This is a genomic window from Sphingopyxis sp. GW821-FHT12F08 (genome assembly GCF_058806755.1).
Genome location: NZ_JBXAQA010000006.1, coordinates 168,375 through 223,164, shown reverse-complemented (window position 1 = coordinate 223,164; position 54,790 = coordinate 168,375). Strand labels below are relative to the sequence as shown.

Sequence of the window (54,790 nt, the reverse complement as noted above, 5' to 3'; positions counted from 1 at the left end):
ACTGTCGTTCGAGTTGTTCAACGCGCAGGCGGCGCGCGCCGAGCGCCTGTTCGCGTTCCGCGACCATGGCTATGTCTTCGACCAGATGAACGGCGCGCAGAGCCAGATGCCGGCGTTCCTGATCAACATCCACCGCGTCGCCACTATCGCCGAGGCCGAGGCCTATGTATCGCGCATCCGCGAACTGGGGCCGATCCTCGACGCGCTGTCGGCGCAGTCGGCCGAGCGCGCCGCGAAAGGCTATGCGCCGCCGAAGTGGGTCTATCCCTATGTCATCTCGGACATCGGCAACCTGACCAGGGCCGACAATGCGGTGGTCGAGGACATCGCCGCCAAGGTGAACAAGCTCGACATCGACGCCGCCGAAAAGACGCGGTTGGTGGACGCCGCCAAGGCGGCCTGGGCGACAAGCGCCGGCCCCGCCTACACGCGTCTCGCCGCCGAGATGAAGCGCCAGCAGGCGAGCGCGCCGACGCAGGACGGCGTGTGGCGCATGCCCGAGGGCAAGGCCTATTATGAGGCGCTGCTCGCCAACTACACGACGACCGACATGACCGCGGCGCAGATCCACGACCTCGGCCTATCCGAAGTCGCGCGCATCCATGGCGAGATGAAGACGATCATGGCGCAGGTCGGCTTCAAGGGCACGCTGAACCAGTTTTTCGAGCATCTGCGCACCAGCCCGCAATATTATCACACGACGCGCGAGGCCTATCTCGCCGACGTCGACGCGCATGTGAACGCGATGGAGGCGCGGCTGCCCGCCTTCTTCAACACCCTCCCCAAATCGGCGCTGCAGGTGAAGGCGGTCGAGGCGTTCCGCGAGAAATCGGCGGGCAAGGCGTTTTATTCGTCGCCCGCGCCCGACGGATCGCGGCCGGGCGTCTATTATGTCAACCTCTACGACCTCCGCGACATGCCCAAGACCGAGCTCGAGGCGCTCGCCTATCACGAGGGGGTGCCGGGGCACCATCTCCAGCGCGCCGTGCAGACCGAGTTGACCGGGCTTCCGCCGTTTCGTCGGTTCGGCGGCTTCACCGCCTATACCGAGGGCTGGGGCCTCTATTCGGAGGAGCTCGCCAAGGACATGGGTTTCTACACCGATCCCTATGCCGATTTCGGGCGGCTGGGCATGGAACTGTGGCGCGCGACGCGGCTCGTCGTCGACACCGGCATCCACGACAAGCGCTGGACCCGCGAGCAGGCGATCCAGTATCTCAAGGACAATACGCCGAACCCGCAAGGCGACATCGAAAAAGCGATCGAACGCTATGTCGTCTATCCGGGACAGGCGACCGCCTACCTGATCGGCAAGCTCAAGATCATGGAATTGCGCGGCCGTGCGCAGAAGGCGATGGGCGACAGATTCGACATCCGTGCCTTCCACGACGTCGTGCTCGAATCGGGGCCGGTGCCGCTCGATATCCTCGAACGCCGCGTCGATGCGTGGATCGCGACCCAAAAGAGTTAATGGTCGGCGATTTGCGGCTTGACGCGCGCGCGCGAAAGGCAAATGATTTGGCCTAGTTAAACAGGCGGCAGCACAGCCGCCGGGGGTCGGGTCTCGTCATGACGGAAGCTTCATCCACGCCAGCGGGCGCGGACGGCGATGCGCCGTTCGAGCTGCAATATTTTCCGCCCGATCCCGATCTGGCGGAAATGGTGTCGAGCTTTTATTTCGTGCGCGTCGACTTGCCGCTGTTCGACGAAAGCGAGCGCGCCGACCGCCCGCAATTCCGCATCATGGACGTGCCCAAGGGCGAATATGTCTTCCCCGACGGCTATCGCTTTCCCGCGGGGCGCGCGACGATCATCGGCCCGACCAGCGGCAGCGTCCGCGCGATCGCGCCGGGGCCACTGCGCATGTACGGCTTCGGGCTGATGCCCGCGGGCTGGGCGACCTTGATGGGGGCGCACGCCGACAAGCTGACCGACCGCGCGATCGACGCCGCCGACCTGTTCGGCGACTGGATCGAGGAAGTCGTCGACGCGATCGGCAACGCCGCCGACACCGCCGAGCGGCTGGTGATCGGCAATAATTTCGTCCGCGAAATCCTGAAGAAGAACGAGCCCGCGCCGGTGTGGTTCACGCGCACGGTCGACCAGTGGCTGACCGAATCGACCAACCCGCAAGTTCCCGAACTGGTCGAGGCGACGGGCATGTCGATCCGGTCGGTCGAGCGAATGACGAAGCATTATTACGGCCTGTCGCCGCGGATGCTGGCGCGCAAATATCGCGCGGTGCGCGCGGCGTCGGCACTGGCGCGCGGCGAGAAGCTCGACGACGCCGAACTCGGCGACGCCTTTTACGACCAGTCGCACCTGATCCGCGAGATCAAGCGCTTCGCGGGCTCCACCCCGGGCCAGCTCGCGAAACCGTCGAGCTATGTCGAGGCGACGGCAAAGGGCCGCAAGCAGATGGCGGGCAAGGTCAGCCCGATGGTGTCGGAGACTTGACGCCTATTCCCTCCCCCTCGATGGGGGAGGCAGCGAGACTTACGAACTTGTTCGTTAGTCGCAGCGGTGGGGGTGCGGTCTCGGCCTGAAGCGGGCGGCGCGTGGACGCACCATCACCCCCATCCAACTTCGCCTAGCCGCTACGCGGCAAGGCTGCGTATCCTTCCCCCATCGAGGGGGAAGGGATTTTGCCCAAATCCCCGATTAACCACCAAAAATTTCACGCGCCGTCGTTTTGGCGTTTCCATCCAATCGCGAATCGCCGGCCCGGCATAATCGGGGGGTGCGACCCAGAAGAGCTCTTCCTCCTGGCGAGGACAGAGACCTTCATCTTGGCACTCATTTGGCTTCGGCCAGATGGGTGCCTTTTTTTTCTTGGGCTCCCCCAAAGCCGCCTTGCTTGCGCGCGCCGGACACCTCGCCTATATAAGTGGAGTAATTTACTCCAGTTAAGAATCGTTCGCAATTTCCGCGAGAAGGGTCGCATGCGTCTGTCCAACCTTGCCGATTATGCCGTGGTGCTGATGAGCGCCGCCGCCCGCCAGTGCGGGTCGGTGCCGATTCACGCCGGCATGCTCGCCGAGCAGACGGGGATTCCGGGGCCGACCGCGCAGAAGCTGGTGAGCCAGCTCGCGCGCGCCGGGCTGCTCGTCGCCTCGCGCGGCAGCGGCGGCGGGGTTCGACTCGCGCGGCCCGCGGCGGCGATCAACGTCGCCGACATCATCGAAGCGGTCGAAGGCCCGATCGCGCTCACCGCCTGCGTCGCCGAAGGGCGCCACGACTGCTCGCTCGAGGGCAGCTGCAAGGTGCAGCCGCATTGGGGCGTGGTGAACGGCGCGGTACGCGGGGCGCTGGCGGAGATCAGTCTGGCGAGTTTGAGCGTCGCCCCGAAACACCCCTCCCCTCCGCCGATCCCGGCATTGGCCGGCGACGAGATCAGACTATGACCGACAACACCGAACTTCCCGTCAAGGACCAGGCCGCGCACGACGCCGCGGCAAAGGTCGCCGATTATGAGCATGGCTGGTCCTCGACCATCGAGACCGACTTCGCGCCCAAGGGGCTGACCGAGGATACGGTCCGCTTCATCTCGGCCAAGAAGAACGAGCCCGAATGGATGCTCGACTGGCGGCTGAAGGCGTTCCGCCACTGGTTGACGATGGAAACGCCCGACTGGGCGAAGCTCAACGTGCCGCCGATCGACTATCAGGACGCTTATTATTACGCAGCGCCGAAGCCCAAGCCCAAGCTCGGCAGCCTCGACGAGGTCGATCCCGAGATCCTCGAGGTTTACAAGAAGCTCGGCATTCCGATCGAGGAGCAGAAGGTACTCGCGGGGGTCGAAGGCGCGCGCAAGGTCGCGGTCGATGCGGTATTCGACAGCGTCAGCGTCGCGACGACCTTCCGCGAGGAGCTGAAGCGCGCGGGCGTGATCTTCCTGTCGATCAGCGAAGCGATCCGCGAATATCCCGAGCTGGTGAAGAAATGGCTCGGCAAGGTCGTGCCGATGCACGACAATTATTTCGCCACGCTCAATTGCGCGGTCTTCTCGGACGGGACGTTCGTCTATGTGCCCGAGGGCGTGCGCTGCCCGATGGAGCTCAGCACCTATTTCCGCATCAATGCCGAGAATACGGGGCAGTTCGAGCGGACATTGATCATCGCCGACAAGGGTGCGTATGTCTCGTACCTCGAAGGCTGCACCGCGCCGATGCGCGACGAGAACCAGCTGCACGCCGCGGTGGTCGAACTGGTGACACTCGACGATGCCGAGATCAAATATTCGACGGTGCAAAACTGGTATCCCGGCAATGCCGAGGGCCTCGGCGGCATCTATAATTTCGTGACCAAGCGCGCGCTGTGCCAGGGCAAGCGCAGCAAGGTGTCGTGGACGCAGGTCGAAACCGGCTCGGCGATCACGTGGAAATATCCGAGCTGCGTGCTCAACGGCGACGACAGCGTCGGCGAATTCTATTCGGTCGCGGTCACCAATAATTTCCAGCAGGCCGATACCGGCACCAAGATGATCCACAATGGCAAGCGCACGCGCTCGACCATCGTCAGCAAGGGGATCAGCGCGGGCAAGTCGAACAACACCTATCGCGGATTGGTGCGCGTCGCGCCCAATGCCGAGGGCGTGCGCAATTTCACCCAGTGCGACAGCCTGCTTTTGGGCTCGCTCAGCGGCGCGCACACTGTCCCCTATATCGAGGTCCGCAACCCGACCGCGACCGTCGAGCATGAAGCGACGACGAGCAAGATCAGCGACGATCAGCTGTTCTACGCGATGCAGCGCGGGCTGGGGCAGGAAGAGGCGGTGGCGCTGATCGTCAACGGTTTTGCCAAGGAAGTGCTGCAGCAGCTGCCGATGGAGTTTGCGGTTGAGGCGCAGAAGTTGCTGGGGATTTCGCTGGAGGGGTCTGTCGGATGACCTGGACACTCCGCGATCAGGCGAAACAACTGAACTCCCCTCCCCTTCAGGGGAGGGGCCGGGGGTGGGGTCTATCGGCCTCCACCATCGAAGAGTTGCAAAGCCGTGCGCGCAACATGCGCAACAATCCGACCGAGCCGGAAAAGCGGCTGTGGCGGCATTTGTCGAACGGGCAGCTTGAGGGATACAAATTCCGCCGCCAACAGGTGATTGGCTGGTTCATTGCGGATTTGGTTTGTTCGGCCGCGAAGCTGATCGTTGAGGTCGATGGCGACACGCATGAGGAAGCGGGAGACCGCGCGCGCGATAAAGCGCTGGCGGAGCACGGTTACCGGACCATCCACGTCACCAACCATGATGTGATGTCCAACATGGACGGCGTGCTGAGGTTTATCGTCGAAGCCTTGCGTCAGGCCGAGAGACCCCACCCCAACCCCTCCCCTGAAGGTGAGGGGCTTGAAAGATGACTATGCTCAAAATTGAAAACCTCCACGCCACCGTCGCCGACAAGCCGATCCTGAAGGGCCTGTCGCTCGCCATCAATGCGGGCGAGATTCATGCGATCATGGGCCCCAACGGCGCGGGCAAGTCGACGCTCTCCTACATTCTCGGCGGGCGCCCAGGCTACGAAGTCACCGAGGGTTCGGCCACGTTCGACGGGCAAGACCTGCTCGACATGGACCCGCACGAGCGCGCCGCCGCCGGCCTTTTCCTCGGCTTCCAATATCCGGTCGAAATCCCCGGCGTGTCGAACGTCCAGTTCCTTCGCGAAAGCCTGAACGCCCAGCGCACGGCGCGTGGGTTGGAACCGCTGTCGGGCGGCGATTTCCTGAAGCTCGCGCGCGAGAAGGCGGGGCTGCTCAAGATGGACATGGACATGCTCAAGCGCCCGGTGAACGTCGGCTTCTCGGGCGGCGAGAAGAAGCGCAACGAGATGGTGCAGATGGGGATCCTCGACCCCCGGCTTGCGATCCTCGACGAGACGGACTCAGGGCTAGACATCGACGCGCTGCGCACCGTCGGCGACGGGATCAACGCGATCATGCGCCGCCCCGACAAGGCGGTGCTGCTGATCACCCATTACCAGCGCCTGCTCGACTATGTGCAGCCCGATTTCGTCCACGTCCTCGCCGCCGGCCGCATCGTCAAGTCGGGCGGCCCCGAACTGGCGCGCGAACTCGAAGCGCATGGCTATGCCGAGATTGCGGCTTGATGGCGATGCTGGCCCTGGTGACCTTGACGCCCGCCGCGGCGCTTCCGCCCGTCCCGATCACCGAGACGGTCGAACAGGAGATTGTCGTGATCGCGACCAAGCTGAAGGATTGGCGCGCATCGCTGGTCGAGCATCGCGGCGAACTGCGCTGCTACACGCAGCGATCGACCGGCGACGCCGCGATCGACCGCATCGGCTGCACCGCGATGATCCGCTGTCACAAACGGTATGAAGCGGAATTTGCCCGGTTGAAGGATCACCGCCTGCCGTCGAACGCCCGGAACAAGATGCGCAAGACGCTGCTTCGCGACCGGTTTTCGCCGTGCGTTTTCGAAGCACGCGATGAAATGGTCACCGAACTGGCCGACCAGCGGGCCGCGGCACGATGAGCGGCGCCGTCCTCCCCACCCGCCGCGACGAAGCATGGCGCTATAGCGATATCGACGCGGTCGCCGCGGCGTGGCCTTTGCCCGCGCCCGAAAGCATCATCGTGCCCGCGGGCGGCGACTTCAAACGCGCGATCGTGCAGGACGCAGGCGACATCCGGCAGATCGAGCTGGTGCTCGGCAAGGGCGCGGTGGCTTCGCTGCATATCCTCAATATCGGCGGTGCTTATGGCCGCATCGAACTGAATGCGATCCTGCACGAAGGCGCCGATTTCCACCTCGGCGCGGCGCAGATCGGCGGGGGCGGGCAAAATCTGGAAATCATCACCACGGTCATCCACGCCGAACCCGGCGCGACGTCGCGGCAGGTCGTGCGATCGGTGCTCGGCGGGACTGCGACGGGCACCTATCTCGGCAAGGTTGCGGTCGCGCGCGATGCGCAGCAGACCGACAGCGAACAGGATGTGAAGGCGATGCTGCTCGACCGCAGCGCGACCGCCAACGCCAAGCCCGAGCTCGAAATCTTCGCCGACGACGTCAAATGCGCGCATGGCTGCGCGATCGGCGAGCTCGATCCGATGGGGCTTTATTACCTTCAGTCGCGCGGGCTGCCGCCGGGCGAGGCGAAGAAGCTGATGCTGCAGGCGTTCGTTGCCGGCGTGTTCGATGGCGCCGAGGATGAAGTGCGGTTGCAGGAGCTGGCGCTGGCGAAGCTGGGAGAGCTGGTGTGAGTATTGATACTTCATCACCCCTCCCCTTCAGGGGAGGGGACGGGGGTGGGGTCTCGCGGCCTTACGCTACCTCGCAGCACCCCACCCCAACCCCTCCCCTGAAGGGGAGGGGCTTGAGAGAAGACTTCCCCGGCCTCACCCCCGGCTGGCACTATCTCGATACCGCCGCGACCGCGCAGAAGCCGCAGGCGGTGATCGATGCGACGGTCAACGCGATGGGCCGCGACTATGCGACCGTGCACCGCGGCGTCTATGCACGCTCGGCCGACATGACGCTCGCCTATGAGGCGGCGCGGCGGCGGATCGCGGCCTTCATCGGCGCGCGCGAGAATGAGATCGCGTTCGTGCGCGGCGCGACCGAGGCGATCAACCTCGTTGCCTACAGCCACCCGCGCAAAGGCCGCGTGCTGCTGTCAGTGCTCGAACATCACAGCAATATCGTGCCGTGGCAGCTTGCCGGCTGGCAGGTCGACGTTTGCCCGCTGACCGACGACGGCCGCATCGACCTCGACGCCGCCGAAGAGCTGCTGACCCCCGATCATAATATGGTCGCCTTCGCGCATGTCTCGAACGTGCTCGGCAGCCCGCTCGACGTCGCGCGCGCGGCCGAACTGGCGCACTGCGTCGGCGCCGAATTGCTGATCGACGGCTGCCAGGCGGTGCCGCGGCTGCCCGTTGATGTCGCGGCACTCGGCTGCGACTATTATGTCTTTTCGGGCCACAAGCTTTATGGTCCCACGGGCATCGGTGTGCTGTGGAGCGACAAGCTCGATAGCCTGCCGCCGTGGCAGGGCGGCGGGTCGATGATCGACCGCGTGACCTTTGAACGCACCACCTATGCCCCCGCCCCCACCCGCTTCGAGGCGGGTACGCCCGCGATTATCGAGGCGATCGGGCTCGCGGCGGCGGTCGACTATGTCGAAGCCATCGGCATCGACGCGATCCACGCGCATGAATGCGCGCTCGTCGGCACGCTGCGCGAAGCACTCGCGCGCAAGAACAGCATCACGCTGTTCGGCCCCGAAAACAGCGCGGGGATCGTCAGTTTTGCGATGGCGGGGGTTCATCCGCACGACATCGGCACTATCTTGGACGAAAGCGGGGTCGCGATCCGCGCCGGGCACCATTGCGCACAGCCGCTGATGGAGCATCTGGGGGTACCCGCGACCGCCCGCGCAAGCTTCGGTGTTTACAGCAATGACGACGATGTGGCGGCGCTGATCGATGGCCTCGCCCGCGTCGAGAGGATTTTCGGATGAGCGAGGACCGCATGAGTAAGACCGGGATTCGGGTCGAGGAAGTGGAAAGCGTCGAAGCCCCGCCGAAGGCGCGCGTCGAGGATATCGAAACCGCGCCCGAGAAGCTGGAGCGCAAGCGCGACTATCTCGAGGGGTTCCTCGCGGCGAAGCCCGCGGCGGTCGAACCCGGTGCGGTCGGCGGCGACCTGTACGAGGCGGTGATCAACGCGCTGAAAGATATCTTCGACCCGGAAATTCCTGTGAATATCTATGACCTCGGCCTGATCTACAACGTCGAGATCGACGAGGGCCATGTCGTCGTCACGATGACGCTGACGACGCCGCATTGCCCGGTCGCCGAATCGATGCCCGCCGAGGTCGAGCTGCGCGTCGGCGCGGTGCCGGGGGTCGGCGATGCCGAGGTCAATCTGGTCTGGGATCCGCCGTGGTCGCCGCAGAATATGAGCGACGAAGCGCGCCTCGAACTGGGAATGCTGTGATGACCGAAACAAAAACCCGCACCCGCCCCGCCGCCGTGACGCTGACGCCCAACGCCGAAGCGCGCGTGACCGCGCTAATGGCCGCCGCCCCCGAGGGCGCGATCGGGGTCAAGCTGTCGACCCCGCGCCGCGGCTGTTCGGGGCTCGCTTATTCGGTCGACTATGTCACCGAAGAGCAGAAATTCGACGAGAAGATCGAAACGCCGGGCGGGGTCTTCTACATCGACGGCGCGTCGGTGCTCTACCTGATCGGCAGCACGATGGACTGGGTCGAGGATGATTTCGCCGCGGGCTTCGTGTTCGAGAACCCGAACGCCAAGGGCGCGTGCGGGTGCGGCGAGAGCTTTACCGTCTAAGCAAGCGCGTTTTCGCGCCGGATATGCTATGATCCCCCATCGAATTGAGGGGGGAGCGTCATGGTTCGTGCCTTCTACCTGGCCTATGCGGCCATCTGCTACGCGATATTCTTCGCGACATTCCTGTATCTTATCGCCTTCGTCGGCAATGTGCCGGGTGCGCCGATCACCGTCGATGCCGCACGCAGCGCGCCGACCGCGACCGCGCTGCTGATCGACGTCGCGCTGATCGCGCTATTCGGCATCCAGCACAGCGTGATGGCGCGGCCGGGGTTCAAGGCGCGCTGGACGCGCATCGTGCCGGCGCCGATCGAGCGCAGCACCTACGTGCTGCTCGCCAGCGCGGCGCTGATTCTGCTCTTCCACTTCTGGCATGTCCTGCCCGGCACGATCTGGTCGGTCTACCATCCCTATGCCGCCGGCTTCATCTGGGCGCTGTTCGCGACCGGCTGGCTGATCGTGCTCTTGAGCACCTTCCTGCTTAACCATTTCGAGCTGTTCGGGCTGCAGCAGGCGTGGTTCGCGCTGCGCGAGCGCGCCGCGGCACCGCCGCAGTTGCACCAGCCGTTCTTTTATAAATTCGTGCGCCACCCGCTCTATTCGGGCTTCTTCATCGCCTTCTGGGCGACGCCGGTGATGAGCGCGGGGCATTTGTTGCTCGCGGCAGGCATGTCGATCTACATGCTGATCGCGATCCGTTTCGAGGAACGCGACCTGATCGCGACCTTCGGCGACGATTATGTCGCCTATCGCCAAAAGGTCGGAATGCTGATGCCCAAGCTTTAGCGGCACACCGTCCAGCCGGCCGTCCGCACCGCCATGTCGAGATGGAAATGGTCGGCGTGCGCTTCGTTGTAATCGGGCGACAGCACGGTGCTGAACAGACCGCACGATCCGTCGCGCACCGCGTGCAGGAACGCGCTGCGCTTGTCGCCGTCGTCCCAGTCGTTGATCAGCGAGATGCGCGTCCCGTCGGCGAGCACGAAGGCCGAAATGTCGATCGCATTGGCGGTCGAATGCTCGCTCTGCGCCTGCCGCCCCGCGATCCGGCGGCAATTATAGCTGCCCAGATTTTCGAGGCTCGCGACCGTCTGCCCGAAATGCTTCTGCGCCAGCGGCTGGACGACGTCGCGGTTCCATAGCGCCATCGCCGCGGTGACCGCGCAGCCCGGCGCCGCGCCTGCGGGGCGCATCGTCGGCACCAGTCTGTTCGCGGTGAGCAGCATGCGCTGGCTCGCGCGGCACACCCCCTCGCCCATCACCGGCCGCCGCAAATAGCCCGCGCCCGCGCGGTCGAAGACGGCGAAGCAGGCGGCATCGTCTTCGCTCAGCCCCACCAGCTTGCGGTGCGTCGCCCAGCCCTGCGGGTGCGCGAGTTCGAACCGCGCGGAGGGGTTATGCTCGGGATGCGCACGCAGCCACTGCATCGCGCGGATCGCGGCGACGGTCAGCAGCAGCGCGATCGCGAACCAGATCAGATAGGGGCGAAGGCTCTTCATCATCTCCGTTTCCGCGTGGCGCAAAATAGCGCTTGTTGAAAGCGCCTTGCGGCTCGATAGCGTTCCCAATGGCGAAGCGCTCGATCCTGATCGTCGGCGGCGGCACCGCGGGCTGGCTGACCGCGGCCTATCTCGCGCGCTTTTTTGACCTGCCGCGCAACCCGCGGCTGTCGATCACTTTGATCGCGTCGGACGAGATCGGCAGCATCGGCGTCGGCGAGGGCGCCTTTCCGACGATCCGCAGCACATTACAATTCATCGGCATCGACGAGAGCCAGTTCGTCCGATCGACCACGGCAACCTTCAAGCAGGGCATCCGCTTCGACGACTGGGTGCGCACCCCCGCGCCGGGCATGTCGGGCCATTTCCTCCATCCGTTCGAGCCGCCCTATCATGGCGACGGGCACAGCCTCGTCTCCTACTGGCTGCTCCAGGATCCCGCGACGCGCCCCGCCTTCGCCGAGGCGATGACGATCCAGAACCGCGTCGCCGAGGCGCGCCGCGCGCCCAAGCGCCCCGGCGAGGGCGCATTCGACGGACCGCTCGACTATGCCTATCATTTCGACGCCGCGCGGCTCGCCGAGGTGCTGTCGGCGCAGGCGCGCGCGCTGGGCGTTACGCACCTGCAGGGAACGCTCACCGATGTGGCGCTCGACGGCATCACCGGCGCGATCGACCATATCGTCACCGCCGAACATGGCACGTTGTCGGCCGACCTCTATATCGACTGCTCGGGTTTCCGCGCCGAGCTGATCGGCGCGCTCGGTGCTCCATTCAAGAGCGTCGGCGACCAATTGTTCACCGACCGCGCGCTCGCGTGCAAGATTCCCTACGAAGATCCGACGGCGCCGCTCGAAAGTTATACGATCGCCGCAGCGCACGCGGGCGGCTGGACGTGGGACATCGGCCTCGCCGGTGCACGCGGGGTCGGCTGCGTCTATTCGAGCGCGCATCTGAGCGATGATCGCGCCGCCGAGATATTGGCCGCCTACACCGGCGGGCGCAGTCATGACGTCAAGGTGCGCAGCATCCCGTTCGAGGCCGGCTATCGCACCACGCCCTGGGTCAAGAATTGCGTCGCGGTCGGGCTGTCGGGCGGCTTCCTCGAACCGCTCGAATCGACCGGCCTGGTGATGATAGAGACCGCGGCGGCGATGATCGCCGAGATGTTCCCCTTGGGCGGCCCGGTCGGCGCGCCCGCGCGGCGCTTCAACGAACTGATGGCGGCGCGCTACGCGAACATCGTCAATTTCCTGAAGCTCCATTATTGCCTCAGCCGCCGCGACGAGCCCTTCTGGCGCGACAATGGTGCCCCCGCGTCGATCCCCGACCGGCTGAAGGAGTTGCTCGAGGAGTGGCGCTATCGCCCGCCGGGGCGCTTCGACTTCATCCTCGACCTCGAAAGCTTCGCCTTCTTCAACTATCAATACATCCTCTACGGCATGGAATATGCGACCGACCTGTCGCCGGTGCGCGAGGAGTTTCCCGACGTCGCCGAGGCCGAGCGCATCTTCGCGCGCATCCGCAATTTCGGTGACCGCGCGGCGAGCGAGCTGCCCGCGCACCGCACACTGATCGACCAGATCAACGCGGAAGCCGCCTAAGCCTCAGAGCGCGAAGTCGAGTGTCAGCCAGAGCCGGTCGGTGTCGGTCGCGAAATCCCGGGCATTATAGTGCGCGTAGCGGATCGACCCGCCGGTCCGGCCGCGCTTCGCGGTCAGCGCGAGGCCGAGCTCGTCGCCATAATGCTGGCCCAGCCGGTCGCTGTCGAAGCGGTGCCAGATCGCGTTGACCCCGACGCTGTCGAACCCGCCGACCTTCTTCCAGCCATAGCCCGCCCCGGTATAAAGATCGCGGAGGCCATTGGGCGGGGTCGTCACGAACTTGCCCGCCCAGCCGTTGAAGCGGAAATGCGAGGCGAGCGGGGTCTGGACGCTGGTCAGCGGCACACCGTCGCTCGCGCCGAGGATCTCGTAACCCGCGGTCGCATTGAAGCCGCCCGCATTGAGGCCCGCCTCGGCGAGCCGATAATCGGCGGCATAGTCGTTGGGGTTGCGGCGCCAGTGGCTCTGCCGCGCCCAGCTCGCCACATAATTGAGCTTCACATCCTTCGCGACCGTCTGGCTGCCCGCGAAACGCAGCCCCCAGGTCTGGCTCGACAGCCGGTAACCCTGCACCGCCGCCTCGTCCTGGTCGACCAGATAAGCGAAGCCGCTGACCGTACCGACCGACGTGCCATAGCCGACGACCGCGAAGACATTGTCGCCGCCGATCGCCTGCGGCCGCGTGCCGGTGCCGTTGCGGCCGTTCACCGTGCGCACGCTCCAGCTGTAGGTCAGGTCAGCGCTGAGCCCCTTGGGCTTGCCCCACTGGACGCGCACCGCGTCATAGGTCTGCTCGTTCTGGCGAAACCCTGCGGAACCGACGAAGCGTTGGTCAGCGAGTTCGATACGCTGGCGCCCGGCGGTCAGCGCCAGCCCGCTCGCGCCCGCATAGCGGAGCTGCGCGCGGTTGAGTTCGAGGTTCGGCGGGTCGGCGATCAGCGGCAAGCCGGTCTTGCCGTTGGTCCCGTCATTATAGTCATAGGCGATCGCAAGGTTCGCCTCACCCTCGACGAGCACACTCCACGCGCCCTTCTTCGCCTCGACGCCCGGCCGCACGCGCAATGTCAGCGCCTCCGCCTTTTGGGGCAGCCCGTCCTGCTCGGTCGCTTCGTAGCGCAGCCGCGCGTCGAGCAGCGGCTTCACCGTCGTCTCCTCGGCGCATACAGGACCGCCGAGCAGCGCCAGCGGCGCCGCAAGCCAATATGGTTTCATCTGGATAGGTCCCCAAAAAGACCTCCCCGCCCCGGCCGCGGCCGAAGCGGGGGAGGCAGGAGGGATATCAGGCGGGCCTGGGCGCCAGCGGCGTCTCGCCCCGTGGTTCGTCGGGTCCTTCGGTGCCGAGCGCCCCGAGTTCGCCGGTCTCGCGCGCCTTGCGGCCATAGACCAGCTCGAACAGCGGCCCCGCCATCACCGTGGTGACGATCGCCATCAGCACCATGATCGCGAACAGGGTCGGGCCGATGATGCCTTTCTGCAGGCCGATGTTGATGATGATCAGCTCCATCAGCCCGCGCGCGTTCATCAGCGCGCCGATGCCCATCGCCGTGCGATTGTCCTCGCCCGCGAGCCGCGCCGCGAGCCAGCAAGCGCCGAACTTCGCCGCGATCGAGACGAGCAGGATGCCGAGCGCGATGGCGAGCAGCGACATGCTGTTCACCGTCGTCAGCTGGGTGTTCAGCCCCGAGTAGGTGAAGAACATCGGCAGCAGGAAGACCACGGTCATCGGCTCGATCTTCTTCTTGATTTCCTCGGTGAGCAGCCCGCGCGGCATGCAGGCGCCAAGCAGGAAGCCGCCGAACACCGCGTGGATGCCGACCGCATCCATGAAGAAGGCCGACATCGCGTAGAGCATCAGCACCACCGCGAGCAGCGCATGCGTCAGCTCGCCCTTCGCCTCGACCGCGCGGCCGAGCGGGATCAGCAACTTGCGCCCGACGAAGAACATGAAGAGTGCGAAGCTGAGGCCACCGACGATAGCCAATAGCGCGATGCCCGGGCCGCCGCCGAAGGTCGCGAGCACGATCGCGAGCACGCACCACGACACCGCGTCGTCGAACGCGCCCGCGGTGAGCGACAGCGTGCCGAGCGACGTGTTGGCGAGGCCGCGTTCGTTGATGATCCGCGCGAGCATCGGGAAGGCGGTGAGCGCGATGCACGCGCCCATGAACAGCGTCGCGCTGCCCTGCCCGAGTCCCTCGGTGAACAGCCCGGGGATATCGATCAGGAAGGGCGTGATGAGCGCCGCGAACAGGAAGGGCGCGGCGATGCCCGCCGCCGACACGCCGACCGCGCTCTTCGCCTTCGACTGAAAATGGTCGAGGCGGAGCGTCGTGCCGACGAGAAACATGTAGAGTCCGACGCCGAACTGCGCGCCGACATACAGCATGTTGCGCGTCTCCTTGGGAAAGAGCGCGCCCTGGATTTCGGGGAAAAGCAGGCCGAACAGCGAGGGACCGAGAATCACGCCGGCGATCATCTCGCCGACCACCTGCGGCTGGCCGAGGAACTTTTTCGCCATCCAGCCGACGGCGCGGCAAACGAGCAGGATCACCGCGATCTGCAGGAAGAAGTGGATGCTGTAGTCTGACGGCGCATAGCTTTGCGCGGCATCGACCGCAGGACCATGTTTGCCCATGACGTCGCCGATCGCGCGCGCCAGTTCACCGAACATATCTGATACCAATTTTCGTCTCCCACCCGGCGGGCCGATGGCTCTTTCGGCCTCGGTATCCGCCCCTTCCGGGTATCAGGAGACATGAAAGCGCGCGCTGCGCAATCCAAAGCTCCCAATTGGGCGCGCCCGCCGCGTCGATTTCCGGCGTGATGCTCTATTTTGTTGCGAGGCCGCCACAGTGTAGTAACATACCTACATGTGAACGATCCCGGTAGCGCTACCAATCGGGGTGATCGGAGGCACGAATGAAGCGAGTGAGCAGCCGCGAATTCAACCAGGATGTGAGCCGCGCAAAGCGATTCGCGATGGTCGAACCCGTCTATGTCACCGACCGCGGGCGGCCCACGCATGTGCTGATCAGCATTGACGCGTGGCGCGTGCTCAGCGGCGAGCGCGAGAATATGGTCCAGCTGCTCGCCGCCGCGCCCGGCGAGGTCGCGCTCGACCGCGCGCTACTCGGCAAGGCACTCGGTGGACGGGGGGGCGGTTGATGTATTTGCTCGACGCCGAGATATTACTTGACCTCCGCCACGCGCAGGATGGCGCGCCGCTCGGGACCTGGGCGCAGCGCGTGTCACGCCAGGCGATGTTCGTGTCGGCACTGTCGCTGGTCGAACTCGAGAATGCAGCAGCACGCGCACACAAGCAGGGTAAGGCCGCGGGCGCGGCGTGGCGCGCGTGGATCGACGAGCGGCTGCTCCCCGCGTTCGAGGGCCGGATCGTGCCGGTCGACCAAGCGGTCGCGCGGCGGCGCGCCACATTGGCGATCGAGGCCGATCGGGACGCGCTACTCGCCGCGACCGCGCTCGAACATGGGCTGACGCTCGTCACCTATCACCCCGCGGCCTTCCGCACCGCGCGGCTCAAGCTGCTCGACCCCAGTCGCGCCGCGCCCGAGTCGCCCGACGACGGCGACTGGCGCGAAGCGACGCGCGGCCGCGCGCCGTGGCTCAGGAACCTGTTTATTCGGGGGTGATCGGGTCCGCTACGACAAAGGCTGACGCAGATCCTCCCCTTGGGGAGGATCTTTCCGCTACAGTCTATCGAACGTCACCATCAGTCCGTCCTTGGGGCGCGGGATCGGCCACATATACCAGTCGGGATCATAGCCCTCCGCCACCTTGATCCGGTGCGTGGTGATCACATGGTGGAAGAAGATCTTCGCCTGCATATACGCGAAGTGCAGCCCCAGGCACATATGCGCGCCGCCGCCGAAGGGGACCCATGCATATTTGTGCCGCCCCTTCGCGCCCTCGGGCGAGAAGCGCATCGGGTCGAATGTCTCGGGCTCGGGCCAATATTCGGGCATCATATGGGTATAGCCGGGGTTGACCCCGACGCTGGTGCCCGCAGGGATGGTATAGCCGCCGAACTCGAAATCGCGGAGCGCGCGGCGCGGGATGCTCGGCACCGGGGGGATCATCCGCAGCGCTTCCTTGAACGCCCATTCGGTGAGTTCGAGATCGTTGAGACTGTTGTGCCCGACCCCCTCGCCCGCCGGCGCGACCGACAACATCTCTTCGCGGAGCTTGTCCTGCCACTCGGGGTTCTTCGCGAGCAACCAGACGAGCGAACTGATCGAACTGGTGATCGTGTCGTGCGCCGCCATCATCAGGAAGTTCATATGGTCAATGATCGCGTTGACGCTCAGATACTCGCCATTCTCGTCCTGCGCCTGGCAGATCTGCGTGAACATGTCTTCGCCGCTCGAGGCGCGGCGCTCGGGCACCATCCTGCCGAAATAGTCGACCAGATATTTGCGCCCCGCGACCCCGCGCCCCATCGCGGTGAAGGGCAAGGGCCGGCGCACAATGCCGATCGACGCCTGCACCATGTCGACGAAGCTCTTGTTGATCTTCTCCGCCTCGGGACCCCAGGGGATGCCGAGGAAGCTGGTCGCGGCGAGGTCGAGCGTCAGCTGCTTGATCGCGGGATAGAATTTGAAACTCTGCCCGCTCCACGACGCGACGCGTTCCTTGATCCCCGCGTTCAGGCTGTCGGCATAGAGGCGCATCGGCTCGGGCTTGAACGCGACCGAGAGCGTCTTGCGGTCGGCGCGATGCTTTTCGAAATCCATCAGCATCAGCCCGCGCGGGAAGAGCAGGTTAAGCACCGGCCCCCAGCCCTGTTCGGACGAGAAATTCTTCTCGCGATCGAACATCGCGAGCTCGTTCGCTTCGGGCCCGTGGATCGCGACGCTGCGCCCGCCGAAGCTCTTGGTGCGATAGACCTTGCCATATTTGCCGACCATGCGCCGCGTGAAGCCCATCGGATCCTTGAGCTGGTCGAGCGTCGTGCCGAGCAAAGGCATCCCGTCCTCGCCCGGGATATGGTCGAGCACGCGCTCGTCGCCCCGCGGCAGCCAGTGTGCGGTGTCGGGGCCGAAACGCGCTTCGGGCCACTGGATCCTGGCAGGGGCGTTCATGCGAATATCCTCGTCAAAGGGGAGAGCGGGACGGGCGTAACGCACTACTGACATCGATGCAAGTAACGTATCGTCGACGCAGAGACTCCATTCACCGCAAATTCAACTCGACTCGCGCAAATTCGCATCCATGATGCCGGTCCGTTCGTTCGGGCCGTAACCAAGGATAAAATCATGGCAAATTTCCTTCGCCGCCCCCTCGGCATCGCGCTCGGCGCGCTGGCGACGGCCAGCCTCGGCGGCTGCTATTATGGCGACGTCAACGGCTATGGACCCGCCTACGCCGGCAACGACTGCGTTAGCCGCTACGGCGACAGCTATTATGACTATGACCCCTATGCCTATGACGACGGCTATGGCTACGACTGCTACGATGGCGGCGACTATGGCGCGGGCTTCGTCAACATCGGCTTTGGCGGCGGCTGGTACGACAATTATTACTACCCGGGCTACGGGCTGTGGCTCTTCGACAGCTACAGCAACCGCTATCCGCTGCGCGGGCAATATCTGAATTATTGGGGCGGGCGGCGCGCCTGGTGGAAGCATCATGGCGGGCGCGGCGACGGCCACTGGAACGGCGGACGCCCCGGCCGCGGCGACGGGCCGCGCGGCGACGGCCGCCCGCCGCGTCGCGACGACAATCCCTGGGACCTGCGCGGCGACCGCGATCGCGACGGCCCGCGCGGCACGCGGCCTCCCCGCCCCGGCAGCGGCGCACCGGCGACCGGCACCACGCCGATCGATCCGGGCCGCGGCGACGGCCGCCCCGGCGGCTGGACGCGCCCCGGCGGCAACAATGACGGTCCGCGCGGCACGCGCCCGCCACGCCCCGGCGCGGGCAGCGGCGGCACCCCCGGCGCGCCGATCACGACGCCCGTCCGCCCCGACCGCGCGCCCGGTGCCGGGCGTCCCCCGCGTCAGGAGTGGCAGGGCAATCGCGGCGGCGGTTCGGTAGGCGGCGCCCCGCGTCCCGATCGCCCGCAGGCCGCTCCCCCGGTACGCAGCACGCCGCAAGCCGCGCCGCCTGTGCGCAGCGCCCCGCCCGCCGCGAGCACCCCGCGCCCGTCGCCCGCGACGCGCAGCAGCCCCGCCGACCGGCCGAACCGCGTCCGCGAGGACTGAGCGACCTCAGGTGAAAGCCCGGGTGAGGAGGCCCGTCAGGCCTCCTTGTCGCGCTCGTCGGTGACCATATCCTCGGCGAGCTCGAGCCCGCGCGTGCCGTGATGCGACGTATGCGCAGGCGCGTGCGGCAGCTCCATCTCGGGCGGCTCGGGCACCTGCAGCATGCCTTCCCATTTGGTGATGACGCTGGTCGCCACCGCGTTGCCGACGACGTTGGTCGCGGTGCGCCCCATGTCGAGGAACTGGTCGATCGCGAGGATGATCGCGACGCCCTCGACCGGCAGCCCGAACTGCGCGAGCGTGCCGGTGATCACCACCAGGCTGGCGCGCGGCACCGCCGCGATCCCCTTCGAGCTGACCATCAGCGTCAGCAGGATCAGCACTTGCGTCGCGATCGACAGGTCGAGGCCATAGGCCTGCGCGATGAAGATCGTCGCGAAGCTCATATACATCATCGAACCGTCGAGGTTGAAGCTGTAGCCCAGCGGCAGCATGAAGCCCGAGATGCGCCGCGGGATGCCGAAGCGGTCGAGCTGTTCGAACATCTTGGGCAGCGCCGCCTCCGACGAGGCGGTCGAGAAGGCGATCAGCAGCGGCTCGCGGATGTAGCGGATCAGCTGCCAGATGCGCTGGCGCAGGAAAATCCACCCCGCGGTCAGCAGGATGATCCACAGCAGCACGAGCGAGGCGTAGAATTCGACGAGCAGTTCCAGATAGGTACCGAGGATCGCGAGCCCGCTTTTCGCGACGACATTGGCGATCGCGCCGAACACCGCGAAGGGCGCGAAGCGCATCACATAGCCGGTGATCTGGAGCATCATTTCGGCAAGCGCGTCGGCGCCGCGCACCAGCACCGCGCCGCGTTCGCCGATCGCCGACAGCGCGACGCCCGCGAAGATCGAGAAGACCAGGATCTGCAGGATATTGTTCGTCGCGAGCGCCTCGAGCGCGTTCTTGGGGAAGATCGACAGGGTGAACTCCCACGCGTCGAGCTTCTTGACCTCGCCCACCAGCTTCGCCGCCTCGGCGGCGTCGGGGATCGGCGCGCCGACCCCGGGCTGGAACAGATTGACCATCAGCAGGCCGAGCGCGATCGAGATGAAGCTCGCCGCGATGAACCAGCTGATCGCGCGCACCCCGATGCGCCCGAGCGCGCTGCTGTCGCCCATATGCGCGATGCCGACGACGATGGTCGAGAGGACCAGCGGCGCGACGAGCAGCTTGATGAGGTTGAGGAAGATGTCCGAGAGCAGCTTGAACGACTTGGACAAATATTCGAACCAGACATGGTCCGACGGCAGCCCGAGATGGACGGCGTAGCCCACCACCACGCCGAGCAACATGCCGGCGAGAATATACCAAGTCAGTCTGCGGTCCATGCGGCCGTCCCCCAATATTCGTTGATCGGCGCGCGGTCGCAGGCCCGATGATCGCCCCTTTGAGCCGCCCGCGCGCGCAGCGTCAAGCTTGGTGGCTCAAGGCGTCCAGAATGCGAGCGCCAGCATCAACCCCGCGCTCGCAACCGCGACGACCGAGGGCGGGAAGCGCTCCGACGGAAAGGCCGCGAAGATGACGAGACCGAGCACCGCGCGATGCTCGGCGATGAAAGCGGCAATAAAATCCACTAGGTCGTCAGCCGCACTGCGCCCTGTGCAACAATTTATGGTCGGCGAGGACGAGCGCCATCATCGCCTCGACCACTGGCGCGCCGCGGATGCCGACGCAGGGGTCGTGGCGGCCCTTGGTGACGATGTCCGCCGCCTCGCCCGCCTTGTTGATCGTCGGCACCGGGGTCAGGATCGAGCTGGTCGGCTTGAAGGCGACGCGCACGACGACGGGCTGGCCGGTCGAGATGCCGCCCGCGATGCCGCCGGCATTGTTCGACAGGAAGTCGGGTCGGTTGCTGCCGTCGCTCGCGGGACGCATCGGGTCGGCATTCTCCTCGCCGCGAAGCCGTGCGGCCTGGAAACCGGCGCCGATCTCGACGCCCTTGACGGCGTTAATCCCCATCATCGCGGCGGCGAGGTCGCTGTCGAGCTTGGCGTAGATCGGCGCGCCCCAACCGGCGGGAACCCCGCTCGCCGCGCATTCGATCACCGCGCCGAGCGACGACCCGGCCTTGCGCGCGGCGTCCATCAGCCCCTCCCAGCGCTGCGCCGCGGCGGGGTCGGGACAGAAGAAGGGATTGCGGTCGATCTCTTCGAGATCGAAATTCGCGGGGTCGATCGCATCGCCGCCGATCTCGGCGACCCAGGCGTGGATCTGCACCTCGGGGATGATCAGCCGCGCGACCCCGCCTGCCGCAACGCGCGCCGCGGTCTCGCGCGCGCTCGACCGGCCGCCGCCGCGATAGTCGCGGATGCCATATTTGGCGTCGTAGCTATAATCGGCGTGGCCGGGACGATAGGCCTGCGCGATCTCGCCATAATCCTTCGAGCGCTGGTCGACATTGTCGATCATCAGGCTGATCGGCGTGCCGGTGGTCTTGCCCTCGAACACCCCCGACAGGATGCGCACCTGGTCGGGCTCCTGCCGCTGCGTCGTGTGGCGCGACTGGCCGGGCCGGCGCTTGTCGAGAAAGGGCTGGATATCGCCCTCGCTGAGCGAAAGCCGCGGCGGACAGCCGTCGACCACTGCGCCGAGCGCGGGCCCATGGCTTTCCCCCCAGGTCGTGAAACGAAACACGCGTCCGAAGCTGTTGAAACTCATAGCCTACCCCAAGCGACCGAAAGCGGGTGCGTAATCCGCCCGTCCGCCTAGCGGCCAAGGCGCATTCGAGTCCAGCATCATCGCCATGAAATGCGGCCCGGCAAAGGGCGACGCGAATCGCGCCGCGAGTTCGGACGAATAGCCGAAACGCGGGTAATAATCGGCATGGCCCAGCACGAAGCTCATCGCGACGCCCTGCTCGCGCATGGCATCGAGCCCGGCGCGGATCAACATATCGCCGATTCCCTGTCGCTGCCGGTCGGGCACGACCGATACCGGCGCAAGGCCCGCCGCGGTGATCGCGCGGCCATCGGCCTCGACGCCCATCCGGCTGAACAGCACATGCCCCATGATCGCACCGTCCGCTTCGGCGACCAGCGAAACCAGCCTATCGCCGTCGGCTTCGATCATGCGAACCAGATCGGCCTCGCCCTGATGGCCGAACCCTGTCGTCGCGAACGCCGCGCGGACCAACTGGTCGATAGCCTCGCCATCCGCCGCGCGTGCGGGCCGGATGACGATGCCGTCACGCAAGCGCGATGTCCGGCGCGTCTTCCTGCTTCATGCCGATCGTGTGGTAGCCCGCGTCGACATGGTGGGTCTCGCCCGTCACCCCCGACGAAAGATCGCTCAGCAGATAGAGCGCCGAACCGCCGACATCGTCGATGGTGACGTTGCGGCGCAGCGGGGCGTTATATTCGTTCCATTTCAGGATCAGGCGGAAATCGCCGATGCCCGACGCCGCGAGCGTCTTGATCGGCCCCGCCGAGATCGCGTTCACACGCACCCCCTGCGGGCCATAGTCGTTGGCGAGATATTTGACGCTGGTCTCTAGCGCCGACTTGGCGACGCCCATGACGTTGTAATGCGGGATCACCTTCTCGGCGCCATAATAGCTCAAGGTCAGCAGCGAGCCGCCGCCCTTGCCCGTTTCGGGATCATAGGGGGTCATCATCTTCGAAGCGCGCTGCGCCACCGCGGTGAAGCTGTAGACGCTGATGTTCATCGTCATCAGGAAATCTTCGAGACCCACATCGGCATAATGGCCGCGCAACGCTTCCTTGTTGGTATAGCCGATCGCGTGAACGACGAAATCGATCGCCGGCCAGCGCTCGGCGAGCGTCGCGAACGCCGCGTCGAGATTCGCCATGTCGGACACGTCGCAGTCGATCAGGAAATCGCAGCCGAGTTCCTCGGCGAGCGGCTTCACCCGCTTCAGCATCACGTCGCCCTGATAGGAGATCGCAAGCTCGGCGCCCGCGCCGTGCAGCGCCTTGGCGATGCCCCACGCCAGCGACTTGTCGTTCGCGAGTCCCATAATCAGCCCGCGCTTGCCCGTCATCAGACCCGTCATTTTTCTTCTCCGGTCTTTTCAATATTCATGTCGTCCACGCGCCCAATAGCGTCGTGGCCCAAATCCTCAACCTCGACGAGCGCGGCGTTGAGTTCGGCGCCCATCACCATACCCAATCCGACGAGGTAGAAAAAGAAGAGCGCGACCATGACACCCGCGAGGCTGCCATAGGTTGCGTCGTAGCTGAGCAGCCCCGCAAGCAAAGGCGGCAGCGCCAGCGTCACCCCGACCCACCACAAGGTCGTGAACAGCGCGCCGGGCCATTTGGGGAATTGCTTGCGCCGGTATTTCGACGGGGTGAGGCTGTAGAAGAGCATGTAGATCGCGAGGAACAGGCCGAGCCCGGACACCCCGCGCGAGATGGCGACGATCCCGAAGGACTGGAAGCGTTCGGGCAGGAAGCGCGTCACAAACTCCTCGACGCCGACGATCAGCACCTGCATGCTGAACGACAGCAACATCAGCACGACCGCGCCGGTGATGATCCCGATCGACAGCAGCCGATAGTGGAAGAAGCCCTTCGAAAAATGCGTGCCATAGGCGCGGCGGAGGATGTCGCGCACCGTTTCGATCAGGCTGCCGACGGTCCACAGCGCGACGAGCGCGCCGAGCCACAGGAAGATACCGGTGCGCGCGGTCATCACCTCGCGGATCGGCCCCGACAGCGCCTTGGCGACCGTCGGCGGCATCGTCGAGAAGACCGCCTCGATCGCCGCCTCGCCGCCTACGCTGCCGCCGAAGATCGACAGCGCCGCGGCGAGCAGGATGAAGAATGGAAAGAGCGCGATCAGCGCCAGATAGGCGAGATTGCCCGCATGGATGAATCCGTCGGTATAAGTGCCGACCACGACGCGGCGCACGATCTTGAACGCGCGCGTCCCGGGCCCCAGCGTCTCGCGGCTGCGGTGAATCAGCCCTTCGGCGCGCGCGCGCAGCTTGATCCGCTTGGCGCGCTCGGCGCGCGCTTCGGGCGAGTGCGGCGAATGACCCTCGGCGGCGAATTGCTGGGTGACCTCTTCGGCGACCTCGCGCTCGATCGCGGCAACCGCTGCCTTGTCGGTCGGCTCAGCCACGCATCACACGCCGAGATCGGCCCGCACGGCGCGCGAATCGCTCCATTCGCCGACCAGCTTTTCCAGCGCCGCGTCGCCCGCGGGCAGGTCGACCATCAGCCGCACCAACTGGTCGCCGCGCCCGCCGCTCTTCTGGCTGAACCCCTTGCCCTTGAGCCGCATCACCTTGCCCGAGGTCGACCCCGCGGGGATCGACAGTATAACCGGCCCATCGACCGTCGGCACCTTGACCTTCGCGCCCTGGACGGCCTCGTTCAGCGTCACGGGGAGATCGAGGCGGATATTGGCGCCCTCGCGGACGTAGAAAGGATGGTCCTTGACGCTGATCGTCACGATGCCGTCGCCATTGCCGCCGGGGCCCGGCTGGCCCTTGCCCGCGAGGCGCATCTGCGTTCCCGTCTCGACCCCCGCGGGCAGCTTCAGGTCGATCGTTCCCCCATCCGCAAGCGTGATCCGCTGCGGCGCCTGCGTCGCGGCATCGACGAAGGACACGCCCAGGCGATAGGCGACATTGGCGCCCTTCTGCGGCGACGCGCTGCGCCCGCCGAAACCGCCGAACGGCCCGCCGCCGCCGCCGCGCCCGCCGAACAGGCCTTCGAAAATATCACCGAAGTCGGCACCCTCGCCGCCGAAACCGCCTGGCTGGCCTCGCGGGTCGCCGCGGAAACCGCCACCGCCATAGCCGAAGGGCATCGCCGGATTGCCCTCGGCGTCGATCTCGCCGCGGTCGAATTGGGTGCGCTTGGTCTTGTCGGACAAGAGGTCATAGGCCTTGGTGACGTCGGAGAATTTCTCCGACGCCTTCGGATTGTCCTTGTTCTTGTCGGGGTGCAATTCCTTGGCGAGCTTGCGGTACGCGGATTTGATCTCCGCTTCGCTCGCGCTCTTCGCGACGCCAAGGGTGGAATAGGGATCTGCCATTTTTCTCCTGTAGCCCGATAAGCTGTTGGCCGGAAAGGCCCATATGCGCGCGCGATGTGGGAATGGCGTAAAGGACGGTCAAGTTCCCTCACTTGCGCCGTCATCCCGGCGAAGGCCGGGATCTCAACCTGGCCCCATTACGCACCGGCGAGATCCCGGCCTTCGCCGGGATGACGATGTGGCTCGACCGTACCATGACCTCGCTCTAAGAGACGCGCATGACGACCGATCCCTTCGCGCTGTTCGACACCTGGTTCGCCGAAGCGCGCGCCAGCGAGCCCAACGACGCCAACGCCATGGCGCTGGCGACGACGACGCCCGACGGCCACCCGTCGCTGCGCATGGTGCTGCTGAAGGGCCATGGCCCGGGCGGGTTCGTCTTCTATACCAACCTCGATAGCCGAAAAGGCAACGAGCTCGCGGTCAACCCGCATGTCGCCTTGCTCTTCCACTGGAAGTCGCTGCGCCGCCAGATCCGCATCGAGGGGCCGGTGGCGCCGGTGGACGACGCGACCGCCGACGCCTATTTCGCGACGCGCAGCCGCGACAGCCAGCTCGGCGCCTGGGCGAGCGACCAGTCGCGCCCGCTGGACAGCCGCGCGACCTTCGAGGCGCGCTTCGCCGAGATGCAGGCGCACTTCGACGGGCAGGACGTGCCGCGTCCGCCGCGCTGGTCGGGCTGGTGCGTCGCGCCCGAGCGCATCGAGTTCTGGCAGGACCGCGAACACCGCCTGCACGAGCGTAACCTTTTCGTCCGCGCGGGCGAAAGCTGGTCGAAAGGTCTCCTCTATCCATGAGCTCGCGCCGTTTCCCGATCACCCAGGTCGATGCCTTTGCCGACCGCCCCTTCGCGGGCAATCCCGCCGCGGTGATGCCACTCGACGAATGGCTCGCCGACGACGTGCTGCAGGCGATCGCCGCCGAGAACAACCTCGCCGAGACCGCCTTCCTGATCCCCGACGAGAGCGGCGAGGCCGATTACGAGCTGCGCTGGTTCACCCCCGGGGTCGAGGTCGCGCTCTGCGGCCATGCGACGCTCGCGAGCGGACATGTGCTGCTCAGCGCCGCGCCGTGGCGCGACGACATGCGCTTCCGCACGCGCAAGGCAGGCATTCTCCGCGTCGCCCGCGACGGCGACGAGGGGTACAAGATGGCGCTGCCCGCCTATCCGGCCGCGCCCAAGGCGCTGACCGATATCGCGAAGGCGATAGGCGGCCAGCCGGTCGAGACTTTGTGGCACGGCGGCGGCTATGCGCTGATCGTCTATGCCGACGCTGCGAGCGTGCGCGCGCTCGACCCCGACCTCCGCGCGCTGTCGGCCGGCGGCGACATCCTCTACATCGCGACCGCGCCGGGCGATGGCGATCCCTCGGGCGCCGAGGTGGTCAGCCGCTGCTTCGCGCCCGGCGCGGGGATCGACGAGGATCCGGTGACCGGATCGGCGCACAGCGTGCTCACGCCCTATTGGTCGGCGCACCTCGGCCGTGACCGCTTCGCCGCCTATCAGGCGAGCAAGCGCGGCGGCCATGTCGGCTGCCGGATGGACGGCGCGATGGTCGAACTCAGCGGGACGTGCGTAACGACGCTGGTGGGCGAGTTCTTGCTTTAGGATTGATGCCAACCGGGCGAATGTCGGCTTTGGGGGTGGTTTCCAGACCTAAAACCCCTCCTCTTCAGAGGAGGGGTTGGGGAATGACCGCAATCGCCCGCAAGCGACGCCTCAAAGCGCCGACGTCAAATCCGCCAGATGCCGGCGCAGTTCGGGAAACTGGTCGTCCTTCGTCACCCCCAGCCGCACGATCGTCACGCGCTGCGAGGGCGAGACGATGATATATTGGCCCTGGTGGCCGATGCAGGCGAACAGGTCGTTCGGCCCGCGGTCGGGCCACAGGCTCGGCACGGCGCCCCTCGGCCGCGTGCGGTTCAGCCAGATATGGCCGCCATAGCCCGCATCCTTCGGCGATGGCCGCAGCATGAAATCCATCCAGCTTTCAGGCAGCAGCCGCTGGCCGCCCACCACGCCATGGTTGCGCAGGAATTCGCCGAACTTCGCATAGTCGCGCGCGGTCGCGTGCATGATCGACCCGCCGATCATCGTCCCCGCCGCGTCGAACTCGGGCGTCAGGCTGGTCATGCCCAGCGGTTCGGCGAGCCGGCCCGAAATGAACTCGCGCATCGCCTCGCGCCGCGCCTCGGGGCTTTTCGACGGGGTCAGCGTGTCGGCCAAAATGTCGGCGAGGATCACGCTGGTCGCCGAGCTGTAGTTGAAGATCTCGCCCGGCTGCGCCGCCGCGGGCTTGGCCTCGGCGAAGGCGGCCATGTCGGGCGCGCCGCTGCCGAACAGCATCGCGACCGTATCGCCCTCCCAGACCGGATCGCCATTCTCGACATGCTCGAGCCCCGACGACATGTGGAGCAGGTCGGCGAGCGTGATCGCGCCGCGCGGGTCGCCGCTGCGCTGCCACGCCGCGACCGGCGCGGGGGCGTCGAGCGACAATTGGCCGTCGGAGACCATGATGCCGGTGAGCACCGCGGTGATGCTCTTCGCCATCGACCAGCTGATCATCTTGCTCTCGGGCCCGAAGCCCTCGCCATAGCGCTCGTAGATCGGCGCGCCGTCCTTCAGCACATAGAGCGCGCGCGTTTCGCCCACCGCATCGGCATCGGCGAACAAGGCATCGGCCTTGGCCTTGACCGCCGGGTCGAGCGCGGGGAGCGGCGGCAGCGTCTCGACCGCGTCCTCTGACATCGACGTCCCCATCGCCGGCCCCGGCGTCGCGGGCGCGATGCTGCCCTGCCCCGCTGCCTGGCTCAGCGACCAGCCCCCTACGAGCGCGAGCGCGCCACTTGCCAGCAAGCGTTTTTTGGTGATCATGAGACAAGTGACTAACACCGATCCGCCCGTCCCGGCAACGCCCGAGCCGACGCCCCCGCCGACCCCGGCGCCGCTGCCCACCAGCCCGGCGCCGGAGGTGCCCGAGCGGCTGCGCGGCAAAAGGCGGCCTAGCCGCTGGGGCGGCTGCCTGCCCTGGCTGCTGATCGCGGCGGTGATCGGTGGCGGTTACCTTATCTGGAAATTCCCGTCGTTCCGCGCGCAGGCCGAACTCGGTTCGGCCTATGCCGCGCGCGTCGGCTGTTCGTGCCGCTACGTCCAGGGCCGCAGCCTCGAAAGCTGCGCAACCGACTTCGCGCCGGGCATGGAGCTCGTATCGCTGAGCGAGGATCCGGCGACCAAGACGGTGACGGGCAGCGTGCCGCTGCTCGCCTCGCGCAGCGCGCGCTACGCGGGCGCCAGCGGCTGCCTGCTCAGGCCCGAGGACTAGGGATAAAAAGCGCCGCGCCGACTGCGACCGCCGCGGGGGCGCCGAAGACGAGGATCCAGATCGCCGCCTCCTCGCCCCAGCCATAACCGGCGTAGAGCACGCCAACGAGCAGATTGCCGATCGACACCAGCAGCCACAGCAGGATGAACAGCCGTGTCGCACGGCGCGCGTCGCGGATCGTCAGCCGCAGCAAGACCAGCAACAAGACCCCCGCGATCAGCATGATGACGGTGTGTGACATGACTAGGCCTCCCCGTTTGTTCGCTCGAAAAATGCATCCATCGCGGCATTGACCGCATCGGGCGCTTCCCACGTCACGAAATGGCCGCAGCCCGGTACCTTGACGATCGTCGCGTCGGGCACCAGCTCCTCTATGCCGACCAGATTGCTGGGCGGCAGCGCGACATCGTCGAGCGCCCAGATCACCAGGGTCGGGATTTCGAGCTTCGGAAAAGGCATCGCGGGCGGCTCGGCGAAGGGCACATCCATCGGCGGCACCTCGATCGGCGAGGCGCGGTACCAGTTCAGCATGCCGAAACAGGCGTCAGGGTCCTCCCAGTCGGCGAGCGAGCGCGCGATCTCCTCGGGCGGCGCGACGGTGCCCGCGAGCCGGCCGTCGAACGCCTTCGCCAGCACGCCGGCGAGGCCCTGTTCGCGAACGAGCGCGTCGGTCGCGGGATCGCGGAACAGGCGGATATATTGGCTCGCGGCGCGCTGCGCCGGGTCGGCCTGGAGCAGCCGGCCGAAGATGCCGGGATGCGGCGCATTGGCGATCACCGCGCGCGTCACGCGCCCCGCCCAGCCCGGAAACAGCCCGCCCGGCTGGCCGCCGAGCGCCACGCCCCAGCTGATCGCCCCGCCCCAGTCGTGCCCGACGATGGTGAACTCGTCGACGCCCAGCGCGTCGGCGAGCGCGAAGATGTCGGCGATCAGCTGGTCGGGAGTGTAAGCCGCGACATCCTGCGGTTTCGACGATCCGCGATAGCCGCGCTGGTCGGGCGCGATGCAGCGAAAGCGGTCGGCGAAATGCGGCAGCTGACCCCGCCACGTCCGGTGCGATTCGGGAAAGCCGTGGAGGAAGATCAAAGCCGGCGCGTCGCGCGGGCCGATATCGACGACGTCGAGCTCGATGCCGGTCGAAAGCGCCACCCGCTTCTGTTCGAAATCGCCGGTCATCATGCACTCCATAAGTTGCTTTTCGCAACCTGATGGCGGGGATCGGGGCGGCTGGCAAGCCCGCGCTAGAAACTGGGCGTCAGATTCTCCTCATCCACCGGCAGCGTCTTGAAGATAGGCCATTCGCGCATGTCGCCGCTTTCGCCGTTGCAGCGACGCGACGTCACCTGTTCGCCGCTCTTCAGCACGATCAGCCCGCCATAGGCGCTCTCGGGCGTGCTCCCCTCCTCGGTCATACCCATGCCCGGCGCCGACCAGTGGGCGTAGACGACATAGCTATGGTCGCCGTTCACGAAGCGCAGCGTCTGGTCCTCGCCGCGCGGATAGAGGGTGCGGTGGTAATGGACGCGCCCGCTCGCGGCGTCGGCCACCATCCGCAGTTCGGTCCGCTGCTTCGTCCCGTAACGGTAGACGAGCGCGTCGCCCTCCTGCGTCACCGTCAGCCTCTTCTTGCCGATCGCGCAGTCGAACACCGGTTCCGGCGCCGCCGCTATCGCCAGCGCGAGCAGCAGGCTCACGGATAGCTCACCGTCTTGGGCACCTCGGGGATCGGGATGAACTCCTCGCTGTCGCCGGGGACGAGCGGGAATCTGCGCTCCTTCCAGTCGTGCTTGGCTTCGTTGATCCGGTCGCGCGACGAGCTCACGAAATTCCACCACACGTGCCGCGGGGTTGTGAACGCCTCGCCGCCGAGCAGCATCACCCGCGCATCGCTCTCCGCGCGCAGCGTCATCGCCTCGCCGGGCTTGAGGATATAGAGGCTGTAACGGTCGAGCCTTTCGCCATCGAGGCTCGCGTCGCCGAGCGCCACCAGCACCGCGCGCTCGTCGGCCTCGGCCTCGATCGGGATCGTCGCGCCAGCGATCATCAATATATCGGCATAGATGGTCGCGGCATGCTGGGTGATCGGCGAGGTCTTGCCCCACAGGCTGCCCATGATGACGCGCGCCGACACGCCGGTATCCTCGATCAGCGGCAGGTCGTCCTTCGCGACATGTTCGAACGCCGGGTCGATCTCCTCCTTGCCGTCGGGCAAAGCGAGCCAGGTCTGCATGCCCGAAATGCCCGATCCGGTCGCGCGTTCGGCCGCCGGGGTGCGCTCCGAATGGACGATGCCGCGCCCCGCGGTCATCAAATTGCACGCCCCGGGACGGATCGTCGCCAGCGTGCCCAAGCTGTCGCGATGGTCGATCGCGCCCTCGAACAAATAGGTCACCGTCGCGAGATTGATGTGCGGGTGCGGGCGCACGTCCATGCCCGCGCCGATGTCGAAATGCGCCGGGCCGAACTGGTCGACGAAGATGAAGGGGCCGACCATCGTCCGCGCCTTGTTCGGCAAGGTCCGCCGCACCTCGAAGGCGCCGAGATCATGGGCGGAGGGGGTGATGACGTCGAACATCAGCCGAGCCTTTCCAGCGTCTTTTTCGTCTTTTCGGTTTCGACATTGCCGGTGTTCAGGGTCGAATTCGGCTCGAGCAGCAGCACCTGGCATTCGCCGTCCAGCGCCTCGGGGCAATGTTCGGTTCCGTGCGGCACGATGATGAACTCGCCGGGCTCGACGATCACGTCGCCGGTCCTGAGGCCCATCTTCATCCGTCCCGCGACGACGAGGAACAATTCGTCTTCGCTGTCATGGTAATGCCAGTCGAACTTGCCGGCGAGCTTCACCAGCTTGACCTTGAAATTATTGATGTCGCCCGCGACGCGCGGGTTCCAGTGATCGTGGAAGGTTGCGAAGGCCTCCGCCAGATTGACCTTGCCGACCATCAGCCTTCTCCCGGCGCCGTCGCGCGGATCGCCAGCGCATGGACGCGCTGCCCGGGCATATCGCCGAGCGCCTTATTGACCGCGCGTTGGCGCGCAACGCGGTTCATGCCCGCGAAGCCCGCCCATATGATGGTCAGGCTGAAATGCGACTCGCCGCTGCCGTCGTCGCCGGCATGGCCGTGATGCTTGGCGCTGTCGTTACTGAGGGTGAAATCGGCGTCGGGAAAGGCTGCGGTCAGCAGGCTTTCCATCTCTTGCTGCGCGGGGCCTTTGCTGCTCATGGGGTTGACCATAAGCGCTTCGTCGCCAAATTATAAGACCTCCCCAAGGTCAGTTTCCCATATCCCGAAGGTTCGTTTTGCCGTCCCCGACCCGCCCCACCCGATTCCATGGCCGCGTTCCGCGCGAAGAGTGCTGCGCCGCACCCGGCTGCCGCGAGGCGGGTGAGTTTCGCGCGCCGATTTCGTCCACCCGCTCGCCCGACGGGCCGCCGCAATATCGCTGGCTGTGCCTCGACCATGTGCGCGAATTCAACAGCGGCTATAATTATTTCGAGGGGATGAGCGCCGACCAGATCATGGCGGCGCAGACACCGACGGCCGGCTGGGAAACCGAAAGCCGCACCTTCCGCCCCGCAGGCAGCGCCGACCTGCCGCCGCGCTGGGCCGACTTCCGCGATCCGATCGACGCGCTCGGCGCGCGCTTCCGCCAGCGGATGGACGAGGCGCGGCGCGAGGCGGCCGACCCGCGCTTCTCGCGCGAGGAGCATCGCGCGCTGCAGGTGCTGGGGCTTGAAGGCGCGACCGACCGCTCGGCGCTCCGCCGCCGCTACAGCGAGCTGGTGCGCAAATATCACCCCGACCGCAACGGCGGCGACCGCAGCCATGAAGCGAGACTCGGCGAGGTTGTTGCGGCATATCAACTGCTGAGAAAGGCCAGGGCCTTCGCATAGGGGCCTTCGCAGACGGGAGAGCGGCGATGAGCGATTTGGACGAACGGCGCATCGCGGTGGTCCGCCGCCATATGGCGCTCGAGATCACCCACGACTGGGACGGCGTGATCGCGACCTTCGAGCGTCCGCGCTATGAACTGCTCGGTCCCGGCACCGTCTTCGACGGCGAGGCCGCGGTGCGTTCCTATTTCGCCGCGTCGCGCGAGCCCTTTCCCGATCAGGCCAATGAGGTCATCGCGATCGCCGCCGACGCCGCGACCGACACGGTGCTGGTCGAATTCTGGCTGACGGGCACCCACCTCGGCCCGCTGAAGCTCGGCCTGCGCACCATCGAGCCCACCGGCAGGGCCTTCCGCATCCGCATCGCGGCAAGCTTCCTCTTCGCGCCGGGCAGCGACAAGATCGTCTGTGAACGCCCCTATTACGACCAGTCGGCGGTGCTGCGCGCGCTCGATCTGTTCTGAAAAGGCGTTGCAAGGCGAAACCCTTGGCGATACCGCGCTAACGCAACTCCCCTCTCCCCTTGTGGGAGAGGGATGAGCAGACTTGGCGGCTTGCCGCCTCGTCGAAGCTGGGTGAGGGGTTGCGATCCGGAGGACCGCGCGGCGCATGCGCCGCTCACCCTCATCCAACTGCGCCTAGCCGCTTCGCGGCAAGGCTTCGTATCCTTCTCCCGTCAAGGGAGAAGGGAATAAGAGATTTGAAGGCAGTGTCATGACCGATATCCCCAACAGCCTCGCCGACCATCATGGTTCGACCCTGCTCGCCGCCCCGGATGTCGAGGTCAGCGCGCGCGAGATGTTCGGGGTCGATGTCGACATGATGGTTCCGGCGTTCAGCGAGGCCGACGCGCGCGTGCCCGACCTCGATCCGGCTTACGTCTTCGACGGCGACACCACCCTCGCGATCCTCGCGGGGTTCAAATACAACCGCCGCGTGATGGTCCAGGGCTATCACGGCACGGGCAAGTCGACGCATATCGAACAGGTCGCGGCGCGGCTGAAATGGCCGTGCATCCGCGTCAACCTCGACGCACATATCAGCCGCATCGACCTCGTCGGCCGCGACGCGATCGTGCTCAAGGACGGCCAGCAGGTCACCGAGTTCCGCGAAGGCCTGCTCCCCTGGGCGCTGCAGACCCCGACCGCGCTCGTCTTCGACGAATATGACGCGGGGCGCCCCGACGTGATGTTCGTGATCCAGCGCGTGCTCGAGACCGAGGGCAAGCTGACCCTGCTCGACCAGAACCGTGTGATCCGCCCGAACCCGCATTTCCGCCTCTTCTCGACCGCGAACACCGTCGGGCTCGGTGACACGAGCGGGCTTTATCATGGCACGCAGCAGATCAACCAGGGCCAGATGGATCGCTGGAACATCGTCGTGACGCTGAACTACCTGCCCGCCGCGACCGAAAGCGCGATCATCCTCGCCAAGGTGCCCGACACCGACGACACGACTGTGGCGAACATGGTCAAGGTCGCGGACCTGACGCGCCAGGGCTTCATCAACGGCGATATCTCGACCGTGATGTCGCCGCGTACCGTGATCAGCTGGGCGCAGAATGCCGCGATCTTCAACAATCTCGGCTTCGCGTTCCGCCTGTCGTTCCTCAACAAGTGCGACGAGGCCGAACGGATGATCGTCGCCGAATATTATCAGCGCGTGTTCGGCGAGGACCTGCCCGAAGGTATCGTGGGCAAATGAGGCCGATGCCGCGGGTCGCCGGACTATGCCTTTGCCTCGCGGCCGCCCATGGTCCGGCCATCGCTGCCGACAAGCCGAAGCTCGACGGCGAAACCCGGCGCTTCTATTTCCCCAATGCGGTCGAGCCGGGCGAAAAGACGGTCCGACCGGGCGACGAGATCGTTCGGCGCCCCGTCGTCTGGGCCTTTTCCGCCAAGTTGGACGCACCGGTCGAACTGCGGACAACCGCGGGCCAGGTAACGATCGACGGCGCCACGATCCTGCCCGTCGTCAAGATATCGGGGCTACCGGGCGAGAGCGGCGACGTGCTGGCCTATTGCACGGCGGCCCCACGTTTCAAGCCCAAGACCATGGGTTTCATGTTCGGCTCGCTGGGTGCCAAGGCAATCCGCTCGATGAGCGACGGGCGCAAATGCCTTTATGACAGGGACGGCGACGGCGCCGCCGAATTCGGCTTTCTGCTGAATGAAGGAAAGGCGGAAGACCGGGCGCCCCAGCGCATCGCGCCCGTACCGCTGAACATCGTGCAGGATCGCGAGATCGGCGCGGGCGATTATGTTGCGATCAGCTTGCGCCAGGCGTCACGGCCGTCCTTCAAGGTCGATGTCTTTGAAAATGGCCAGCATGTCTCGGTCGGCGCCCAGCGCATCGATTTGCCGAAGGACGCGACATTTCCTTCCGAGGCGGAGGTCTTCGGCGCCCGCTTCACCGTGCTCGCCCATGACAGGAAGAACGCGGCCGTGACGCTGAGCTGGTCGGGCGTCGACAAGGACGCCCGGATTCCGGTGCGCAGCGAGACGGTCTACATCTTCACCTATTCCGCTTACTGACAATCCGGCGTCGCCGATTTGAAACGACGTCTCGCCTCCCGGCCGCCTCGACCAGCCCCATCCCGCGCCCGATGACGGCAGAAAGCCCATCCGCCCCCCCGGCCTACCACCCCCATATCGACGGGCTGCGCGCGGTCGCGATCGCGCTGGTGCTGCTCTACCATTTCGATTTCGGCGCCGCGGCGCAGGGCTTCCTTGGCGTCGATATCTTCTTCGTCATCTCGGGCTATCTGATCGGCGGCATCGTCCGGACGGACCTGGCGAGCGGGCGCTTCGGCTTTCTCGATTTCTATCGGCGCCGCATCGCGCGGATCACGCCCGCGCTGCTGTTCGTTGCGGGGATATCGCTCGCTGCCGGCTATGCGCTGCTCATCCCGACCGACTTCGCGCGCTTCGCGCTCGAGGTGCGCGCGGCGGCGCTCAATATCGCCAACTGGCATTTCGAGCCGCAGGCCTCCTATTTCATGCGCGACCGGGTCGAGCGCTTTTTCCTCCACAGCTGGTCGCTGTCGGTCGAGGCGCAATTCTACCTCGTCTTCCCGCCGCTCGCGCTGCTGCTCCACCGCTTCGGCTGGTTCACCCGCCGCGCGGTCGCGCCGCTTCTGGTCGTGGGCCTCGTCGCCTATCTCACCGTCGGCCACCACGAGCCGCGCGCAGCCTTTTATTTCTCGTCGCTGCGCGCGTGGGAGTTTCTGGCGGGGGTACTGATCGCGGCCGGCCCGGTGGCGGCGCTGCCGACCCGCCGCGCCACAGCGCTCGCCGCGCTCGGCGCCGTAACGATGCTCACGGCCGCCTTCGCGCCGGCGCCCGGCTCCTTCGTGGTGAAGAGCCTGTGGCAGATACTATGCGTCGCGGGCACGGCGCTGCTCCTCCACGCCAATCTCGCGGCACCGACCAATCCCGCCGCGCGGCTGCTCGCGCTGCCGCCGGTGCGCGCGCTCGGACTGATCTCCTATTCGGTGTACCTCATTCACTGGCCGCTGCTGATGCTCGCCGAGAATTGGCATATCGTGTCGCTATCGCCGGCAGGCCGGTTGCTGGTGCTGCTCGCCACGCTGGTGCTGGCGGTGTTCAGCTGGTTCGCCGTCGAGCGGCCCGCGCGGCGCTGGGCGAACCGGTCGGGCACCCCCGCGATCCACGTCTATGGCGCCGCGCTGCTCGCCGCCGCGCTGATCGTCGGCGCCGCGAGCTGGATCGTCGCCAACAAGGGGATGCCCGGGCGCTTCTCGGCCGACGAGCGCGCTTTGCTCGCGGTGTTCAAGGATCGCACGCGCTGCACCCCCGCGTCGCGCAGCGCCGCCTTCGCGCCGCCGGGCGCCTGCCTCCTCGGCGATACGGCGGTGCGCCCCGACGTCGCGGTGTGGGGCGACAGCCACAGCCGAGAACTCGCGCACGCACTCGGCCACGAACTCGGTCCCGCGGGGCGTTCGCTCGCGCAGTTCACCTCGTCAGGCTGCCCGCCCTTCCTCGGCACCGCGATCCGCAACCAGCCCGATTGCCCGGCGGACAACGACCGCATCGCCGCACGCATCGCCGCGACCCCGTCGATCGAGACCGTGGTGCTCGTCGCCTATTACGGCCGCCACGCCTATCTGGGCGAAGCGCGCATTACCGCCGCGCTCGAACGCAGCGCCGCGCTGCTGCGCCGCGCGGGCAAGCGCGTGGTGATCATGGGCCCACTGCCCAAGCCGCCCTATGACGTGCCGAGCGGCCTCGCCCGCCGCGACCGCAATGGCCGTGCCGATCTGCCCATCGCCCAAAGCGAAGCCGTCTATCGCCGCGCCAGCGCCCCGATGCGTACCGCGCTCGCCCCGCTGACCGACGGTGACGGGATCGTCATCGCCGATCCCGGCGCCGCGATGTGCACGGATGGCAGCTGCCCCTATGCGGTTGGGGCGACACCGCTCTACATGGACGACAACCATCCCTCGGTCGCCGGTGCGGAGCGGATCGCGCGCCATATCCTGCCGCTGCTGGCGCCGCGCCGCTGACGCCGCTTCCTTCCGGCGCCAAAGCCGACTATCCCCGCCGCATGATCCCCGCCATCGCCCGCCGCCTTGCGCCGATCCTCGCGTGCATCCCGCTCGCGGGCTGCATCACGCCGGTCGATTATGGCAAGATCCGCCACGCCGACTATGTCGCCGATCCGCGCTGCACCGCAGCGGCGGGCGCCACGGTCGATGACGCCGCGCTGCCGCTCTTCTTCGCGACCAGCCGCCTGCCCGACTGCCGCACCGCCGACATCCGCCTGCTCGTCTATCGCGGCGACCGCGTCCGCTTGGGCCGCTTCGGCGTCCCCGCCGAGACCAGGGCCGGCGGCAAGACCGAATTGCGCACCCCCATGGCCTTTCAGGCGTCGGACGATTGGTGGCGCGCGCTGCAGGCCGAAACCGGCCGGCGGCAGGGGCGCGTCTTGCTCTATGTCCACGGCTATCGCGAGAGTTTCGAGACGACGACGAAGGACGCGGCGCAGATCGCGCGCATGACCGCCTTCGACGGGCCCGTGGTCGCGTACAGCTGGCCGTCGCAGCACGAGGTGCTGGGCTATGGCGTCGACGAAACCAACATGTACCACGACATCCGCAATTTCCGCGACTTCCTGCGCACGCTCGCCGAGCGCGAATGGGTGAAGGAGATCGTGATCGTCTCGCATTCGCTCGGCGCGCGGCTGGTCATTCCCGCGGTCGGCGCCGCCGACCGGCTCGCGCGGCGCGCCGAGCGCCGCGACAAGATTTCGAACATCATCCTCGCCTCGCCCGACATCGACCGCGAAACCTTCGAGCGCGACGTCGCCGAGGATGTGCTCGCCCCCGAACGCGTCGCCGAGGGGCGCCACATCACCGTCTATGTCTCGCACAAGGACAAGGCGCTCGCCGCTTCGCGCGTGCTCCACGGCTATCCGCGGCTCGGCTCGCCCTATTGCTTCGATCCCTTCGTCGCGGCTGAATTGAAGGCGAACGGAGAACCCGAACGCTGCTATGCCGCGCCCGCGCCGGGGCTCACCATCGTCGACACGACCGAGGTGTCGCGCGGCTCGACCGGGCACAGCAATTTCCTGCGCAGCGCGGTCGCCTGCCGCGATTTCGTCGATGCCGTCGCCGACAAAAAAAGCCGCCCCGAACGCATCGCGACCCCGCTGGCGCACGTCTTCCGCCTCGCCCCCGATCCCGCGGCGCCGAAGGAGATGGACGCCGCGATCTGCAAGCGCGATCCGTGATTCCTCGCCGTAGCCCTGAGTCTGTCGAAGGGCACTTCTCAGTGAAGCGCCCTTTGACGGGCTCAGGGCTACGGTTAAGACCGAAACGTCAGACGAAGCCGCACATCACCGCGAAATCGGTGAGCCAGACGACCGGCCCCTCGCCGGTCCACAGCCACAGCCCGCCGACCGCGACAGCGACGAAGAGCGCGAGCGCGACCCAGTCCTGCCGCTGGAGCCTCATGCGGGCGCGGCTCGTTTGAGCGGCGCGTCGGCGATCGGCAGATGGACGAGTCCCGCGAAGATCCCGAGCGCAATCGAAAAGCCCCAGGCGATATTATAGCTGCCCGTCGCGTCGAAGATCAGCCCTGCCATCCACGCACCGAAGAAACTGCCGAGCTGGTGGCTCAGGAACACGATGCCATAGAGCATCGAGAGGTAACGGATGCCGAAGATGCGCCCGACGATCCCGCTGGTCAGCGGCACGGTGCCGAGCCACAGGAAACCCATGGCTGCGGCGAAGACGAGTGCGCTTGCGTGGGTGAGCGGCAGGAAGAGGAACAGCACGATCACCGCCGAACGCGCGGTGTAGAGCGCCGAGAGCACATATTTCTGCCGCAGCATATCGCCCGCGCGGCCGAAGACATAGGACCCCAGAATGTTGAACAGCCCGACCAGGGCGAGCACCTGCGCCCCGATTTCGATCCCCAGCCCCTTGTCGTCGAGATAGGCGGGCAGGTGCGTCGCGATGAAGGCGAGATGGAAGCCGCAGACGAAGAAGCCCGCGTTAAGCAGCCAGTAGCCGCGGTGCACCGCGGCTTCGCGCAAAGCCTCGCGCGCGCTCTGCTCGGCCTCCTGCACCACGCTGGTGCTCCCGTCGGTGCGCCCCGCCACCCCGATCGCGAGCAGCCCGCACAGCGCGACCAGCCCCGCCATAATCCACAAAGTCTCGTGATAGCCGATATCGCGGAGAAGAATCGACGCCAGCGGCACGACGAGGAACTGCCCGAGCGATCCGCCCGCGGTGACGATGCCGAACGCCCCGCTGCGCTTCTCGGGTGGCACCACCCGCCCGACCGCGCCGAGCACGACGACGAAGGTCGTCGCCGACTGCGCCATGCCTATAAGCAAGCCGAAGCTGATATGCAGCCCGATCGCATCGGTCGCGAACGCCGCGCCGATCAGCCCGAGCGCGTAGAGCAGCGCCCCCGCCAGTACGACGCGCCCCGCGCCATGCTTGTCGGCCAGCGCGCCGACGAAGGGCTGGACGAGGCCGAACAGCAGGTTCTGCAAGGCCATGGCAAGGCCGAAGTCCGACCGGCTGATCCCGATATCGACGCTCATCTGCGGCAGGAACAGCCCGAACGACTGGCGCACGCCCATCGCCAGCGTGACGATGAAGGCGGCGCAGAGGATAACGATCCAGGGCTGTTTCATGGGGGAGTGCGTGGGGAAGCTCATGGGGTGCCGATGCCCCCCGCTTCCGTTTGCGTCAAGCGAGCTTAGCTATCCGCGCTTCTACTCTCTGTTGTGCGAAGTCGGCGCCCATCCCCTTCCCCCCCGCCGCAAAGCTGGTTAGAGCCGAGTCACCATGACCGCCTCCTCTCCCCTCGACGATTTCAAGGCCGCGCTGTCGAGCGTCGCGCGCGCCGTCACGCGCGATGCTGAGGTCGAGGTCGGCTTCACCGCCGACGCCCCCGCGCAGATCGGCAAGACGATCAAGGTCCCCACCCCGTCGCGCACGCTGCCCGCCGAGCAGGTCGCCGAGGCGCGCGGTTTCGCCGACGCCTATGCGCTGCGGATGAAACACCACAGCGAGAAATTGCACGCCGCCGCGCGCCCCGCCGAGCCGCTCGCCGCCGCGGCCTTCGACGCGATGGAGCGCGCGCGCATCGAGGCGCTCGGCGCGCGCCATATGGACGGGATGCGCAGCAATCTGTCGGCCAGCCTCGCGATGCGGATGCGCAGCGACCCGATCGCGCGCGCGCAGAGCCGCGACGATGTGCCCGTCTCCTCGGCGCTCGAACTGATGCTGCGCGAGGCGCTCACCGGCGAGGCACCGCCGCCGGGGACCGAGACCGGCCTCGGCCTGATCAGCGACTGGATCGCGCGCCAGGCCGGCGGCGACATCGAGGCGTTGGCGATGCAGATCGACGATCAGGTCGCCTTTGCTGAGACCGCCAAGCTCGCGCTCCGCCACCTCGACCTCATCTATGGCGACGAGCCGATGGACGATGGCGCCGAAGACAGCGGCGAGGAGGACGAGAGCGAGGCCGAGGAGTCGCAGGACGAACAGGAAAGCGAGGACGGCGGCAGCGGCGAGAGCCAGGTCGACGCGCGCGCCGAGACCGCGGGCGACCAGGCCGACGACGGCGACAGCGATCCCGACGCGCAGGAAATGGAGGCCGACGGCGAGCCCGAAATGGGCGGCGAAGGCGACGAGGGCATGCTGCCCGTGCGTCCCAACCGCCTGCCAACCGACGTCCCCGACTTCAACTATCTGCGCTTCACCGAGAAACATGACGAGATCGTCGCCGCGACCGAGCTGTGCGATGCCGACGAGCTGACGCGTCTGCGCGCCTATCTCGACCAGCAGATGCAGCATCTGCAGGGCGCGGTGACCAAGCTCGCCAACCGCCTCCAGCGCCGCTTGATGGCGCAGCAGAACCGCGCCTGGGATTTCGACCAGGAGGAAGGCCAGCTCGACGCCGCGCGCCTCGCGCGCGTCATCGTCTCGCCCGGCCAATCGCTGTCCTACAAGATCGAGCGCGACACCGACTTCCGCGACACCGTCGTCACGCTGCTGATCGACAATTCGGGCTCGATGCGCGGGCGCCCGATCAGCATCGCCGCGATCAGCGCCGACATCCTCGCGCGCACGCTCGAACGTTGCGGCGTGAAGACCGAGATCCTCGGCTTCACGACGCGGACGTGGAAGGGCGGGCAAAGCCGCGAGGACTGGCTCGCCGCCGGCCGCCCTGCGCATCCCGGACGCCTCAACGACCTCCGCCACATCATCTACAAGCCCGCCGACGAGCCCTATCGCCGCGCGCGCAAGTCGCTGGGGCTGATGATGCGCGAGGGGCTGCTCAAGGAAAATATCGACGGCGAGGCGCTGATCTGGGCGCATAGCCGCATCGTGAACCGCCCCGAGGAACGCCGCATCCTGATGGTGATTTCGGACGGCGCGCCGGTCGACGACAGCACACTGTCGGTGAACCATGGCGCCTATCTTGACCAGCACCTGCGCCAGGTGATCGAATGGATCGAGAACCGCTCGCCGGTCGAGCTTTGCGCGATCGGCATCGGCCATGACGTGACGCGCTATTACAGCCGCGCGGTGACGATCATGGATGCCGAACAGCTGGGCGGCACGATGGTCGAGCAGTTGGCCGGGCTGTTCGACATAGATTGAGCGGCGGCGGGGTTCGGGCCAAACTATAGCTCGTCATCTTGAACTTGTTTCAGGATCCATGGTCTGCCGCTTCCTTCGACGCAGCGCCGGACGAGAGCTCAGGCCATGGATGCTGAAACGAGTTCAGCATGACGAGATTTGAAGGGCAGCTCCCCACCCCAAAGCCGACATCACGCTCCACAACAAAAAAGGGAGCGGCAAGCGCCGCTCCCTTCTCATCTCATCCTCACCGCCAATAGCGCGGCGACCGGTTCACATCTTCTTGCCGGCCCACGCCTCGGGATCGAAGCCCTCGAGCGTATCGCCCTTCGTGCCCGCGGCGATCTCGGCCTCGGTCAGGAATTTGATCGCCACGCCGCCGGCCTTGGTGCTGCCCCAGCTCATCGCGGTCATGTGGCTGTCGCCATATTTCGCACCGATGACCGCGTCGGCGCCCAGCTTTTCGCCGCGCTCCCACAGTTCGTTGTAGATCTTCTGCTGCGACGGTTCCTTGCTGAAGATCGTCGCCTTGCGCACGCCCGCGGTGACGACGCCGACGATCTTGTACGGCTTGTCGGTGATGTCGTGCGGGAAGACGGGCACGCCCATCTCCTCGTTCACCATCACATAGGTAGCGTCCTTTTTCTTCGCCATGACCGGCGTCGAAACCAGCATGGCGGCGACTGCGACGCCCGCGAGAATCTTGATAGACTTCATTTTCTGCTCCCCCTGAGTGGTCCGTCTAGTTCGCGCTCCGGCCGCACGACGTCAACCCGATTCTCTCTTCAATTCATCGGATATTGGGCGTAGATATTTGCTTGGGTTGCAGGGGGATTTATGCTTTCGATACATATCGCTGCCGCAGCCGCCTTGCTGGCGGCGACCGCGCAGGACACACCGGTCGCCGAGCCGGCTCCGGCGGCGGAAAATGCCGCGCCGATCATGGCCGAAGCGCTTCCCCCGCCCCCGGTGGCGGCGCCCGCGGAGCTAATGCTGCGGCGCGACACGCCGATCCATTTCATGGTGGTGTCCGAGGTGACGACAAAGACGCACCAGGCGGGTCACCGCTTCAAGCTGCGCGTCGACAAGCCGGTGTCGGTCGATGGCGTCATGATCATCCCCATCGGCGCGACCGGCTGGGGCGAAGTCCTGGAGGCCGAGAAGAGCGGCAATGCCGGCAAGTCGGGCAAGCTTTCGGCAAAATTGCTCTATGTTGACATCGGCGGCGTGCAGGTGCCGATCAGCGGTTCGAACGACGCCAAGGGCGCGAGCGGCTCGGGCGAGATGGCGCTGGGCATCCTCGCGCTCGGCCCGCTGGGCCTGTTTGCCAAGGGCAATAATGCGAAGATCAAGGCGGGCGAGCTGATGACCGGGTTCGTCGAGCAAGACACCGCTCTGCCGCGGCCCGCGGGCCTTTGATGCGCCTGACGCGCCGCGCCGCCTTGGGCCTTGCCGCCGGCCTCGCGCTGGCCACGCCTGCGATCGCCCAGGACGCCATCGTGGCGACCCCGATCGCGCCGTCGTCCGAAACGCGCATCCTCGTTCCCGCGGGTACCGTGATCGACCTCGTCACGACCAACGCGATTTCGAGCAAGAAGAATGTGAAGGGCGACCTCCTGCATCTGAAGGTCGCCGCGCCGCTGCTCATGGACGGCGTCACCGCGGTCGAGGCCGGTACCGTGGTCGTCGCGCAGCTTTCCGACGCCCGCGAACGCGGCGCCTTCGGCAAGTCCGGCAAACTCGATATAAGGTTGCTCTACGCCGAGCTGCCCGGCGGCAGCCTGCGCGTCAGCGGCTCATTGGAAGCGCGCGGCAAGAAGGATGGGGGCGACGGCGTCGCCACCGCGGCCGCCTTTCTGTTCCTGCCCTTCATCGCGACCGGGCGCAGCGCCGAAATCCCCGCCGGATCCGAAGTCACCGGCCGCCTCGACCGCGATTTGTGGATCGACAGGCCCTGATCGCGCGGCGTCGCCCGCGCTAGGGTGACAACCCCTTATCCCCTCGTTACAACCGCTTCCAACGCAGCAGGGACTCGCGGCCTTACGACGAGCGCCGCTGCGCCAGACATTGTGCTGAGGGTCGCCGGCACGGGCTAAGGGCCGCACCGGTGGGTGCGGAGCTGAGGGGGCGACTGTCACATGAAAAAAGCATCCGACCTGTTCATCGAATGCCTCGAGGAAGAGGGCGTCGAGTATATTTTCGGCGTTCCCGGCGAGGAGAATCTCGACTTTCTCGACAGCCTGTCGCGGTCGACCAAGATCAAGCTGATCCTGACCCGCCACGAACAGGGCGCGGGCTTCATGGCGGCGACCTATGGCCGCCACACCGGCAAGACAGGGGTGTGCCTCGCGACATTGGGGCCGGGCGCGACCAACTTCGTCACCGCCGCCGCCTATGCGCAATTGGGCGGCATGCCGATGATGATGATCACCGGCCAGAAACCGATTAAGAAATCGAAGCAGGGTCGCTTCCAGATCCTCGACGTCGTCGCGATGATGGGGCCGATCACCAAATTCACGCATCAGATGGCGTCGTCGGACAATATCCCGAGCCGCGTCCGCGAAGCCTTCCGCCTCGCCGAGGAGGAAAAGCCCGGCGCCGTGCATATCGAGCTGCCCGAGGATATCGCCGACGAGCATACCGACAGCCTGCCCCTGAAGCGCAGCCACGCGCGCCGCCCGACCGCCGACGTCAAATCGATCCGCGAAGCGGTGAAGGCGCTCGAGGAAGCGACCTCGCCCGTGCTCGTCATCGGCGCCGGTGCCAACCGCACGATGACCAGCCGCATGCTGCTGCAGTTCATCGAAAAGACCGGCATTCCCTTCCTCACGACGCAGCTCGGCAAGGGCGTGATCGACGAGCGCCACCCGAAATTCCTCGGCTGCGCCGCTTTGTCCGCGGGCGACTTCGTCCACCGCGCGGTCGAGGCGTCGGACTGCATCGTCAACCTCGGCCACGACGTGATCGAAAAGCCGCCCTTCTTCATGAAAGCGGGCGGCCCGACCGTCATCCACGTCTCGACCAAGACCGCCGAGGTCGATCCGGTCTATTTTCCCGATATCGAGGTGATCGGCGACATCGCCAATGCGGTGTGGCAGATCAAGGAAGACATCGTCCCCAACGGCGGCTGGAAATTCGACCATCTCCTCGCCTATCGCAAGGGCGAGGTCGACCATACCGCGCCGCTCGCCAGGGACGAGCGCTTCCCGATCTTCCCGCCGCACCTCGTCCAGTCGGTGCGCGATGCGATGCCCGACGACGGGATCATCTGCCTCGACAATGGCGTGTACAAGATCTGGTTCGCGCGCGGTTACACCGCCTATCGCCCGAACACCGTGCTGCTCGACAATGCGCTCGCGACGATGGGCGCGGGGCTGCCGTCGGCGATGATGTCGGCGATGGTCTATCCGGGGCGCAAGGTCATGGCGATCTGCGGCGACGGCGGCTTCATGATGAACAGCCAGGAGATGGAGACCGCGGTCCGCCTGGGGCTCAACATCACCGTGCTGATCCTCAACGACAACAGCTATGGCATGATCCGCTGGAAACAGGCGAACATGGGCTTCAAGGATTGGGGGCTGACCTATGGCAACCCCGATTTCGTCAAATATGCCGAAAGCTATGGCGCGCATGGGCATCGCGTCGAAAGCGCCGCGCATTTGAAGGAACTGCTGGCGCATACGCTGAGCACGCCGGGGGTGCATCTGATCGACTGCCCGGTCGACTATTCGGAGAATGACCAGATCCTGAACATCGACATCAAGAAGCTGTCGAAGGAGCTTTGATTTCCGCTCCCCTCCCGCAAGCGGGAGGGGCAGCGAGACTTGCGAGCCTGCTCGCTAGTCGCAGCGGGGTGGGCCTTCCAGCCCACCCGTTTCATGCCCACCCCCAACCCCTCCCGCCTGCGGGAGGGGGGAGAAGCTGAATGAAACTCAAAGACGTCTACCCGCTCTACCTCAACAACAAGGCGGCGCAGCCGAACACCGATCTCGAGGTGATCGACAAATATACCGGCGAGGTCGCTTTCCGCACCGCGCTCGCGACCCCCGACGTCATCGACGCGGCCATCGCGGGGGCCGTGCGCGCGGCCGAACCGATGGCGCGGCTCGCGAGCTATGAGAAGCAGGACGTCCTCAACCACTGCGTCATGCGCTTCAAGGAACGCTTCGACGAACTCGCCTATGCGCTCTGCGTCGAGGCGGGCAAGCCGATCGCCGATGCCGAGGGCGAGGTCGGACGGCTGATCGACACCTTCCGCATCGCCGCCGAGGAGGCCGTGCGCAACTATGGCGAAATCCAGCCGCTCGACATTTCGGCGCGCGCCAAGGGCTATATGGGGATGTGGAAGCGCGTGCCGATCGGCCCGTGCAGCTTCATATCGCCGTTCAATTTCCCGCTGAACCTCGCCGCGCACAAGATCGCGCCGGCGATCGCGATCGGCTGCCCCTTCGTGATGAAACCCGCGTCGATGACGCCGCTCGGCGCGATCATCATGGGCGAGGTGCTCGCCGAATGCGATATCCTGCCCGAGGGCGCGTTCAGCATCCTGCCCGCCGCGCGTGCGGGCAGCGACCTGTTCACCACTGACCCACGGCTGAAACTGCTGAGCTTCACCGGCTCACCCGGCGTCGGCTGGGACCTCAAGGCCAAGGCGGGCAAGAAGAAGGTCGTGCTCGAACTCGGCGGCAATGCCGCGGTGGTCGTCGACAAGGACGCCGACCTCGACCATGCGCTCGCGCGGATCATCTTCGGCGGCTATTACCAGTCGGGGCAGAGCTGCATCCACGTCCAGCGCGTGATCATCCACGCCGATATCTACGACCAGTTCCGCGATAGGCTCGCCGCGAAGGTCAAGACGTTGAAATCGGGCGATCCGAAGCTGCGCGATACCTTTATCGGCCCGATGATCTCGGTCAAGGAAGCGACGCGCCTGAAAGGCTGGATCGACGCCGCGGTCGCCGCGGGTGCGACCCTGCTCGCGGGCGGCGGCTGCGAGGGCAACATGCTCGAGGCCGCGCTTCTCGAAAATGTCCCCGCCGACGCCGATGTCGTGGTCGAGGAAGCCTTCGGCCCCGTCGTCGTGCTTAGCAAATTCACCGACTGGGAGGCCGCGCTGGCCGAGGTCAACGACAGCAAGTTCGGCCTCCAGGCGGGTCTCTTCACGCGCGACCTGCACAAGGTGCTGGAAGCGTGGGACCATCTCGACGTCGGCGGCATCGTCGTCAACGACGTGTCGAGCTACCGCGTCGACAACATGCCCTATGGTGGGGTGAAGGATTCGGGGCTCGGCCGCGAGGGCGTGCGCTTTGCCATTGAAGACATGAGCGAAATTCGCAACTTGGTGATCCGGCGAACCTGATTGGATCATGGTTAAAGCCACATGTGTCAAATGGGCAACGTCACCGAACCGCCGCAAAACTTTCTCCGAACTGTCGCGGCTTTGATTCGCACCGTGTAACAAAACTCCTGTCTAGGCCGGGGGCAGCACAGGCTGCCTCCGGAGCGACACATGGCATCGATTTCCACCCTGCCGATCCCCGCGCGTTTCCCCGATCCCTTCACCACCGATCCGCATATTCCCGAGCGGGTGATCGGCGAGCGCCGCAATTATCGCAGCGTCTGGGTCAGCGACATCCACCTCGGCACGCGCGGTTGCAACGCGCCGCTGCTGATCGACTTCTTCGACCATGTCGATTGCGAGACGCTCTACCTCGTCGGCGACATCATCGACGGCTGGCGGCTCAAGAAACGCCATTTCTGGCCGCCAGAGCATAATGACGTCGTGTGGCGCGTGCTGAAGCGCGCGAAGCGCGGCACGCGCGTCGTCTATGTCCCCGGCAATCATGACGAGATGATCAAGCCCTTCGACGGCTTCGATTTCGGCGGGGTCGAAATCCGACGCGAGGCGATCCACGAGACCGCCGACGGGCGCAAATTGCTCGTCGTGCACGGCGACGATTTCGACGCGGTGATGCTCGCGCACCGCTGGCTCGCCTTCGTCGGCGACGCCGCCTACACCGCGCTGATGAAGTGCAATGTCGCGGTCAACTGGGTGCGCAACAAGCTCGGCCTGCCCTATTGGTCGCTGTCGATGGTCGCCAAGCACAAGGTCAAGAACGCGGTCCAGTTCATCGGCCGCTACGAGGAGGTCGTCGCGCACGCCGCGCGCTCGCGCGGGGTCGATGGCGTGGTGTGCGGGCATATCCACAGCGCCGAGATGCGCGAGATCGACGGCGTCTCCTATTACAACGACGGCGACTGGGTCGAGGGCTGCACCGCGCTGGTCGAGCATCACGACGGCACGATGGAGATCCTCCACTGGGCCGAAGAGGTCGCCAACCGCATCGCGCCGACCCCGCTCGAACTGCCCGCGCCGGCGCGCGCCGCATGAGGATATTGATCGTCAGCGACGCGTGGGAGCCGCAGGTCAACGGCGTCGTGCGCACGCTGCAGGCGACGATCGGCGAGCTTCGCAAGGCGGGGCACGAGGTCGGGGTGATCTCGCCCGACCTCTTCCGCTCGCTCCCCTGTCCCTCCTATCCCGAAATCCGCCTCGCGCTCGCGGGCTGGCGCAAGGTCGGGCGACATATCCGCGCCTTCGCGCCGCAGGCAATTCATATCTCGACCGAGGGACCGCTCGGCATGGCGGCGCGGCGCTGGTGCATCCGCAACCAATTTCCGTTCACCACGGCCTATCACACGCGCTTTCCCGAGTATGTCGCGGCGCGGCTGCCGCTGTCGCCCGCCTTCGTGTGGCGCTTCATCCGCTGGTTCCACTGCCCGGCGCGCCACATCATGGTCGCGACGCGCAGTCTGGCGCGCGAACTCGCCGAGCAGGGGCTGACGCAGACGATGATGTGGGAACGCGGGGTCGATCACGAGCTTTTCCATCCCGACCGCGCGGCGCACCCCGCCTTTGCCTGCCTCAAGCGCCCGATCCAGCTCTATGTCGGCCGCGTCGCGGTCGAGAAGAATATCGAGTCCTTCCTCGACACGCGCCACCCGGGCACCAAGGTCGTCGTCGGCGACGGCCCCGCGCTCGCCGAGCTCGAGGCGCGCTACCCCGACACAATCTTCCTCGGCAAACAGACGGGCGCAGCGCTCGCCTCGACTTACGCCGGCGCCGATGTCTTCGTCTTTCCCAGCCGGACCGATACCTTCGGCCTCGTGATCATCGAGGCGCTGAGCGCGGGAACCCCGGTCGCCGCCTATCCGGTGCCCGGCCCCGGCGACATCGTCCGCGACGGCGCGGGGGCGCTCGACGAGAATCTCGACGCCGCGATCGCCGCGGCGCTGACCTGCGACCGCAACGCGGCGGCCGCGCTCGGCGCGCGCTACAATTGGGCGGGCTGTACCGCGCAATTCGCCAAGGCGCTGACCTTCGTGCCGGTCGACAACATAAGCCCCTCCCCTTCAGGGGAGGGGTTGGGGTGGGGCCTGTCGGCGTAGCGCAAGGGCTGCGAAACCCCACCCGCTGCGACTAGGAAACAAGTTCCCAAGTCTCGCTGCCCTCCCCTGAAGGGGAGGGTTTGAAAAATCAGAAAGCCTTGCGCCACTCCAGTTCGATATAGCGGCCCAAGGGGTCGATATAGCCTGGCTGGTAATTCAGCGGCACGAGGCCGTTGCCGTCGGTGATCTTGCGCTGCGCGTCGAACAGATTGTCGACCGACAGTCGCAGGCGCGAGCCCTTGAGGAAGGGCAGCTTCTCGATCAGCTTCGGCTTCTGATTGAAATCCATGAAGAAGCGCAGGTTGAAGGTCGCGAGGTCGCCGAACTTCAGATCGCCCGCACTGCCGCCGGTGACCGTGCTGCCGCTGTCGTATTTCGCGCTCAGCCGCACGCCGAAACCCTTGTTGAACACCCCGCCATCGAGTTCGAGGAGGTGGCGGTTGCTGCCCCCGCCGCTGCCCGTCGCCGAGCCGTCGAGCAGGTCGAGTTCGGGCACGCCCGGACGGATCAGCACCGTGTCGGTGAGCTTGATCGTGTGATAGAGCGAGACCTGCCAGCGCCCGCCCTGCGGCCCGCCGAACATCCCGCCGGGACCGCCTGGCCCGCGACCGCCGCCCATCCGCGGCCCGCCACCGGGACCGCGTCCTCCGCCCGCGCGCGGACCGCCTTGGCCGTCGCCGCCCTGCCGCGCCCCGGCGCCCGCCGGGGGCGGTCCGCCTTCGCCGGCCGGCGGTGTCGCGCTGGCGCCTGCCGGACGCTCGCCGCGCCCACCGCCCGCGCCGGGGCCGCCCTGCGCCGGCTGGCCGAAGCTCTTGCCGAAGTTGAAGCCCCAGCGGATCTGCGAATTCTCGCTGCGGTCGAAATTGACCGGACGCAGGTCGAGCGCGGTCAGCACACCGTTCGCGTCGCGCGTGACGCGGTCGGGGAAGGCCGCCTCGATCTCGGGGGTCAGCAGCGGGAAGGCGTTCGCGGTGTCGTAGCTGCGGTTGCGGTTGTAGTTCACCGACAGGTTGAGCCCCTCGAGCATCGGCGGCGACCAGTTCACGCCGAGCTTGAGGTCGCGGCGCTGTTCGGCCTGCAGCAAGGGATTGCCCCCCGTCGTCGTCGTGATCTGCACCGTCTGGCCGGTACGGAAGTCATAATAGGTCACCGCCGGCGTCACCAGCGGCGCGGCGCCGAGCTGCTGGATGCCGGGCGCGGCCTCGTCCTGGTTGAAGCTCGCGATCAGCGACAGGCTGTCGGTGACGCCCCAGTTGAGGTTCGCCCCCCAACTCTTCAGCGCGTTGAAATCGCTCGGGTCCTGATATTGCCCGGAGAGCGTCAGCGATACGCGCCCGATCTTGCCGACCTCATATTCGGGGTCGAGCAGGGGAATGGTCAGCGATCCGAACACGCCGGGTACATCGCGCGCAAGGTCGGTCGTCGTCACGCCATTGGCATTGTCCGACCGGCTGTCGAAGCGCAGCCCCGAATAGCTCGCGGTCGCCGACAGGCGGATCGGCCCCGCCCAGCCGTCGGTCACCGTTCCCGACAGATTGGCATTGCCGCCGAAGCTCTGCTGGCTGCTGTCGAACCGGTCGACCCTGGCGGCCCCGGCGACGATGCGGTCGGTGAGGGTGCGCTGGTCGGCGTCGGAATAATTGGCCGAGGTCGACCAGCGCCAGTCGCCAAGCATGCCGTTGACGCTCGCGGTGGTGGCGAGGTTGCGGCTGCGTCCGTCGCGGCGCAGCGGGTCGGTGACGCCGCCGAGGCCGGGGCCGAGCAGCGACAGTGAATCGGTCTGGTCGAAACGCACGTTGAGCGACGCGTCGGTGACCTTGTTCAGGCTGCGCTGGATCGTCGCATCGAGCGAATATTCGTCGCTCGCACCGAGCAGGCTGCGCGCGGGCGCCTGCGCAGCGAGCGCGGGATCGTCGTAATCGAGACCCCGCTCGCTCTCGCGCAGCATCGTCTGATGCTCCCACCCCGCGTTGAAGTTGAAGCGGCCATTGTCGCCGATCATCAGGAAGCTCGGCTCGATCTCGCTCTGGAAGCGCCCGCCCTGCGTCGGAATGCCGCCCTCGGCCTCGACCGCGACCTGACGGAAATTGGGCTTCAGCACCAGGTTGACGACGCGCTCGTCGGCCGAATAACCATATTGCAGCGCGACTTCCTCGGGGAATATCTCGACTTTGGCGATCGCTTCGGGAGGCAGGTTGCGCACCTCGCCGAAGCCGCCGACGCGGCGGCCGTTGACCAGGATGATCGGCCGCCCGCTGCCGCGCCCGCGCCCCGAGCGCGTCTGGGGCTGGAGCGCGGTCAGCAGTTCCTCGACGTTCGAGACGCCATAGCTGGCGATCGCCGCCTCATCGAGTTCCGCCTCGGCCGCGAAATCGGTGTCGAGCTGGCCCGCAAGGCGCGGCGCGGTCACGACGATGTCGTCCTCGCGGATATCGTCGTAGCCGGTTTCGCCCGGCTGCGCCGCTATATCGTCGACCGGCTGCGCGGCGGTCGCGGTCACCGCGACCGGGGCCTCGGTCTCGGCGAGCGCCGGCCCCGCGAGCGACGCCCCCGCCGCCAGCAGGGCGGCCCGGACGGAAAGCGACGAACGGGAGTATTTCATCGGGAGAGAGCCTTTGTTTTTCTTGTCTTTGTCTGGTCTTACCGGCACGCGCTGAACCACCGCTGACGCCGGTTTGCTGCCGCGGTTCAGTTATGTCGCAATTGTCGCAACAATGTGTCGGGGCCACGTCTGTTCCACCAACGGTCGATATCGACCGGCGGACGGCGGGGTGGATGGTGACCGTTTTCGGGCGAGAGGGAACATAAAAGATCCTCCCCATCGCTTCGCGTGGGGAGGATCTCAGGGCAGCCCCCACCCCGATGCGGCTGCTGCCCTCTCAGAACTTAAACCGCCCCGCTCCACCCAGATGCACCCGGAACCCGAGCGACACCGACCAGTCGATCGCGTCGGTGGTTATGAGCCCGCTCGTCCCCCCCGCCTGCACGAAATCGCCGTTCGGCGGGTTCAATATCTGCGCGCGGTCGTTGAAGAAGCTCGCCTGCCCCGCGACGAACAATTGGGCCCGGCTGTGACCGCCGTCGACCGGCCGCGCGCCCAGGTCGAGGATGAACTGGCCGCGGATCGTCCCCGAATAGCCCACCCCGCTCTCGCTATCCTCGATCAGCCTGGTGAAGCTGCGATCGTCGAGCGGGCCGAAATTCTGGTCGATCGTTTCGAGCGATTCGAGGTCAAAGTCATAATAATAGCCGCTAACCTCAGCCCCGATCAGGAAGCGCGCAATATTGCCGAGCGGAACCTCGGCGTCCACGCCCAGCAGCAGGTGCAGCTCGCGCTCGTCGACATCCTGTTCGAGCAGCTGGTTCGCGATCACCGGCGTCGTGATCGACACCTCGCCGCGATGGTCGCGGTCGCGTATCACGCCTTCGATGCCGACGAAGATGTCGAAAGGACTATCGACCCTGGCCGGCGGAAAGACATTGCGGCGGAAGCCCGCGCGGAACTCCTGCACCGCGACCTCGGACGCGACGGTCATCGGGACATTGCCCGCGATGCCAGTGCTGCCGCTCGGCGATTCGGCGCTGTAGGGGAAACCGCGTGCCGTGCCCGCGGCGCCGGCGGGCAGGTCGATGCTGTTGCTCGCATCGCCCTCGGCATAGCGAAGATCGAATCGGCCGAAGGTCGGAAAGTTCGCGGTACCCTCGACGACGATCACCGGAAAGCGCTGCTGCCCGGTGAGGGCCGCAGTCTCGGGCGTCGGCACCGGCCCGCCGCGGACGAAGCCGTAATTGGTGCCCGGCGTCTCGATCTCGCCGACGCCGACGCTGATCAGCACGTTGTTGCCTACGCGCTCGGGCTCGATCCCGTTGCGCTCGCGTTCCATGACGTCGAAGAGCGATTGCTGCCGCGCGACCTCATTCTCGTCATCCGCAGTCAGGCCCTGCGCTGGCTTCGCGGCGACCGGCTTGGCGGCCGGCGGCGGCGCGGGTGGCGGAGGCGGCGGCGGGTCAGCCAGGACCCGCGCGCCCGGATCGAGCAAGATCGGTCCCGATAGCGGCGGCCCCGGATCATAGGTCACCGACGGGCCTTCATAGGGCTGGCTGGGGGCGATCCCGTCGCGCATGACGGCCTTCGGCTCGGGCGGCGGAGGAGGAGGAGGAGGAGGTGGTGGTGGTGGTGGTGGTGGCGGCGGCGGCGGAGTCGGCGGCCCGCCCGGCGGGCAGGGATAGGCCCGCTCCTGCGCCAGCGCCTGGCGATAGGCCGCCAGATCTTCCCTGGAAATCCGGTTCTGCTCTCGCTCGACCATGTCGTGGAGGCTGTTCAGATTGCCTAGGCGCCGCTCGCACCACCCGTCGATGAGCTGCTGGCGCGTCTCGCGATACGCCCGCAGCCGATCGTTCGTCATCTCGGTAATGCGCGCGCTGAAATCCTCGAACGGGTTGTATCGGGGCCCAAACGTCGAGTCCGCAGCAAAGCTGCCAAGCTGCGCCTGCGCAGGCGCCGCCGTCACGCCAATGAAGACCGAACAGCCGAGAAGTGCCGCGCGAAAATATCGTGGTGCCATGATCGCCCCCTGTTGCCTGAACGGGACGATCCTGACCGCGCGGGGCAAGCGCCGCATGATACGAACATACTATGCGCGCAAAAAAGCTCAGTAATCCGCCAGTAGGCGCACGAGCTCGGTCTGGCGGCGCGCGCCGGTCTTGTCGAACACCGCCTGCAGCTGGTTGCGCACGGTGTTGCGCGTGATCCCGCGCGTCGCGGCATAATCGGCGGTGCTGCCGCCATCGGCGATGTGGAGCGCGAGCAGCGCCTCCGACGCGGTCAGGTCGAAAGTCCGCCCCAGCCGTTCGCCCCGCACCGCCGCATCCTCGGCGACTTCGATGACCAGCTCCATGCCCATCTCGGCATAATCGCCCGCCACACCCGTGACGATTTCCACGATCCGCCGCTTCGCCTCGGGATAGAGTTTGACATAGTCGGTCAGCGTCTCCGACGCCTCGACCAGCCCCTCGACGGCCTTGCGGTCGGTCCCCTTGATGCGCATCGCCATTGCCCCTAAAATCCCGAGGAATATAGCCGATTTCGGCCAAGGGGGAAACAGGCGATGGCGGCGTTCGCGCTCGACCTGCCGGGGGTGGAAGTGACGGCGATGCCGCGCGCCACCCCGCTTGTCCGCCGCGCCCTGCTCGACCTCGGCGTCGCGCTGCCCTGGCGGCTCGGCGGCTGGCTCGTCGCCGCCGAGCTCGCGCGCGCCGCCGCGATCGCCGCCCCCGCCGCGCGGCGCGAGCGTTACCGCACGCTGCGCGACCGCTTCGTCGCCGCCGAGGCGAAGCATATCGCCATGCTCAACATCGCGATCTCCGGGCTTTCGGTCGAGCGCCCGCTCGCGAACGGCCCAGCCATGTCGTGGGTCGACGGCCCTGGCTTCCGGCGCGACATGGTGCTGCTCTATGTTCCCGGCGGCTCGTTCGTCGTCCCGCGCGGCCCGCATTTCACCGCGATGATCACGCGCATCGCACGCGAGGCGGGCGCGAAGGTGATGATCTGCGACTATCGCCTCGCCCCCGAATTCCCCTGCCCCGCCGCGATCGACGATGTCGAGACCGCCGCCGACCTGCTGATCGCGCGCGGCCATGCGGCGGAGAATATCGTCCTCGTCGCCGAATCGACCGGCTGCGGCATCGCGCTCGCCGCGGCGCAGCGCCTCGTCGCGCGCGGCAAGCAGCCCGCCGGCCTCGCCTTCCTCTCGCCGTGGATCGATCCCGATCCCGCGCGCGGCGACATCCACCCCGTCGCCCGGCAATGCGCGCGCCTCTACCTCGGCTCGGCCGATCCGCGTGCCGCCGCGGTCAACCCCGCCCATGGCTCCATGCGCGGCCTGCCCCCGATCGCGATCCACGCCAGCCGCCACGACCCGATGTTCGCCGACGCCGCGATGCTCGCGCGCCGCGCCGCCGCGGCGGGGGTGCCGGTCGAGCTGCGCGCCTGGCCCGGGCGGATGCATGTGCTCGAACGCCACGACGACGCGGACTCTCGCCGCTCGGTCGCCGAACTCGCCGCCTTCGTCGACCGCTGCCAGCCGTACCGCACCGTGGCGTAGGACCGCCGAACCACTCGTTACCGTAGTCCTGAACCTGTCGAGGACAAGCCCCTTCGACAGGCTCAAGGCTACGGTTCAGCGTTGCTCCAACGAGCTTTCCACATAGCCTAGAAATACTGGACAGGAACCGGGTCCATCCTTAGGTGGCGCCATGTCCATCCAACCTTCCGAATCCATCCTGATCGTCGACTTCGGGTCGCAG

General features: G+C 66.5%; 58 protein-coding genes (2 of these 58 only partly in view). 34 read left to right on the top strand and 24 right to left on the bottom strand.

What is annotated here, in order from left to right; all coding sequences use genetic code 11:
- The 12 genes from AC1RNQ_RS17125 to mddA form a co-directional block, all read left to right on the top strand.
- Positions 1-1,471, top strand: the 3' portion of a protein-coding gene (locus AC1RNQ_RS17125) for a DUF885 domain-containing protein (protein ID WP_493173006.1). Its footprint begins 350 nt before the window's first position; 1,471 of the gene's 1,821 nt are visible here — the last part of the coding sequence; its start codon lies off the left edge, out of view; it ends in the stop codon at positions 1,469-1,471.
- Between the two features lie 98 nt (positions 1,472-1,569).
- Positions 1,570-2,457: an AraC family transcriptional regulator gene (locus tag AC1RNQ_RS17120; RefSeq protein WP_493173003.1), complete on the top strand. Its 888-nt coding sequence runs from the start codon at positions 1,570-1,572 to the stop codon at positions 2,455-2,457.
- A 485-nt stretch (positions 2,458-2,942) separates the two neighbouring features.
- The gene (locus AC1RNQ_RS17115; protein ID WP_493173001.1) at positions 2,943-3,404 is read left to right on the top strand and encodes an SUF system Fe-S cluster assembly regulator; all 462 of its coding nucleotides are present in this window, start codon (positions 2,943-2,945) and stop codon (positions 3,402-3,404) included.
- Positions 3,401-4,888: a Fe-S cluster assembly protein SufB gene (gene sufB / locus AC1RNQ_RS17110; RefSeq protein ID WP_493172999.1), complete on the top strand. Its 1,488-nt coding sequence runs from the start codon at positions 3,401-3,403 to the stop codon at positions 4,886-4,888. Before AC1RNQ_RS17115 ends, sufB begins: the two co-directional genes overlap by 4 nt.
- Positions 4,885-5,355: an endonuclease domain-containing protein gene (locus AC1RNQ_RS17105; RefSeq protein ID WP_493172997.1), complete on the top strand. Its 471-nt coding sequence runs from the start codon at positions 4,885-4,887 to the stop codon at positions 5,353-5,355. The genes sufB and AC1RNQ_RS17105 overlap by 4 nt, the downstream gene beginning before the upstream one ends.
- Positions 5,356-5,357: 2 nt before the next feature.
- Positions 5,358-6,101 (top strand): Fe-S cluster assembly ATPase SufC, encoded by a 744-nt coding sequence (gene sufC, locus AC1RNQ_RS17100; RefSeq protein WP_493173317.1) that lies wholly within the window; start codon positions 5,358-5,360, stop codon positions 6,099-6,101.
- Positions 6,101-6,490, top strand: coding sequence for a hypothetical protein (locus tag AC1RNQ_RS17095; protein WP_493172995.1), 390 nt, complete (start codon positions 6,101-6,103; stop codon positions 6,488-6,490). The genes sufC and AC1RNQ_RS17095 overlap by 1 nt, the downstream gene beginning before the upstream one ends.
- On the top strand, positions 6,487-7,218 hold the full coding sequence (locus AC1RNQ_RS17090) for a SufD family Fe-S cluster assembly protein (protein WP_493172993.1): 732 nt from the start codon (positions 6,487-6,489) through the stop codon (positions 7,216-7,218). The genes AC1RNQ_RS17095 and AC1RNQ_RS17090 overlap by 4 nt, the downstream gene beginning before the upstream one ends.
- A gap of 113 nt (positions 7,219-7,331) precedes the next feature.
- Positions 7,332-8,477: an aminotransferase class V-fold PLP-dependent enzyme gene (locus AC1RNQ_RS17085; protein ID WP_493172991.1), complete on the top strand. Its 1,146-nt coding sequence runs from the start codon at positions 7,332-7,334 to the stop codon at positions 8,475-8,477.
- Between the two features lie 11 nt (positions 8,478-8,488).
- Positions 8,489-8,956 (top strand): SUF system Fe-S cluster assembly protein, encoded by a 468-nt coding sequence (locus AC1RNQ_RS17080; RefSeq protein ID WP_493172989.1) that lies wholly within the window; start codon positions 8,489-8,491, stop codon positions 8,954-8,956.
- Positions 8,956-9,312, top strand: coding sequence for a HesB/IscA family protein (locus AC1RNQ_RS17075; RefSeq protein WP_493172987.1), 357 nt, complete (start codon positions 8,956-8,958; stop codon positions 9,310-9,312). The genes AC1RNQ_RS17080 and AC1RNQ_RS17075 overlap by 1 nt, the downstream gene beginning before the upstream one ends.
- A gap of 60 nt (positions 9,313-9,372) precedes the next feature.
- The gene (gene mddA / locus AC1RNQ_RS17070; RefSeq protein WP_493172985.1) at positions 9,373-10,098 is read left to right on the top strand and encodes a methanethiol S-methyltransferase; all 726 of its coding nucleotides are present in this window, start codon (positions 9,373-9,375) and stop codon (positions 10,096-10,098) included.
- On the opposite strand, the gene AC1RNQ_RS17065 is transcribed toward mddA, so the two are convergent.
- A complete protein-coding gene (locus AC1RNQ_RS17065; RefSeq protein WP_493172983.1) occupies positions 10,095-10,814 on the bottom strand; it encodes an extensin-like domain-containing protein in 720 nt (239 codons plus the stop codon). The genes mddA and AC1RNQ_RS17065 overlap by 4 nt on opposite strands.
- Before the next feature lie 65 nt (positions 10,815-10,879).
- Between AC1RNQ_RS17065 and AC1RNQ_RS17060 the strand changes: the two genes are divergently transcribed.
- The gene (locus tag AC1RNQ_RS17060; RefSeq protein ID WP_493172981.1) at positions 10,880-12,415 is read left to right on the top strand and encodes a tryptophan halogenase family protein; all 1,536 of its coding nucleotides are present in this window, start codon (positions 10,880-10,882) and stop codon (positions 12,413-12,415) included.
- Positions 12,416-12,418: 3 nt separating this feature from the next.
- Here AC1RNQ_RS17060 and AC1RNQ_RS17055 read toward each other — a convergent pair whose 3' ends face one another.
- The gene (locus AC1RNQ_RS17055; RefSeq protein WP_493172979.1) at positions 12,419-13,627 is read right to left on the bottom strand and encodes a hypothetical protein; all 1,209 of its coding nucleotides are present in this window, start codon (positions 13,625-13,627) and stop codon (positions 12,419-12,421) included.
- Positions 13,628-13,694: 67 nt separating this feature from the next.
- Positions 13,695-15,086 carry a cation:proton antiporter gene (locus tag AC1RNQ_RS17050; protein WP_493173315.1) on the bottom strand — a complete coding sequence of 464 codons (1,392 nt, stop codon included), beginning with the start codon at positions 15,084-15,086 and terminating at the stop codon, positions 13,695-13,697.
- A 248-nt stretch (positions 15,087-15,334) separates the two neighbouring features.
- Here AC1RNQ_RS17050 and AC1RNQ_RS17045 point away from each other — a divergent pair, with 248 nt between their 5' ends.
- Positions 15,335-15,580 (top strand): type II toxin-antitoxin system Phd/YefM family antitoxin, encoded by a 246-nt coding sequence (locus AC1RNQ_RS17045; protein ID WP_493172977.1) that lies wholly within the window; start codon positions 15,335-15,337, stop codon positions 15,578-15,580.
- Positions 15,580-16,065 carry a PIN domain-containing protein gene (locus AC1RNQ_RS17040; protein WP_493172975.1) on the top strand — a complete coding sequence of 162 codons (486 nt, stop codon included), beginning with the start codon at positions 15,580-15,582 and terminating at the stop codon, positions 16,063-16,065. The genes AC1RNQ_RS17045 and AC1RNQ_RS17040 overlap by 1 nt, the downstream gene beginning before the upstream one ends.
- A 57-nt stretch (positions 16,066-16,122) precedes the next feature.
- Here the strand turns inward: AC1RNQ_RS17040 and AC1RNQ_RS17035 are convergent, their stop codons facing one another.
- On the bottom strand, positions 16,123-17,514 hold the full coding sequence (locus tag AC1RNQ_RS17035; protein ID WP_493172973.1) for a cytochrome P450: 1,392 nt from the start codon (positions 17,512-17,514) through the stop codon (positions 16,123-16,125).
- A 174-nt stretch (positions 17,515-17,688) separates the two neighbouring features.
- Between AC1RNQ_RS17035 and AC1RNQ_RS17030 the strand changes: the two genes are divergently transcribed.
- Positions 17,689-18,636 carry a hypothetical protein gene (locus tag AC1RNQ_RS17030; protein ID WP_493172971.1) on the top strand — a complete coding sequence of 316 codons (948 nt, stop codon included), beginning with the start codon at positions 17,689-17,691 and terminating at the stop codon, positions 18,634-18,636.
- Between the two features lie 35 nt (positions 18,637-18,671).
- On the opposite strand, the gene AC1RNQ_RS17025 is transcribed toward AC1RNQ_RS17030, so the two are convergent.
- From AC1RNQ_RS17025 to AC1RNQ_RS16995, 7 genes are all read right to left on the bottom strand, one after another.
- Positions 18,672-20,015, bottom strand: a complete 1,344-nt coding sequence (locus AC1RNQ_RS17025; protein ID WP_493172969.1) for a dicarboxylate/amino acid:cation symporter — start codon at positions 20,013-20,015, stop codon at positions 18,672-18,674.
- A gap of 96 nt (positions 20,016-20,111) precedes the next feature.
- Positions 20,112-20,261 carry a hypothetical protein gene (locus AC1RNQ_RS17020; RefSeq protein ID WP_493172967.1) on the bottom strand — a complete coding sequence of 50 codons (150 nt, stop codon included), beginning with the start codon at positions 20,259-20,261 and terminating at the stop codon, positions 20,112-20,114.
- Between the two features lie 7 nt (positions 20,262-20,268).
- Entirely contained in the window at positions 20,269-21,345 is a 1,077-nt protein-coding gene (aroC, locus tag AC1RNQ_RS17015) for a chorismate synthase (RefSeq protein ID WP_493172965.1), read from the bottom strand.
- Between the two features lie 3 nt (positions 21,346-21,348).
- Positions 21,349-21,879, bottom strand: coding sequence for a GNAT family N-acetyltransferase (locus AC1RNQ_RS17010; RefSeq protein ID WP_493172963.1), 531 nt, complete (start codon positions 21,877-21,879; stop codon positions 21,349-21,351).
- The gene (gene fabI / locus AC1RNQ_RS17005) at positions 21,872-22,699 is read right to left on the bottom strand and encodes an enoyl-ACP reductase FabI (protein WP_493172961.1); all 828 of its coding nucleotides are present in this window, start codon (positions 22,697-22,699) and stop codon (positions 21,872-21,874) included. The genes AC1RNQ_RS17010 and fabI overlap by 8 nt, the downstream gene beginning before the upstream one ends.
- A complete protein-coding gene (locus tag AC1RNQ_RS17000; RefSeq protein ID WP_493172959.1) occupies positions 22,696-23,772 on the bottom strand; it encodes a YihY/virulence factor BrkB family protein in 1,077 nt (358 codons plus the stop codon). The genes fabI and AC1RNQ_RS17000 overlap by 4 nt, the downstream gene beginning before the upstream one ends.
- Before the next feature lie 3 nt (positions 23,773-23,775).
- Positions 23,776-24,693: a DnaJ C-terminal domain-containing protein gene (locus AC1RNQ_RS16995; protein WP_493172957.1), complete on the bottom strand. Its 918-nt coding sequence runs from the start codon at positions 24,691-24,693 to the stop codon at positions 23,776-23,778.
- 218 nt (positions 24,694-24,911) lie between these two features.
- Here AC1RNQ_RS16995 and pdxH point away from each other — a divergent pair, with 218 nt between their 5' ends.
- Together pdxH and AC1RNQ_RS16985 are read left to right on the top strand one after the other, a co-directional pair.
- Entirely contained in the window at positions 24,912-25,490 is a 579-nt protein-coding gene (gene pdxH, locus AC1RNQ_RS16990; RefSeq protein WP_493172955.1) for a pyridoxamine 5'-phosphate oxidase, read from the top strand.
- The gene (locus AC1RNQ_RS16985) at positions 25,487-26,302 is read left to right on the top strand and encodes a PhzF family phenazine biosynthesis protein (protein WP_493172953.1); all 816 of its coding nucleotides are present in this window, start codon (positions 25,487-25,489) and stop codon (positions 26,300-26,302) included. The genes pdxH and AC1RNQ_RS16985 overlap by 4 nt, the downstream gene beginning before the upstream one ends.
- Positions 26,303-26,413: 111 nt before the next feature.
- Here the strand turns inward: AC1RNQ_RS16985 and AC1RNQ_RS16980 are convergent, their stop codons facing one another.
- Positions 26,414-27,568: a serine hydrolase domain-containing protein gene (locus AC1RNQ_RS16980; RefSeq protein ID WP_493172951.1), complete on the bottom strand. Its 1,155-nt coding sequence runs from the start codon at positions 27,566-27,568 to the stop codon at positions 26,414-26,416.
- A gap of 7 nt (positions 27,569-27,575) precedes the next feature.
- On the opposite strand from AC1RNQ_RS16980, the gene AC1RNQ_RS16975 reads away from it, so the two are divergent.
- The gene (locus AC1RNQ_RS16975) at positions 27,576-28,016 is read left to right on the top strand and encodes a hypothetical protein (RefSeq protein ID WP_493172949.1); all 441 of its coding nucleotides are present in this window, start codon (positions 27,576-27,578) and stop codon (positions 28,014-28,016) included.
- Here AC1RNQ_RS16975 and AC1RNQ_RS16970 read toward each other — a convergent pair.
- From AC1RNQ_RS16970 to AC1RNQ_RS16945, 6 genes are all read right to left on the bottom strand, one after another.
- Positions 28,000-28,257, bottom strand: a complete 258-nt coding sequence (locus AC1RNQ_RS16970; RefSeq protein WP_493172948.1) for a hypothetical protein — start codon at positions 28,255-28,257, stop codon at positions 28,000-28,002. The two genes, AC1RNQ_RS16975 and AC1RNQ_RS16970, sit on opposite strands and share 17 nt — an antisense overlap.
- Before the next feature lie 2 nt (positions 28,258-28,259).
- Positions 28,260-29,192, bottom strand: coding sequence for an alpha/beta fold hydrolase (locus tag AC1RNQ_RS16965; RefSeq protein WP_493172947.1), 933 nt, complete (start codon positions 29,190-29,192; stop codon positions 28,260-28,262).
- Positions 29,193-29,257: 65 nt separating this feature from the next.
- Positions 29,258-29,710: a hypothetical protein gene (locus tag AC1RNQ_RS16960; RefSeq protein WP_493172945.1), complete on the bottom strand. Its 453-nt coding sequence runs from the start codon at positions 29,708-29,710 to the stop codon at positions 29,258-29,260.
- Entirely contained in the window at positions 29,707-30,591 is an 885-nt protein-coding gene (locus tag AC1RNQ_RS16955; RefSeq protein ID WP_493172944.1) for a pirin family protein, read from the bottom strand. The genes AC1RNQ_RS16960 and AC1RNQ_RS16955 overlap by 4 nt, the downstream gene beginning before the upstream one ends.
- Complete coding sequence (locus tag AC1RNQ_RS16950) at positions 30,591-30,959, bottom strand: cupin domain-containing protein (RefSeq protein WP_493172942.1); 369 nt, start codon at positions 30,957-30,959, stop codon at positions 30,591-30,593. The genes AC1RNQ_RS16955 and AC1RNQ_RS16950 overlap by 1 nt, the downstream gene beginning before the upstream one ends.
- A complete protein-coding gene (locus AC1RNQ_RS16945; protein ID WP_493172941.1) occupies positions 30,959-31,240 on the bottom strand; it encodes a BolA family protein in 282 nt (93 codons plus the stop codon). Before AC1RNQ_RS16945 ends, AC1RNQ_RS16950 begins: the two co-directional genes overlap by 1 nt.
- Before the next feature lie 77 nt (positions 31,241-31,317).
- Between AC1RNQ_RS16945 and AC1RNQ_RS16940 the strand changes: the two genes are divergently transcribed.
- From AC1RNQ_RS16940 to AC1RNQ_RS16915, 6 genes are all read left to right on the top strand, one after another.
- Complete coding sequence (locus tag AC1RNQ_RS16940) at positions 31,318-31,911, top strand: DnaJ domain-containing protein (protein WP_493172940.1); 594 nt, start codon at positions 31,318-31,320, stop codon at positions 31,909-31,911.
- Between the two features lie 26 nt (positions 31,912-31,937).
- Positions 31,938-32,375: a nuclear transport factor 2 family protein gene (locus AC1RNQ_RS16935; protein WP_493172938.1), complete on the top strand. Its 438-nt coding sequence runs from the start codon at positions 31,938-31,940 to the stop codon at positions 32,373-32,375.
- Positions 32,376-32,625: 250 nt separating this feature from the next.
- Positions 32,626-33,615, top strand: coding sequence for a cobaltochelatase subunit CobS (cobS, locus tag AC1RNQ_RS16930; protein ID WP_493172936.1), 990 nt, complete (start codon positions 32,626-32,628; stop codon positions 33,613-33,615).
- A gap of 5 nt (positions 33,616-33,620) precedes the next feature.
- A complete protein-coding gene (locus AC1RNQ_RS16925; protein WP_493172934.1) occupies positions 33,621-34,445 on the top strand; it encodes a hypothetical protein in 825 nt (274 codons plus the stop codon).
- A 71-nt stretch (positions 34,446-34,516) separates the two neighbouring features.
- Positions 34,517-36,436: an acyltransferase family protein gene (locus tag AC1RNQ_RS16920; protein WP_493172932.1), complete on the top strand. Its 1,920-nt coding sequence runs from the start codon at positions 34,517-34,519 to the stop codon at positions 36,434-36,436.
- Positions 36,437-36,477: 41 nt separating this feature from the next.
- Positions 36,478-37,662: an alpha/beta hydrolase gene (locus AC1RNQ_RS16915; RefSeq protein WP_493172930.1), complete on the top strand. Its 1,185-nt coding sequence runs from the start codon at positions 36,478-36,480 to the stop codon at positions 37,660-37,662.
- Positions 37,663-37,750: 88 nt separating this feature from the next.
- Here AC1RNQ_RS16915 and AC1RNQ_RS16910 read toward each other — a convergent pair whose 3' ends face one another.
- Both AC1RNQ_RS16910 and AC1RNQ_RS16905 read right to left on the bottom strand, forming a co-directional pair.
- Positions 37,751-37,885, bottom strand: coding sequence for a hypothetical protein (locus AC1RNQ_RS16910; protein ID WP_493172929.1), 135 nt, complete (start codon positions 37,883-37,885; stop codon positions 37,751-37,753).
- Positions 37,882-39,078, bottom strand: a complete 1,197-nt coding sequence (locus AC1RNQ_RS16905; RefSeq protein ID WP_493172927.1) for an MFS transporter — start codon at positions 39,076-39,078, stop codon at positions 37,882-37,884. Before AC1RNQ_RS16905 ends, AC1RNQ_RS16910 begins: the two co-directional genes overlap by 4 nt.
- 154 nt (positions 39,079-39,232) lie before the next feature.
- Between AC1RNQ_RS16905 and cobT the strand changes: the two genes are divergently transcribed.
- On the top strand, positions 39,233-41,056 hold the full coding sequence (cobT, locus tag AC1RNQ_RS16900) for a cobaltochelatase subunit CobT (RefSeq protein WP_493172926.1): 1,824 nt from the start codon (positions 39,233-39,235) through the stop codon (positions 41,054-41,056).
- Between the two features lie 252 nt (positions 41,057-41,308).
- Here cobT and AC1RNQ_RS16895 read toward each other — a convergent pair whose 3' ends face one another.
- Positions 41,309-41,752, bottom strand: coding sequence for a hypothetical protein (locus AC1RNQ_RS16895; RefSeq protein WP_493172925.1), 444 nt, complete (start codon positions 41,750-41,752; stop codon positions 41,309-41,311).
- Between the two features lie 120 nt (positions 41,753-41,872).
- Between AC1RNQ_RS16895 and AC1RNQ_RS16890 the strand changes: the two genes are divergently transcribed.
- The 6 genes from AC1RNQ_RS16890 (at position 41,873) to AC1RNQ_RS16865 (ending at position 48,484) form a co-directional block, all read left to right on the top strand.
- Positions 41,873-42,454: a hypothetical protein gene (locus AC1RNQ_RS16890; protein WP_493172924.1), complete on the top strand. Its 582-nt coding sequence runs from the start codon at positions 41,873-41,875 to the stop codon at positions 42,452-42,454.
- Positions 42,454-42,993 (top strand): hypothetical protein, encoded by a 540-nt coding sequence (locus AC1RNQ_RS16885; RefSeq protein ID WP_493172922.1) that lies wholly within the window; start codon positions 42,454-42,456, stop codon positions 42,991-42,993. Before AC1RNQ_RS16890 ends, AC1RNQ_RS16885 begins: the two co-directional genes overlap by 1 nt.
- 180 nt (positions 42,994-43,173) lie before the next feature.
- Complete coding sequence (locus AC1RNQ_RS16880; protein WP_493172920.1) at positions 43,174-44,820, top strand: acetolactate synthase large subunit; 1,647 nt, start codon at positions 43,174-43,176, stop codon at positions 44,818-44,820.
- Positions 44,821-44,960: 140 nt separating this feature from the next.
- A complete protein-coding gene (locus AC1RNQ_RS16875) occupies positions 44,961-46,394 on the top strand; it encodes an aldehyde dehydrogenase family protein (protein WP_493172918.1) in 1,434 nt (477 codons plus the stop codon).
- Positions 46,395-46,544: 150 nt separating this feature from the next.
- Positions 46,545-47,426, top strand: coding sequence for a UDP-2,3-diacylglucosamine diphosphatase (locus AC1RNQ_RS16870; RefSeq protein ID WP_493172916.1), 882 nt, complete (start codon positions 46,545-46,547; stop codon positions 47,424-47,426).
- Positions 47,423-48,484, top strand: coding sequence for a glycosyltransferase family 4 protein (locus AC1RNQ_RS16865; protein ID WP_493172915.1), 1,062 nt, complete (start codon positions 47,423-47,425; stop codon positions 48,482-48,484). The genes AC1RNQ_RS16870 and AC1RNQ_RS16865 overlap by 4 nt, the downstream gene beginning before the upstream one ends.
- Before the next feature lie 88 nt (positions 48,485-48,572).
- Here the strand turns inward: AC1RNQ_RS16865 and AC1RNQ_RS16860 are convergent, their stop codons facing one another.
- From AC1RNQ_RS16860 to AC1RNQ_RS16850, 3 genes are all read right to left on the bottom strand, one after another.
- The gene (locus tag AC1RNQ_RS16860) at positions 48,573-51,086 is read right to left on the bottom strand and encodes a TonB-dependent receptor plug domain-containing protein (RefSeq protein ID WP_493172913.1); all 2,514 of its coding nucleotides are present in this window, start codon (positions 51,084-51,086) and stop codon (positions 48,573-48,575) included.
- A 277-nt stretch (positions 51,087-51,363) separates the two neighbouring features.
- Positions 51,364-53,049 carry a hypothetical protein gene (locus AC1RNQ_RS16855; RefSeq protein WP_493172911.1) on the bottom strand — a complete coding sequence of 562 codons (1,686 nt, stop codon included), beginning with the start codon at positions 53,047-53,049 and terminating at the stop codon, positions 51,364-51,366.
- Positions 53,050-53,136: 87 nt separating this feature from the next.
- A complete protein-coding gene (locus tag AC1RNQ_RS16850) occupies positions 53,137-53,532 on the bottom strand; it encodes a helix-turn-helix transcriptional regulator (RefSeq protein ID WP_493172909.1) in 396 nt (131 codons plus the stop codon).
- 60 nt (positions 53,533-53,592) lie between these two features.
- On the opposite strand from AC1RNQ_RS16850, the gene AC1RNQ_RS16845 reads away from it, so the two are divergent.
- Both AC1RNQ_RS16845 and guaA read left to right on the top strand, forming a co-directional pair.
- A complete protein-coding gene (locus tag AC1RNQ_RS16845; RefSeq protein ID WP_493172906.1) occupies positions 53,593-54,588 on the top strand; it encodes an alpha/beta hydrolase fold domain-containing protein in 996 nt (331 codons plus the stop codon).
- A 151-nt stretch (positions 54,589-54,739) separates the two neighbouring features.
- A protein-coding gene (gene guaA, locus AC1RNQ_RS16840; protein ID WP_493172905.1) for a glutamine-hydrolyzing GMP synthase crosses the window boundary here: on the top strand, positions 54,740-54,790 show its 5' end (the start). The gene runs 1,509 nt beyond the window's last position; 51 of the gene's 1,560 nt are visible here — the first part of the coding sequence; the start codon lies at positions 54,740-54,742; its stop codon lies off the right edge, out of view.

Excerpts from the sequence above, each read along its gene's own strand:
- AC1RNQ_RS17090 (WP_493172993.1), top strand. The coding sequence starts at position 6,487 with ATGAGCGGCGCCGTCCTCCCCACCCGCCGCGACGAAGCATGGCGCTAT.
- fabI (WP_493172961.1), bottom strand. The coding sequence starts at position 22,699 with ATGACGGGTCTGATGACGGGCAAGCGCGGGCTGATTATGGGACTCGCG.
- AC1RNQ_RS16860 (WP_493172913.1), bottom strand. The coding sequence starts at position 51,086 with ATGAAATACTCCCGTTCGTCGCTTTCCGTCCGGGCCGCCCTGCTGGCG.
- AC1RNQ_RS17105 (WP_493172997.1), top strand. The coding sequence starts at position 4,885 with ATGACCTGGACACTCCGCGATCAGGCGAAACAACTGAACTCCCCTCCC.
- AC1RNQ_RS16905 (WP_493172927.1), bottom strand. The coding sequence starts at position 39,078 with ATGAAACAGCCCTGGATCGTTATCCTCTGCGCCGCCTTCATCGTCACG.
- AC1RNQ_RS16895 (WP_493172925.1), bottom strand. The coding sequence starts at position 41,752 with ATGAAGTCTATCAAGATTCTCGCGGGCGTCGCAGTCGCCGCCATGCTG.
- AC1RNQ_RS17075 (WP_493172987.1), top strand. The coding sequence starts at position 8,956 with ATGACCGAAACAAAAACCCGCACCCGCCCCGCCGCCGTGACGCTGACG.
- AC1RNQ_RS16850 (WP_493172909.1), bottom strand. The coding sequence starts at position 53,532 with ATGCGCATCAAGGGGACCGACCGCAAGGCCGTCGAGGGGCTGGTCGAG.
- AC1RNQ_RS17045 (WP_493172977.1), top strand. The coding sequence starts at position 15,335 with ATGAAGCGAGTGAGCAGCCGCGAATTCAACCAGGATGTGAGCCGCGCA.
- AC1RNQ_RS16875 (WP_493172918.1), top strand. The coding sequence starts at position 44,961 with ATGAAACTCAAAGACGTCTACCCGCTCTACCTCAACAACAAGGCGGCG.
- AC1RNQ_RS17095 (WP_493172995.1), top strand. The coding sequence starts at position 6,101 with ATGGCGATGCTGGCCCTGGTGACCTTGACGCCCGCCGCGGCGCTTCCG.
- AC1RNQ_RS16945 (WP_493172941.1), bottom strand. The coding sequence starts at position 31,240 with ATGAGCAGCAAAGGCCCCGCGCAGCAAGAGATGGAAAGCCTGCTGACC.
- sufB (WP_493172999.1), top strand. The coding sequence starts at position 3,401 with ATGACCGACAACACCGAACTTCCCGTCAAGGACCAGGCCGCGCACGAC.
- AC1RNQ_RS17030 (WP_493172971.1), top strand. The coding sequence starts at position 17,689 with ATGGCAAATTTCCTTCGCCGCCCCCTCGGCATCGCGCTCGGCGCGCTG.
- AC1RNQ_RS16935 (WP_493172938.1), top strand. The coding sequence starts at position 31,938 with ATGAGCGATTTGGACGAACGGCGCATCGCGGTGGTCCGCCGCCATATG.
- AC1RNQ_RS17120 (WP_493173003.1), top strand. The coding sequence starts at position 1,570 with ATGACGGAAGCTTCATCCACGCCAGCGGGCGCGGACGGCGATGCGCCG.
- AC1RNQ_RS17025 (WP_493172969.1), bottom strand. The coding sequence starts at position 20,015 with ATGGACCGCAGACTGACTTGGTATATTCTCGCCGGCATGTTGCTCGGC.
- AC1RNQ_RS16870 (WP_493172916.1), top strand. The coding sequence starts at position 46,545 with ATGGCATCGATTTCCACCCTGCCGATCCCCGCGCGTTTCCCCGATCCC.
- AC1RNQ_RS16985 (WP_493172953.1), top strand. The coding sequence starts at position 25,487 with ATGAGCTCGCGCCGTTTCCCGATCACCCAGGTCGATGCCTTTGCCGAC.
- AC1RNQ_RS16980 (WP_493172951.1), bottom strand. The coding sequence starts at position 27,568 with ATGATCACCAAAAAACGCTTGCTGGCAAGTGGCGCGCTCGCGCTCGTA.
- pdxH (WP_493172955.1), top strand. The coding sequence starts at position 24,912 with ATGACGACCGATCCCTTCGCGCTGTTCGACACCTGGTTCGCCGAAGCG.
- AC1RNQ_RS17035 (WP_493172973.1), bottom strand. The coding sequence starts at position 17,514 with ATGAACGCCCCTGCCAGGATCCAGTGGCCCGAAGCGCGTTTCGGCCCC.
- AC1RNQ_RS17080 (WP_493172989.1), top strand. The coding sequence starts at position 8,489 with ATGAGTAAGACCGGGATTCGGGTCGAGGAAGTGGAAAGCGTCGAAGCC.
- AC1RNQ_RS16970 (WP_493172948.1), bottom strand. The coding sequence starts at position 28,257 with ATGTCACACACCGTCATCATGCTGATCGCGGGGGTCTTGTTGCTGGTC.
- AC1RNQ_RS16890 (WP_493172924.1), top strand. The coding sequence starts at position 41,873 with ATGCTTTCGATACATATCGCTGCCGCAGCCGCCTTGCTGGCGGCGACC.
- AC1RNQ_RS16880 (WP_493172920.1), top strand. The coding sequence starts at position 43,174 with ATGAAAAAAGCATCCGACCTGTTCATCGAATGCCTCGAGGAAGAGGGC.
- AC1RNQ_RS16855 (WP_493172911.1), bottom strand. The coding sequence starts at position 53,049 with ATGGCACCACGATATTTTCGCGCGGCACTTCTCGGCTGTTCGGTCTTC.
- AC1RNQ_RS16955 (WP_493172944.1), bottom strand. The coding sequence starts at position 30,591 with ATGTTCGACGTCATCACCCCCTCCGCCCATGATCTCGGCGCCTTCGAG.
- AC1RNQ_RS17050 (WP_493173315.1), bottom strand. The coding sequence starts at position 15,086 with ATGTTCGGTGAACTGGCGCGCGCGATCGGCGACGTCATGGGCAAACAT.
- AC1RNQ_RS17060 (WP_493172981.1), top strand. The coding sequence starts at position 10,880 with ATGGCGAAGCGCTCGATCCTGATCGTCGGCGGCGGCACCGCGGGCTGG.
- AC1RNQ_RS16910 (WP_493172929.1), bottom strand. The coding sequence starts at position 37,885 with ATGAGGCTCCAGCGGCAGGACTGGGTCGCGCTCGCGCTCTTCGTCGCT.
- AC1RNQ_RS16845 (WP_493172906.1), top strand. The coding sequence starts at position 53,593 with ATGGCGGCGTTCGCGCTCGACCTGCCGGGGGTGGAAGTGACGGCGATG.
- AC1RNQ_RS16915 (WP_493172930.1), top strand. The coding sequence starts at position 36,478 with ATGATCCCCGCCATCGCCCGCCGCCTTGCGCCGATCCTCGCGTGCATC.
- AC1RNQ_RS17055 (WP_493172979.1), bottom strand. The coding sequence starts at position 13,627 with ATGAAACCATATTGGCTTGCGGCGCCGCTGGCGCTGCTCGGCGGTCCT.
- AC1RNQ_RS16920 (WP_493172932.1), top strand. The coding sequence starts at position 34,517 with ATGACGGCAGAAAGCCCATCCGCCCCCCCGGCCTACCACCCCCATATC.
- cobS (WP_493172936.1), top strand. The coding sequence starts at position 32,626 with ATGACCGATATCCCCAACAGCCTCGCCGACCATCATGGTTCGACCCTG.
- AC1RNQ_RS16995 (WP_493172957.1), bottom strand. The coding sequence starts at position 24,693 with ATGGCAGATCCCTATTCCACCCTTGGCGTCGCGAAGAGCGCGAGCGAA.
- AC1RNQ_RS17040 (WP_493172975.1), top strand. The coding sequence starts at position 15,580 with ATGTATTTGCTCGACGCCGAGATATTACTTGACCTCCGCCACGCGCAG.
- AC1RNQ_RS16865 (WP_493172915.1), top strand. The coding sequence starts at position 47,423 with ATGAGGATATTGATCGTCAGCGACGCGTGGGAGCCGCAGGTCAACGGC.
- AC1RNQ_RS16965 (WP_493172947.1), bottom strand. The coding sequence starts at position 29,192 with ATGACCGGCGATTTCGAACAGAAGCGGGTGGCGCTTTCGACCGGCATC.
- AC1RNQ_RS16885 (WP_493172922.1), top strand. The coding sequence starts at position 42,454 with ATGCGCCTGACGCGCCGCGCCGCCTTGGGCCTTGCCGCCGGCCTCGCG.
- aroC (WP_493172965.1), bottom strand. The coding sequence starts at position 21,345 with ATGAGTTTCAACAGCTTCGGACGCGTGTTTCGTTTCACGACCTGGGGG.
- AC1RNQ_RS17065 (WP_493172983.1), bottom strand. The coding sequence starts at position 10,814 with ATGATGAAGAGCCTTCGCCCCTATCTGATCTGGTTCGCGATCGCGCTG.
- mddA (WP_493172985.1), top strand. The coding sequence starts at position 9,373 with ATGGTTCGTGCCTTCTACCTGGCCTATGCGGCCATCTGCTACGCGATA.
- AC1RNQ_RS16950 (WP_493172942.1), bottom strand. The coding sequence starts at position 30,959 with ATGGTCGGCAAGGTCAATCTGGCGGAGGCCTTCGCAACCTTCCACGAT.
- AC1RNQ_RS16925 (WP_493172934.1), top strand. The coding sequence starts at position 33,621 with ATGCCGCGGGTCGCCGGACTATGCCTTTGCCTCGCGGCCGCCCATGGT.
- cobT (WP_493172926.1), top strand. The coding sequence starts at position 39,233 with ATGACCGCCTCCTCTCCCCTCGACGATTTCAAGGCCGCGCTGTCGAGC.
- AC1RNQ_RS17115 (WP_493173001.1), top strand. The coding sequence starts at position 2,943 with ATGCGTCTGTCCAACCTTGCCGATTATGCCGTGGTGCTGATGAGCGCC.
- sufC (WP_493173317.1), top strand. The coding sequence starts at position 5,358 with ATGCTCAAAATTGAAAACCTCCACGCCACCGTCGCCGACAAGCCGATC.